General features: G+C 71.3%; 51 protein-coding genes and 5 pseudogenes (2 of these 56 cut by a window edge). 30 read left to right on the plus strand and 26 right to left on the minus strand.

The genetic code is table 11. The annotated features are described in order from the left end of the window. The 3 genes from pglZ to E4N62_RS04725 form a co-directional block, all read left to right on the plus strand. Positions 1 to 1,827, plus strand: partial view of a BREX-2 system phosphatase PglZ gene (gene pglZ / locus E4N62_RS04715; RefSeq protein ID WP_230212048.1) — the 3' portion only. It extends 1,095 nt beyond the left edge of the window; only the last 1,827 of its 2,922 coding nucleotides appear in the window; its start codon lies beyond the left edge, outside the window; it ends in the stop codon at positions 1,825 to 1,827. A gap of 301 nt (positions 1,828 to 2,128) precedes the next feature. Further along, positions 2,129 to 3,478, plus strand: a complete 1,350-nt coding sequence (brxD, locus tag E4N62_RS04720; protein ID WP_230212049.1) for a BREX system ATP-binding protein BrxD — start codon at positions 2,129 to 2,131, stop codon at positions 3,476 to 3,478. Beyond that, entirely contained in the window at positions 3,478 to 5,679 is a 2,202-nt protein-coding gene (locus E4N62_RS04725; protein ID WP_230212050.1) for a DEAD/DEAH box helicase, read from the plus strand. Before brxD ends, E4N62_RS04725 begins: the two co-directional genes overlap by 1 nt. Before the next feature lie 176 nt (positions 5,680 to 5,855). On the opposite strand, the gene E4N62_RS04730 is transcribed toward E4N62_RS04725, so the two are convergent. From E4N62_RS04730 to E4N62_RS04745, 4 genes are all read right to left on the minus strand, one after another. After that, positions 5,856 to 6,836: a hypothetical protein gene (locus E4N62_RS04730; protein ID WP_230212051.1), complete on the minus strand. Its 981-nt coding sequence runs from the start codon at positions 6,834 to 6,836 to the stop codon at positions 5,856 to 5,858. A gap of 591 nt (positions 6,837 to 7,427) precedes the next feature. Continuing rightward, positions 7,428 to 8,258 (minus strand): hypothetical protein, encoded by an 831-nt coding sequence (locus E4N62_RS04735; protein ID WP_230212052.1) that lies wholly within the window; start codon positions 8,256 to 8,258, stop codon positions 7,428 to 7,430. A 211-nt stretch (positions 8,259 to 8,469) separates the two neighbouring features. Further along, positions 8,470 to 8,751, minus strand: a complete 282-nt coding sequence (locus E4N62_RS04740) for a hypothetical protein (protein WP_230212053.1) — start codon at positions 8,749 to 8,751, stop codon at positions 8,470 to 8,472. Positions 8,752 to 8,770: 19 nt separating this feature from the next. Further along, positions 8,771 to 8,974, minus strand: coding sequence for a hypothetical protein (locus tag E4N62_RS04745; protein WP_230212054.1), 204 nt, complete (start codon positions 8,972 to 8,974; stop codon positions 8,771 to 8,773). A 121-nt stretch (positions 8,975 to 9,095) separates the two neighbouring features. Between E4N62_RS04745 and E4N62_RS04750 the strand changes: the two are divergent. Next, positions 9,096 to 10,384 (plus strand): annotated as a pseudogene (locus tag E4N62_RS04750) (IS256 family transposase). A gap of 48 nt (positions 10,385 to 10,432) precedes the next feature. Further along, a complete protein-coding gene (locus E4N62_RS47830; protein WP_268268920.1) occupies positions 10,433 to 10,558 on the plus strand; it encodes a hypothetical protein in 126 nt (41 codons plus the stop codon). A gap of 109 nt (positions 10,559 to 10,667) precedes the next feature. Here E4N62_RS47830 and E4N62_RS04755 read toward each other — a convergent pair whose 3' ends face one another. Beyond that, positions 10,668 to 11,534 (minus strand): LLM class F420-dependent oxidoreductase, encoded by an 867-nt coding sequence (locus E4N62_RS04755; protein ID WP_230212055.1) that lies wholly within the window; start codon positions 11,532 to 11,534, stop codon positions 10,668 to 10,670. A 188-nt stretch (positions 11,535 to 11,722) separates the two neighbouring features. Between E4N62_RS04755 and E4N62_RS04760 the strand changes: the two genes are divergently transcribed. Both E4N62_RS04760 and E4N62_RS04765 read left to right on the plus strand, forming a co-directional pair. After that, the gene (locus E4N62_RS04760) at positions 11,723 to 13,225 is read left to right on the plus strand and encodes a family 43 glycosylhydrolase (RefSeq protein WP_230212056.1); all 1,503 of its coding nucleotides are present in this window, start codon (positions 11,723 to 11,725) and stop codon (positions 13,223 to 13,225) included. Between the two features lie 59 nt (positions 13,226 to 13,284). After that, positions 13,285 to 14,733 carry a family 43 glycosylhydrolase gene (locus E4N62_RS04765; protein WP_230212057.1) on the plus strand — a complete coding sequence of 483 codons (1,449 nt, stop codon included), beginning with the start codon at positions 13,285 to 13,287 and terminating at the stop codon, positions 14,731 to 14,733. Between the two features lie 60 nt (positions 14,734 to 14,793). Here the strand turns inward: E4N62_RS04765 and E4N62_RS04770 are convergent. From E4N62_RS04770 to E4N62_RS04795, 6 genes and pseudogenes are all read right to left on the minus strand, one after another. After that, positions 14,794 to 15,470 (minus strand): annotated as a pseudogene (locus E4N62_RS04770) (response regulator). Between the two features lie 33 nt (positions 15,471 to 15,503). Beyond that, entirely contained in the window at positions 15,504 to 16,778 is a 1,275-nt protein-coding gene (locus E4N62_RS04775; RefSeq protein WP_230212058.1) for a sensor histidine kinase, read from the minus strand. 240 nt (positions 16,779 to 17,018) lie between these two features. Next, positions 17,019 to 19,232, minus strand: coding sequence for an MMPL family transporter (locus E4N62_RS04780; protein ID WP_230212059.1), 2,214 nt, complete (start codon positions 19,230 to 19,232; stop codon positions 17,019 to 17,021). Between the two features lie 191 nt (positions 19,233 to 19,423). After that, on the minus strand, positions 19,424 to 19,957 hold the full coding sequence (locus E4N62_RS04785) for a hypothetical protein (RefSeq protein ID WP_230212060.1): 534 nt from the start codon (positions 19,955 to 19,957) through the stop codon (positions 19,424 to 19,426). After that, positions 19,950 to 20,303 (minus strand): MazG-like family protein, encoded by a 354-nt coding sequence (locus tag E4N62_RS04790; RefSeq protein WP_230212061.1) that lies wholly within the window; start codon positions 20,301 to 20,303, stop codon positions 19,950 to 19,952. The genes E4N62_RS04785 and E4N62_RS04790 overlap by 8 nt, the downstream gene beginning before the upstream one ends. Positions 20,304 to 20,338: 35 nt before the next feature. Further along, positions 20,339 to 20,884: a DoxX family membrane protein gene (locus tag E4N62_RS04795; RefSeq protein WP_184894849.1), complete on the minus strand. Its 546-nt coding sequence runs from the start codon at positions 20,882 to 20,884 to the stop codon at positions 20,339 to 20,341. A gap of 159 nt (positions 20,885 to 21,043) precedes the next feature. Here E4N62_RS04795 and E4N62_RS04800 point away from each other — a divergent pair, with 159 nt between their 5' ends. The 3 genes from E4N62_RS04800 to E4N62_RS04810 all read left to right on the plus strand — a co-directional run bounded on the left by E4N62_RS04800 (position 21,044) and on the right by E4N62_RS04810 (position 22,690). Next, entirely contained in the window at positions 21,044 to 21,370 is a 327-nt protein-coding gene (locus E4N62_RS04800) for a nuclear transport factor 2 family protein (protein WP_184894851.1), read from the plus strand. Between the two features lie 86 nt (positions 21,371 to 21,456). Continuing rightward, positions 21,457 to 22,464 (plus strand): aldo/keto reductase, encoded by a 1,008-nt coding sequence (locus E4N62_RS04805; RefSeq protein ID WP_230212062.1) that lies wholly within the window; start codon positions 21,457 to 21,459, stop codon positions 22,462 to 22,464. A gap of 82 nt (positions 22,465 to 22,546) precedes the next feature. Next, the gene (locus tag E4N62_RS04810; protein WP_230212063.1) at positions 22,547 to 22,690 is read left to right on the plus strand and encodes a hypothetical protein; all 144 of its coding nucleotides are present in this window, start codon (positions 22,547 to 22,549) and stop codon (positions 22,688 to 22,690) included. Positions 22,691 to 23,068: 378 nt separating this feature from the next. Here the strand turns inward: E4N62_RS04810 and E4N62_RS04815 are convergent, their stop codons facing one another. Further along, the gene (locus E4N62_RS04815; RefSeq protein ID WP_230212064.1) at positions 23,069 to 23,887 is read right to left on the minus strand and encodes an SDR family oxidoreductase; all 819 of its coding nucleotides are present in this window, start codon (positions 23,885 to 23,887) and stop codon (positions 23,069 to 23,071) included. A 160-nt stretch (positions 23,888 to 24,047) separates the two neighbouring features. Here E4N62_RS04815 and E4N62_RS04820 point away from each other — a divergent pair, with 160 nt between their 5' ends. Then, on the plus strand, positions 24,048 to 25,748 hold the full coding sequence (locus E4N62_RS04820) for an alkaline phosphatase (protein ID WP_230212065.1): 1,701 nt from the start codon (positions 24,048 to 24,050) through the stop codon (positions 25,746 to 25,748). A gap of 9 nt (positions 25,749 to 25,757) precedes the next feature. On the opposite strand, the gene E4N62_RS04825 is transcribed toward E4N62_RS04820, so the two are convergent. After that, positions 25,758 to 26,795, minus strand: a complete 1,038-nt coding sequence (locus E4N62_RS04825) for a Gfo/Idh/MocA family protein (protein ID WP_230212066.1) — start codon at positions 26,793 to 26,795, stop codon at positions 25,758 to 25,760. Positions 26,796 to 26,893: 98 nt separating this feature from the next. Between E4N62_RS04825 and E4N62_RS04830 the strand changes: the two genes are divergently transcribed. The 4 genes from E4N62_RS04830 to E4N62_RS04845 all read left to right on the plus strand — a co-directional run bounded on the left by E4N62_RS04830 (position 26,894) and on the right by E4N62_RS04845 (position 31,289). Further along, positions 26,894 to 28,423 carry a multidrug effflux MFS transporter gene (locus E4N62_RS04830; RefSeq protein ID WP_230212067.1) on the plus strand — a complete coding sequence of 510 codons (1,530 nt, stop codon included), beginning with the start codon at positions 26,894 to 26,896 and terminating at the stop codon, positions 28,421 to 28,423. Beyond that, positions 28,351 to 29,553 carry a serine hydrolase gene (locus tag E4N62_RS04835; RefSeq protein WP_230212068.1) on the plus strand — a complete coding sequence of 401 codons (1,203 nt, stop codon included), beginning with the start codon at positions 28,351 to 28,353 and terminating at the stop codon, positions 29,551 to 29,553. Before E4N62_RS04830 ends, E4N62_RS04835 begins: the two co-directional genes overlap by 73 nt. A gap of 89 nt (positions 29,554 to 29,642) precedes the next feature. Next, a complete protein-coding gene (locus tag E4N62_RS04840; RefSeq protein WP_230212069.1) occupies positions 29,643 to 30,668 on the plus strand; it encodes a small ribosomal subunit Rsm22 family protein in 1,026 nt (341 codons plus the stop codon). A gap of 72 nt (positions 30,669 to 30,740) precedes the next feature. Further along, positions 30,741 to 31,289, plus strand: a complete 549-nt coding sequence (locus E4N62_RS04845; protein WP_230212070.1) for a GNAT family N-acetyltransferase — start codon at positions 30,741 to 30,743, stop codon at positions 31,287 to 31,289. Positions 31,290 to 31,824: 535 nt separating this feature from the next. Here E4N62_RS04845 and E4N62_RS04850 read toward each other — a convergent pair. After that, positions 31,825 to 32,031 carry a DUF6243 family protein gene (locus E4N62_RS04850; protein WP_230212456.1) on the minus strand — a complete coding sequence of 69 codons (207 nt, stop codon included), beginning with the start codon at positions 32,029 to 32,031 and terminating at the stop codon, positions 31,825 to 31,827. Between the two features lie 120 nt (positions 32,032 to 32,151). Here E4N62_RS04850 and E4N62_RS04855 point away from each other — a divergent pair, with 120 nt between their 5' ends. After that, on the plus strand, positions 32,152 to 32,787 hold the full coding sequence (locus E4N62_RS04855) for a TetR/AcrR family transcriptional regulator (RefSeq protein WP_230212071.1): 636 nt from the start codon (positions 32,152 to 32,154) through the stop codon (positions 32,785 to 32,787). A gap of 221 nt (positions 32,788 to 33,008) precedes the next feature. Further along, a complete protein-coding gene (locus E4N62_RS04860; RefSeq protein ID WP_230212072.1) occupies positions 33,009 to 33,761 on the plus strand; it encodes a bifunctional DNA primase/polymerase in 753 nt (250 codons plus the stop codon). A 55-nt stretch (positions 33,762 to 33,816) separates the two neighbouring features. Here E4N62_RS04860 and E4N62_RS04865 read toward each other — a convergent pair whose 3' ends face one another. The 3 genes and pseudogenes from E4N62_RS04865 to E4N62_RS04870 all read right to left on the minus strand — a co-directional run. Next, positions 33,817 to 34,767, minus strand: a complete 951-nt coding sequence (locus E4N62_RS04865; RefSeq protein WP_230212073.1) for a hypothetical protein — start codon at positions 34,765 to 34,767, stop codon at positions 33,817 to 33,819. Then, positions 34,764 to 34,889: a hypothetical protein gene (locus tag E4N62_RS48535; protein ID WP_308184838.1), complete on the minus strand. Its 126-nt coding sequence runs from the start codon at positions 34,887 to 34,889 to the stop codon at positions 34,764 to 34,766. Before E4N62_RS48535 ends, E4N62_RS04865 begins: the two co-directional genes overlap by 4 nt. Further along, positions 34,886 to 35,098, minus strand: a pseudogene (locus tag E4N62_RS04870) (iron transporter); the annotation flags it as partial. The pseudogene E4N62_RS04870 and the gene E4N62_RS48535, both read right to left, overlap by 4 nt. A 513-nt stretch (positions 35,099 to 35,611) precedes the next feature. Here E4N62_RS04870 and E4N62_RS04875 point away from each other — a divergent pair. Then, positions 35,612 to 36,295: a PhzF family phenazine biosynthesis protein gene (locus E4N62_RS04875; RefSeq protein WP_230212074.1), complete on the plus strand. Its 684-nt coding sequence runs from the start codon at positions 35,612 to 35,614 to the stop codon at positions 36,293 to 36,295. A 142-nt stretch (positions 36,296 to 36,437) separates the two neighbouring features. Here E4N62_RS04875 and E4N62_RS04880 read toward each other — a convergent pair whose 3' ends face one another. Further along, positions 36,438 to 37,106: a heme oxygenase (biliverdin-producing) gene (locus tag E4N62_RS04880; protein ID WP_184894886.1), complete on the minus strand. Its 669-nt coding sequence runs from the start codon at positions 37,104 to 37,106 to the stop codon at positions 36,438 to 36,440. Between the two features lie 237 nt (positions 37,107 to 37,343). Beyond that, positions 37,344 to 38,201 (minus strand): type I methionyl aminopeptidase, encoded by an 858-nt coding sequence (gene map / locus E4N62_RS04885; protein WP_184894888.1) that lies wholly within the window; start codon positions 38,199 to 38,201, stop codon positions 37,344 to 37,346. Positions 38,202 to 38,268: 67 nt separating this feature from the next. Here map and E4N62_RS04890 point away from each other — a divergent pair, with 67 nt between their 5' ends. Next, a complete protein-coding gene (locus E4N62_RS04890; RefSeq protein ID WP_230212075.1) occupies positions 38,269 to 38,496 on the plus strand; it encodes a hypothetical protein in 228 nt (75 codons plus the stop codon). Between the two features lie 28 nt (positions 38,497 to 38,524). On the opposite strand, the gene E4N62_RS04895 is transcribed toward E4N62_RS04890, so the two are convergent. Together E4N62_RS04895 and E4N62_RS04900 are read right to left on the minus strand one after the other, a co-directional pair. Next, positions 38,525 to 39,364 (minus strand): MHYT domain-containing protein, encoded by an 840-nt coding sequence (locus E4N62_RS04895; RefSeq protein WP_230212076.1) that lies wholly within the window; start codon positions 39,362 to 39,364, stop codon positions 38,525 to 38,527. A 231-nt stretch (positions 39,365 to 39,595) separates the two neighbouring features. Further along, positions 39,596 to 40,198 (minus strand): hypothetical protein, encoded by a 603-nt coding sequence (locus E4N62_RS04900; protein ID WP_230212077.1) that lies wholly within the window; start codon positions 40,196 to 40,198, stop codon positions 39,596 to 39,598. A gap of 180 nt (positions 40,199 to 40,378) precedes the next feature. Between E4N62_RS04900 and E4N62_RS04905 the strand changes: the two genes are divergently transcribed. The 3 genes from E4N62_RS04905 to E4N62_RS04915 all read left to right on the plus strand — a co-directional run bounded on the left by E4N62_RS04905 (position 40,379) and on the right by E4N62_RS04915 (position 42,522). Next, positions 40,379 to 41,461, plus strand: coding sequence for an exo-alpha-sialidase (locus E4N62_RS04905; protein ID WP_230212078.1), 1,083 nt, complete (start codon positions 40,379 to 40,381; stop codon positions 41,459 to 41,461). A gap of 37 nt (positions 41,462 to 41,498) precedes the next feature. After that, positions 41,499 to 42,227: an NADPH-dependent F420 reductase gene (npdG, locus tag E4N62_RS04910; protein WP_230212079.1), complete on the plus strand. Its 729-nt coding sequence runs from the start codon at positions 41,499 to 41,501 to the stop codon at positions 42,225 to 42,227. 82 nt (positions 42,228 to 42,309) lie between these two features. Continuing rightward, positions 42,310 to 42,522, plus strand: coding sequence for a hypothetical protein (locus E4N62_RS04915; protein WP_230212080.1), 213 nt, complete (start codon positions 42,310 to 42,312; stop codon positions 42,520 to 42,522). On the opposite strand, the gene E4N62_RS04920 is transcribed toward E4N62_RS04915, so the two are convergent. Next, positions 42,509 to 43,309 (minus strand): site-2 protease family protein, encoded by an 801-nt coding sequence (locus tag E4N62_RS04920; protein ID WP_230212081.1) that lies wholly within the window; start codon positions 43,307 to 43,309, stop codon positions 42,509 to 42,511. The two genes, E4N62_RS04915 and E4N62_RS04920, sit on opposite strands and share 14 nt — an antisense overlap. 203 nt (positions 43,310 to 43,512) lie before the next feature. On the opposite strand from E4N62_RS04920, the pseudogene E4N62_RS47835 reads away from it, so the two are divergent. The 3 genes and pseudogenes from E4N62_RS47835 to E4N62_RS04930 all read left to right on the plus strand — a co-directional run. Then, a pseudogene (locus E4N62_RS47835) lies at positions 43,513 to 43,866 on the plus strand (winged helix-turn-helix domain-containing protein); the annotation flags it as partial. 142 nt (positions 43,867 to 44,008) lie between these two features. Beyond that, positions 44,009 to 44,463: pseudogene (locus tag E4N62_RS47840) on the plus strand (BTAD domain-containing putative transcriptional regulator). Then, positions 44,402 to 46,876 carry an AfsR family transcriptional regulator gene (locus E4N62_RS04930; protein ID WP_374116934.1) on the plus strand — a complete coding sequence of 825 codons (2,475 nt, stop codon included), beginning with the start codon at positions 44,402 to 44,404 and terminating at the stop codon, positions 46,874 to 46,876. The pseudogene E4N62_RS47840 and the gene E4N62_RS04930 overlap by 62 nt, the downstream one beginning before the upstream one ends. Positions 46,877 to 46,906: 30 nt before the next feature. Here E4N62_RS04930 and E4N62_RS04935 read toward each other — a convergent pair whose 3' ends face one another. The 3 genes from E4N62_RS04935 to panB form a co-directional block, all read right to left on the minus strand. Next, complete coding sequence (locus E4N62_RS04935) at positions 46,907 to 47,725, minus strand: ABC transporter permease (RefSeq protein WP_230212083.1); 819 nt, start codon at positions 47,723 to 47,725, stop codon at positions 46,907 to 46,909. Next, a complete protein-coding gene (locus E4N62_RS04940; protein ID WP_230212084.1) occupies positions 47,722 to 48,747 on the minus strand; it encodes an ATP-binding cassette domain-containing protein in 1,026 nt (341 codons plus the stop codon). The genes E4N62_RS04935 and E4N62_RS04940 overlap by 4 nt, the downstream gene beginning before the upstream one ends. A 383-nt stretch (positions 48,748 to 49,130) precedes the next feature. Beyond that, positions 49,131 to 49,997, minus strand: a complete 867-nt coding sequence (gene panB, locus E4N62_RS04945; protein ID WP_230212085.1) for a 3-methyl-2-oxobutanoate hydroxymethyltransferase — start codon at positions 49,995 to 49,997, stop codon at positions 49,131 to 49,133. A gap of 220 nt (positions 49,998 to 50,217) precedes the next feature. Between panB and E4N62_RS04950 the strand changes: the two genes are divergently transcribed. The 5 genes from E4N62_RS04950 to E4N62_RS04970 all read left to right on the plus strand — a co-directional run bounded on the left by E4N62_RS04950 (position 50,218) and on the right by E4N62_RS04970 (position 55,506). Beyond that, entirely contained in the window at positions 50,218 to 51,795 is a 1,578-nt protein-coding gene (locus tag E4N62_RS04950; protein ID WP_230212086.1) for an MFS transporter, read from the plus strand. A 122-nt stretch (positions 51,796 to 51,917) separates the two neighbouring features. Next, entirely contained in the window at positions 51,918 to 52,553 is a 636-nt protein-coding gene (locus E4N62_RS04955) for a TetR/AcrR family transcriptional regulator (RefSeq protein WP_230212087.1), read from the plus strand. A gap of 187 nt (positions 52,554 to 52,740) precedes the next feature. Next, the gene (locus tag E4N62_RS04960; RefSeq protein ID WP_230212088.1) at positions 52,741 to 53,790 is read left to right on the plus strand and encodes an endonuclease/exonuclease/phosphatase family protein; all 1,050 of its coding nucleotides are present in this window, start codon (positions 52,741 to 52,743) and stop codon (positions 53,788 to 53,790) included. 144 nt (positions 53,791 to 53,934) lie between these two features. Further along, positions 53,935 to 55,158, plus strand: coding sequence for an MFS transporter (locus tag E4N62_RS04965; protein WP_230212089.1), 1,224 nt, complete (start codon positions 53,935 to 53,937; stop codon positions 55,156 to 55,158). Positions 55,159 to 55,221: 63 nt separating this feature from the next. Beyond that, a complete protein-coding gene (locus E4N62_RS04970) occupies positions 55,222 to 55,506 on the plus strand; it encodes a hypothetical protein (protein WP_230212090.1) in 285 nt (94 codons plus the stop codon). 87 nt (positions 55,507 to 55,593) lie between these two features. Here E4N62_RS04970 and E4N62_RS04975 read toward each other — a convergent pair whose 3' ends face one another. After that, positions 55,594 to 55,833, minus strand: the end of a protein-coding gene (locus E4N62_RS04975; protein ID WP_230212091.1) for an NAD+ synthase. 1,539 nt of this gene lie beyond the right edge of the window; the window shows 240 of its 1,779 coding nt (coding positions 1,540-1,779); its start codon lies off the right edge, out of view; its stop codon occupies positions 55,594 to 55,596.

The raw sequence follows: 55,833 nt of genomic DNA on the forward strand, positions 1-55,833 counted from the left end.
GTCCTGCGTGGCGGACTCGAGGCCCGGTTCACGGCCGTCGGACGGGCGCTCGCAGCCGGTGACAGGGCCGTGGTGGCGGACGCCGTCCGGCGCCTGGCGGACCACCGGCTCGCCGCCGAGCCGGAGGAGTCCGCCCGCGTCGAACGCGCCCGCATGGGACAGCGCCTCGCCCGCTGGCTGCTGACCGACACGCCTGCCGAGAGCCCTACGGTGGCCGACGCCCTACAGCGGCACGTCGCCGATGCCGGCTGGGCCGACCTCGCTCTGGAGCACATCGAGGCCGGCGGCGACCCGGACCCCGTCCTCAAGGCCGCCTACGACACCCTCGCCGCACGCGTCCGGGACCGGCGGCGGCAGATCGACGCGTTCTTCGCGCGCTCCTTGGCCGCCTGGACGCAGGCCGGCACCCAGCCGGGCAGCATGCTCACCGTCGAGACCTTCCTCGACCGGGTGGTCGGACCGGTCGTCCGGCGCGGGGAGGAACGGCGGTTGCTGCTGCTCGTGCTCGACGGCATGAGTGCGGCCATAGCGAACGAACTCGGTGAGGAACTGCGCCGCTCCTGGGCCGAGTTCGATCCGCTGCCCGAGGGCGCTCCACAGCGTCGGGCGATGGCCGCCGCACTTCCCACCCTGACGGCCGTGTCCCGCACCTCACTGTTCGCGGGCACGCTGATGAAGGGCACCCAGGCCGACGAGAAGCGGCTCTTCCCCACGCTGAAGCTGTGGGGCGGCGCCCCGGCCGGCGTCTTCCACAAGGACGACCTGCGCGGCGAGACCGCGGGCGACACCTTCGGCCCGGCGCTCACGGAGGCGCTCACCGACGGTCGGACGCATGTCGCCGTCGTCCTCAACGCCATCGACGACCGTCTCGCCAAGGAACAGAAGCTCGGTGACGGGGCCTGGCGGGTCGACGACGTGCCCGGCCTGCGGGACCTGCTGCGGGTGGCGGCGGCCCAGGGCATGGCCGTCGTTCTCACCAGCGACCACGGCCACGTCGTCGACCGGCACGGAAAGAAGGTCGACACCGCTGTCGAGCCCGCGTCCGCCCGACATCGCCTGCCCGTCGGCGGTCCCCTCGCCGACCGGGAGATCGCCCTCAGCGGACCGCGCGTGGTGTGGCCCGAGCCCGGCGCGTCCATCGTGGCGCTGTGGGACGCCGACTCCCGCTACACCGCCCTCAAGGCCGGCTACCACGGCGGGGCCTCGCTCGCCGAGGTCACCATCCCCGTGCTCGCCTTCCTGCCGTTCGGGGCGGAACCGCCGAAGGAGTGGCGGGAGTTGGGAGACCAGCGGCCCCTGTGGTGGGCTCCGGAGGAGGTGGGGAGGGCACCGCTGCCGAGTGAGGCCACCACGCAGCTGCTCGTCGGGGCGGCTCTCGCTGTGCCGAAGAAGCCGACGGGGAAGTCCCAGAAGAAGCATGCGGATCTCGCGCGAACACACGAGGCCCTCTTCGACGTGGAGCTGACCACCGGGGGAGACGACTCCCTGCTCACCCCGACCCTCGTCTCCCGGACGGAGGCGCTGGTGAAGGCGCTGCTCGACTCGGAGACGTACCAGGGACAGCTCGGCGGTCTGGCTCGCAAGCCGCAACAGGAGCAGGTCCACAAGGCGCTCGCCGCCTTGCTCGACGCGGGCGGCACCCTCCCCGTGACCGCGCTCGCCCAGCGCGCCGGCATGCCCGTCACCCGGGGCGACGGTTTCGCCGCCGTCCTGCGGCAACTCCTCAACTACGACGGCGTGCAGGTCCTGGAGACCCTGCCGGACGGCCGTACCCTGCGGCTCCACGAAGCACTGCTGCGCGAGCAGTTCGCCCTCGGAGGCGGCTGAGGACATGGCTCGGGGTGCCTCGGGCCTTGCCCCTGAGGCACCCCGGGTGCTCGACCCCGGGGCCTCCCAGTTGCGGTCGGCCTGTTCGGCGAAGGACTGCCTCGTCTGGTCTCCGTGTCCAGAGCCGCGCCCAGGCAGCGGCGCAGCAGGGACTCGTCGCCCACGATGAAGAACGGACGTGCCGCCCCTTCGAAGCGGTCCGTGACGCAGCAGGCACACAGTGGGCCCACAGAGTCACGAACCGGGTATGACGCGACTTCCTCGAGGCCACAGTGCACAGGGAGATGGAACACTGGTCCCCGTGAGCACCACCGGATCCAAGCGCCCCGCCCAGGTCAGCGCGGCTCGCCGCCGTACCGTCATTGACGCCCTGCGCCGTGGAGCCGTGCCCGAGAGCGGGCTCGACCTGCTCGCGACCGGCCTCGACCGGTTCGAGACGGCCCTGGACGCCGAGCTGGACGCCGTGTCGTCCGGGGGGTCCGTGTTCAAGGCCGTACGGGGTGAGTACGGGTCCGGCAAGACGTTCTTCACGCGCTGGCTGGGCGAGCGGGCCAAGCGCCGCAACTTCGCCGTGGCCGAGATCCAGATCTCGGAGAACGAGACGCCGCTGCACAAGCTGGAGACGGTCTACCGACGGCTCACCGAAAGGCTCACCACGTCCAGCTTCCCGCCCAGCGCCCTGCGGCCCGTGGTCGACGCCTGGTTCTACGCCCTGGAGGAAGACGCCCTCGCGGCCGGCGCGACCGAGGAGGAACTGCCCGGCGAGGTGGAGAAACTGCTCGTGGCGCGGCTCGCCGAGGTGTCCCGGCACGCCCCGTCCTTCGCCACCGCGCTGCGCGGCTACCGGGCCGCCCTCGCGGACGGGGACGAGGCGACCGCCTCGGCCGTCCTGGCGTGGCTCGGCGGCCAGCCGCATGTGGCGGCCTCCGCCCGCAGGTTCGCCGGGGTGCGCGGCGACCTCGACCATTTCGGTGCCCTCGGTTTCCTGCAGGGCCTCCTCACCGTGCTGCGCGACTCCGGGCACACCGGGCTCTTCGTCGTCCTCGACGAGGTGGAGACGCTCCAGCGGGTCCGGTCGGACGCCCGGGACAAGGCGCTCAACTCGCTGCGGCAGCTCATCGACGAGGTGCACTCCGGCCGCTTCCCCGGCCTGTACCTCGTCATCACCGGCACACCCGCCTTCTACGACGGGCAGCAAGGCGTGCAGCGCCTGGCACCGCTCGCCCAGAGGCTCGCCACGGACTTCACCACCGACCCGCGCTTCGACAACCCCCGGGCCGTGCAGATCAGGCTCCCCGGGTTCAACCAGGAGTCCCTGGTCGGACTCGGCCTCACCATCCGTGACCTGTACGCCGATGCCGCGGCCATGCCTGAACGCGTGCGGACGGTCGTCGACGACGCCTACGTCGCCGACCTCGCGGTGGCCGTCGGCGGAGCGCTGGGCGGGAAGGTCGGGGTGGCTCCCCGGTTGTTCCTGAAGAAACTCGTCGGGGACGTGCTCGACCGCGTGGACCAGTTCGACGACTTCGATCCCCGGCAGCACTACCGGCTGACGGTCGCGGGCAGCGAACTCACCGATGTGGAGCGAAACCTCGCCGCCGCGGTCGCCGGCGGCTCCGCGTCGGCCGACGACATCGACCTGGAGCTGTGATGGCGGCGGACGCGGGACTTCCGGCGGGGAGAGGCTCGGGTGGCGAGGACGCCGATGTGCTGGAGCGGCTCGATCCCGTTGTCCTGCATCACATCGTCAACACACTCGGCTGGCCCGACCTGCGCCCTCTGCAGCGTGCGGCGATCACACCGCTCATGGAGGGACAGGACGCCGTACTCCTGGCTCCGACGGCGGGAGGCAAGACCGAGGCGGCCTGTTTTCCTCTGCTGTCGGCGATGGCCGAGCAGGGGTGGACCGGTACGTCCGTGCTGTACTTGTGCCCGCTCAAGGCACTTCTCAACAACCTGGTCGTCCGTGTCGACTCCTATGCCCAGTGGATGGGACGGCGGGCAGCGCTCTGGCACGGTGACACCAAGGAGTCGCAACGGCAGCGCATCCGGGCAGAGGCGCCGGACATCCTGCTGACCACGCCCGAGTCACTCGAAGCGATGCTGATCGGCGTGAAGACCGACCATGCACGCCTGTTGGGGAGCGTGCGGGCCGTCGTCGTCGACGAAGTGCACGCGTTCGCAGGCGATGACCGGGGATGGCACCTGCTCGCCGTGCTGGAACGGCTGGAGCGGGTCACCGGACGGCCCATTCAGCGCGTCGGGCTCTCGGCGACTGTCGGCAACCCGGCCGAGTTGCTGCACTGGCTGCAAGGGGCCGGAGTCCGCAGTCGCACTGGTCAGGTGGTTGCCCCCGGAGTGCACCTGCCGACCACGGACGGCAGCGGCCACGGCGCCGAAGCAAGCCCAGAGCCGTCCAACAGGCCGGCGGGCGATGTGGAACTCGACTACGTCGGCTCCCTCGACAACGCGGCCAAACTCATTGCCGCGCTGCACAGGGGGGAGAAGCGGCTCGTCTTCTGCGACTCGCGCCGCCAGGTCGAGGAGCTGGGCGCGGCGCTCCGCGCCCGCGAGGTGACGGTCTTCCTGTCCCACGCCTCGCTCTCCGTCGATGAACGCACCCGTTCCGAGCGAGCGTTCGCCGAGGCACGCGACTGCGTCATCGTCTCCACGTCGACCCTCGAGCTCGGCATCGACGTCGGTGACCTGGACCGCGTGATCCAGATCGACTCACCGGCCTCCGTAGCCTCGTTCCTGCAGCGCATCGGCCGCACCGGCCGACGTGCCGGGACCTTGCGGAACTGTCTGTTCCTCACCACCCACAAGAACACACTGCTGCAGGCGGCGGGCCTGTTGCTGCTGTGGTCGCGGGGCTGGGTCGAACCGGTCGAGCCTCCGCCGGTACCGCGTCACCTGGTGGCCCAGCAACTGCTCGCCGTCACCCTGCAACAGCACAAGCTCGGCGACCGGTTGTGGGACCGACAGTGGAACGGCCTCGCCCCCTTCGACAAGTCGGCCGCCCCGATCCTGCGCTTCCTGACCGAAGAGGGCTTCCTCGACAGCGACGGCGGAATGCTGTTCGTCGGCCCCGAGGCGGAACGTCGCTTCGGTAGAAGGCACTTCATCGAACTCACCGCCTCCTTCACCGCACCTCCGCAGTTCACTGTCCTGTCCGGACGCACGGAGATCGGTCGCACCGACCCGAGCGTGCTCACCGAGGAACGCCCCGGCCCCCGGAGGTTGCTCCTGGGTGGACGCAGCTGGCAGGTCACCTACATCGACTGGCTGCGCAAACGCGCCTTCGTCGAGCCGGCCGACGGCGGCGGAGTCGCCAAGTGGATGAACGGTGGCGTCGCCGGACTGTCGTACGCGTTGACGCGTGCCATGCGCGAGGTGCTGCTGGGCGCGAGCCCGCCCGTCTCCCTTACCCGGCGGGCGGAGGCGTGCCTCGCCGAACAGCGCGAAACCGACGCACCTGACACCGTCCACCCGGGCGGCACGTTGATCACACGCGTCGGTTCCGATGTCCGTTGGTGGACCTGGGCCGGCTACCGGGCAAACGCCACTCTGGCAGCCACCCTCCAGTCCGTCACCGACCCCCTGCAACGGCCCACCGACAGCTGGCTGCGCCTTCGCGAGAATCTCAGCCCGGCCGCCTGGCGTACGGCCCGTGAGAACGTCGGCGAGAACCTCGTCCTGCCCGACGTGGACCCCAGGGCCGTACGCGGCTTGAAGTTCTCCGCCGCCCTTCCGGAACGCCTCGCCGTTGCCACGGTGGCGGCCCGCCTGGCCGACTTCGAGAGCGCCCGTTCGGTGCTCGGCGAGCTGACGCGCTTTCAGTACGACGGCTGAATCGGAAAGCCGCCAAGGCTGCTTCGATCCGGACGGTTGAGGCTACCCCGTCCCTGTGACTGCTTCGGTACTACGGAAAGGCGAAGGCCTCCCGGTCTACGCGACCACAGTGGTCAAAGCCGCGTCCGCAGCGGACGGTGCTTGAGCGGGGTCCAGCAGCCCGCCGCGCCTTCTGCTCAGCACCAGCGGGAGCGGCAGCCGCCCCAGCCACCTCCACCGGACGAGCCGCTCGACGATCCACCTGAGCCACCCGAGCTTCCGGTCAGGCCGTCCGGGAAGGTGCTGTTGCGGTTCTGGTCACCAGGGAACGGGTCGTGATAGTCCGGGTCCCCGTCGTCATCGCGGTCGGGTAGCTGGGCGGATCCGTTGTCCTCCTCTGCCTGGGCAGGACAGTCGTTCTCCGGTGCGGACAGCCACAGCCTCACCCACGTGCTGTCGGTGATCCGTTCCCTTCGGTCCGGATCGTGCGCACACACCTTCCACTCGTCGTACTCGCCCTCGTCAGGAAGGCTGTCGTTTCCGTAGATCGTGTCTGCGTACACGTGATCGGGCGAGGGATCGAGAGCGGCGAGCTTCTCCTGAGCTGCCGTCCACGTCGCGCCGATCAGATGTGGCAACCTCGGCCAGGGAATGGGGCCGCCGTCCCGCGCGGGGCAGGGAGCCCCGGTGCGCACGGCTCCGAAGTCGATCGTCCTCGTGCCGCCCGGTGATGTGCCGACCTCCTGGAAGCAGACGGTCCAGTTGGAGCGCATCCAGATGCCGTCGCCCTGGTCGGACGCGTCGTGGTCGCCGACGGTGAACCCCTCCACCTGTGCCCTCTTCTTCGCTTTGTCGAGCCGCAGGCCTCGGAAGTCCGGGATCTCCGGGTCGGTTGTCGGCTCAGACCCCTGCGCCTGCTCCGCCGTACCCCTTGGGTGGGCGGAGGTGGCGGGCCTTCCGGCGTTCCGGGCCTTCACGTCCGCCTCCGCCACTGTGTCCGACGTCCTGTCCTGGGGTGCCGGGGGCAGGACCGCCCCGAGCAGGAGTACGGCCACGACGGTCGCGGTCACCTTCCACCCCTTCGGCCAGGCGTTGCCCCACCACAGGAGGAAGAGCGCGACGAGCAGCGCGAGAATCCCGAGGAACTCGTTGAGGACGCCGAGCACCGGTACGGCCAAGACGAAGCCGACGCGGGCCCGCCCGGTTCGCCACCAGGCAGTGCGGGCGGGCCGAAGCGCGGCGGTGGCGGAGGGCCGGGGGCGGGTGTGGGTGTGGGTGGGTGAGACATGGCCAGGGGGCCTTTCGGAGAGCGGAGTTGATCCCAGCAGCAGCCATCTGTACGACCGACCGGACCGCTTTCGGGTCGATGGATCGTAGTGAGCCGTGGGGTCTGTCCCACGCGCGCGGCAGGGCCAAGAGCGACCCTGAGGGACGTGAGCCGCTCGCCGGTGGCGGGTGGGGAGGGGTGCGCTTTCGTGCGGATCCCCGGGTGGTCGAGACGGACGTCGTACGGCCGTGTGGCCGGCTGTTCGCCCAGGTCGGCACCGGGACGCGGGACCCCGTGACTCGGTCCTGCGCGATGTTCTCAAGAGCCTTTGGGGAAATTACCAAACCCTCCGAACCCAGCCCGTTCGTGCACAAGTTGGGGCGCCACTCGTTCGAGTGACGGGAGCGTCAGCGGGGCGAGTGAGTCCCGACGTGACCGAAGACGTCACAGCCGTCACACCGAAGATGCCGGACACAGGACAGGCGGGGGCAGTCCGACGCCCCTACCGCAATCCGCCGACCTGGTCCTTGGCCCACCACAGAAACGCCGCGGAGTGCTGCTGGTTGGCGAAACCCTCGCCGACGAGGGCATGCAGGAGATCATTGCTCCAGAGGATGAGCCGGCCGAGGGTCCAGTTCACCGACTCGGGTGTCGGCAGCTCCAGTCCGTAGACCAGTCGCGCGACCTCGCGCTTGCCCCCGGCCTCCGTCGTGTACTTGAGGATCGTCAGGAACCGGTCGGGGTACATCACACAGAGAACCCTCGTGAGGAGCGCCTCCTTGAAACCGGTCATGGCGAACGGCTCGGTGCCGGACAGCAGGCGCTGGAGCCGGTCTTCGAGCGGCACGTCGTCGGGTCCGTGCAGGAGGTACTCGATCGTCCTGCGGGTCGACTCTCCGGCTGCGGCATCGCCCATGTCGTTCCACGCGGAGTTGAACGTGGCCTGATTACCGGGGCGTGCCCCCACCTCGGAGTTGGCGAAGTCCTTGAGGGCTCTGGGGTCGCACGTCCACAGCCCCTCGGGGGAGAAGATCCGCTGGTACCTCGACCAGTAGGCCGCCACGTCGGGGTCGAAGTCCGGCTTGTCGGCGAGGTACTGCTCTTTCAGCCGGGCCACCCGCTCCACCTGCTCGGGATCGACGTCCTCGGCTTTCGGGAAACGGGCCTTGAGGTCGTCGAAGGAGCGAAGGAGGTTCCTCTGCGGGACGGTGGGCTCCTTGTGCTCCCATTCATAGCCGCAGCGGTGCTTCACGAGCCGACGTCCGCCGTCGAGCGTGCGCACCACCTCGATGTCCTCGTCGTCGCTGCACAGTGGACACATGACCACCGCCATGGCTACCCCCGTTCACGCGGTGCTCGCGCCCGCCCGGAGCGAGCGCTTCCCCACCCAGGGACCGCATTCTCGCATCCGGCCGGGGCCGCAGGGTGGGTGGCCTCCGGTCGGTACGCGCAGCTCCGACCGTACGGTCTTGCCGGGGCGGCCGGGCGAGGAGTGCCGATACAGGGTGCAACGCGCTGACGGGCCTGGCTGGTCCCCCCTGGAGCTACTTGATCAGGCGGCCCCTGTTCCGGTTGGCGAAGGGCCGCTTGCCGTGGACCCCGATGAATTCGGCGATCAGCTGGGCTTCGGCGTCGCCGGGGTCCCGCTCCGGCGTCGACAGCCATCCGACCAGCAACGAGCCCGAGTCCGCCAACTGCCAGACATAGCGCCCACCCCAGTGACCCACCGCTTCTCCGGCGCCGTGACGCCGGTACTCGTCGAGCCGCTTCCGCAGTCCGCGCCGACCGCTTCTGCCGGTGGTCGCCTTGCCTACGTACAGCACCATGGCCCCACCGACCCAGGCCTCAGCGAGAAACGGAGGGATCACGGCCCTGGAAATGCCCAGCCGGACTCAGGGGCAGGAACTCCGGGGCGGACACATCGGGGCGCACGACGACGTAGATGCCGGCATCCAGGGGCACCCCGGCCTCCGGCAGTTCCGAGAAGGGGACGAATCCCGTGAATCCCCGGTCCGTGAGGATCTCCAGTGTCAGTGCTCGGTCGGTCATGCGCGGCATGATCCCACGCGGGTAGGACAAGGTGGGTTCGTTCGGGCACGGTCGCGTAGTCGCCGCATCCCGGATCGGGTCTGTACGGTGAGTGGTGTAACTCCCGAGCTGGAAGCGACAGTTGATGACTGACGTGGCGAGTGATATCGGGGCCGGGGAGGCCGTTGTGAGTGGGGCGGGCGCCGTGGATGACGGGCTGGTCGCCGAGCTGGTGGCCCGGGCCCGGGCCGGTGGGGTGAAGCTCACCGGGGAGGGCGGCCTGCTGCAGCAGCTGACGAAGCGGGTGCTGGAGTCCGCGCTGGGGCGAACTCACCGATCATCTGGGGCACGAGCCCGGTGAGCGGGCCGGGGGCGGCCGGGAGAACTACCGCAACGGGCACCGGCCCAAGACGGTGATCACGGAGTCGGGGCCGGTCGAGATCGCGGTGCCGCGGGACCGGGCCGGGTCGTTCGAGCCGCAGCTGGTCAAGAAGCGGCAGCGGCGTCTGGGCGGGGTGGACGAGATGGTCGGTGTCGCTGTCGGCGAAAGGGCTGACGCACGGGGAGATCTCCGCGCATCTCGCCGAGGTGTACGGCGCGGAGATCTCCAAGTCCACCATCTCCACGATCACCGACAGCGTGATGGCCGGCATGACGGAATGGCAGAACCGTCCCCTGGACAGCGTCTACCCGGTCGTCTTCATCGACTGTGTGAACGTGAAGGTCAGGGACGGGCAGGTCGCCAACCGGCCCGTCTACATGGCGGTGGCGGTCACCGCCGAAGGACACCGGGACATCCTGGGCCTGTGGATCGGCGACGGCGGGGAGGGCGCGAAGTACTGGCTCCAGGTCCTGACCGAGGTCAAGAACCGCGGCGCGGCCGATGTCCTGATGCTGGTCTGCGACGGCCTGACCGGCCTCCCGGACGCCGTGAACACCGTCTGGCCTGCGACGATCGTCCAGACCTGCGTCGTTCACCTATTGAGGAACAGCTTTCGTTACGCGGCCCGGCAGGACTGGGAGAAGATCGCGAAGGCACTCAGGCCCGTCTATACCGCGCCGACCGAGGAGGCCGCGCTGGAGCGGTTCGTGGAGTTCACTGACACCTGGGGCGGGAAGTATCCGGCGATCGTCCGGCTCTGGGAGGCGGCCTGGGCGGAGTTCGTGCCCTTCCTCCGGTTCGACGTGGAGATCCGCAAGATCGTCTGCACCACGAACGCGATCGAGAGCATCAACGCGCGGATCCGCAAGGCCGTCCGGGCCCGAGGGCACTTCCCCACCGACCAGGCCGCTCTCAAGTGCGTCTACCTGGCCGTCATGAGCCTGGACCCGACCGGCACCGGACGCAAACGCTGGACCATGCGCTGGAAGGCCGCACTCCAAGCCTTCGACATCACCTTCGACGGCCGGCTCACCGCCGGACGCCGCTGAACAAAACCGACTGAGTTCCACCGTTCGCTACACAGACCCGCAGGCGGGGTGAAGGGCGGCGGTGGCGTCGCCAAGGCCGGCATCGCCCTCGGCGTCGTGGACCTGGTCATCTTCGCGGTGCTGATCGCCGTGGCCGCGTCCAATGGCGGTTTCACCTGGTACGTCGGGGGCTGACCGGCGAGCGTCGCTCGCTCCAGGCGTACGTGGGCGGCTCGGCCTGAGCCGAGCCGCCCACGGCGTTTCCGGTCGGCTCGGGTGAGCCGCCCCGTTGCACCCGCGCCCCTCACCCCACCAACCCCACCACCTCCGCCAACCGCCCCCACTCCTTCCGCGGCAGCGCGTCGCCTTCCCGCCCGTCGAGCACCTGGAGAGCCACATGGTCCGCGCCGGCCGCGTGGAACTCGTCCACCCGTGCCCGGATCCGCTCGTCCTCGCCCCACGCGTACACCGCGTCGATCAGCCGGTCACTGCCGCCGTCCGCCAGGTCCGTCTCGGTGAAGCCGAGGCGGAGGAAGGTGTTCGTGTAGTTCGGCAGCCCTAGGTAGAAGGCGAGGTGGGCGCGGGCGACGGACCGGGCGCGGTCCGCGTCGGGCTCCAGGACCACCTTCAGTTCAGGGGCCAGGAGGGCGTCCGTGCCCAGCGCCTCGCGCGCCTCGGCCGTGTGTTCCGGGGTCACCAGGTACGGGTGTGACCCGGCCGCCCGGTCCCGGGAGAGGCGGAGCATGCGCGGGCCCAGCGCGGCCAGCACCCGGCGGTCGGCGGGGACCCCGGCCGCGTCCAGGGCGTCCAGGTAGGTGACCATCGCCGCGTACGGGCGCCGGTACTGCTCCGTGAGCTTCGCGTGGCTCACGCCCAGGCCGAGGAGGAAGCGGCCGGGGTGGGTGGCGTCCAACTCCCGGAAGCGCGCGGCCGTTTCGGCGGCCTCGTGCTGCCAGATGCTCTGGATGCCGGTGGCGACGGTGATTCGGGACGTGGCCTCGACCAGGGGGGCGGCGTGGTCGACCGACGTGCTGCCGCCCAGCCAGATCGCGCCGAAGCCGAGTTCCTCCAACTCGGCCGCCGCTTCTGCGACTTCATCGTGTCGAGCGGGATCCTCCGTTCGCAGTCCGATGCTCCAGATGCCGTGTCGACCCAGGTTCTGTTTCGTCATGCCATCGCCAACCCGGCCGCCTTCGGGATCTATTCCGACGGCCTCCTCGGCATCAAATCGTGTCGCATCCATTGACGCCCCTCCTGCCTCACCTTTACCTTCTGGCCGAAGTTACGCACAGCGTTCGCAATATCGAACGATCAACCTCTTGATCCCCTCCCCGAGAGCCGCCCCCGAAGGGACTTGCCGTGTTCCGCATTCAAGTCCGTCACGGGGTGACGCTGGGGGCCGCCCTGCTGGCCCTGTTCGCGTCACTCCTCGCCGTCCAGCCGGCCTCGCCCGCCGCCGCGGCCGACGGCAGGCCGTACACCAACCCGGTCAAGTCGCAGAAGGGCGCCGACCCGTGGCTGGAGTACTACAACGGCAACTACTACCTGGTGACGACCTCCTTCACCGGTGAGCTGACCATGCGCAAGTCACCCACGCTGGCCGGGCTGAGCACCGCGCCCAGCGTGCAGGTGTGGTCGGACAGCACCTCCACCCGCAACTGGAACATGTGGGCCCCGGAGATCCACTTCTTCGACGGCAAGTGGTACCTCTACTACTCCGCCGGGCCGCGCGGTTCCGCCTGCTGCGACGACCAGCGCACCTATGTCCTGGAGAGCGCCGGGTCCGACCCGATGGGGCCGTACACCTTTAAGAACCAGCTCGCCGGGTCCAACCTCAACCCGAACGGCTGGCTGATCGACGTCAGCGTGCTCAAGCACGACAACAAGCTGTACCTGGTCGGCAGCGGCTCGGCCGGCGGCAGCAAGCAGAGCCTCGTCATCGCGCCGCTCAGCAACCCGTACACCCTCGCGAGCTCCACCTTCACCGTCATCTCCAGCCCGACCCTGAGCTGGGAGACGCAGAGCGGTGAGGTCAACGAGGGCCCCGAGCCGCTCTACCGCAACGGGCGCACCTTCCTCATCTACTCCGCCAGCGCCTGCTGGGGCCCCGACTACAAGCTCGGGCAGCTGGAGCTGACCGGTTCCGACCCGCTGCTCGCCTCCTCCTGGACGAAGAAGCAGACGCCCGTCTTCCAGCGCAACGACGCGGCCGGGGTCTACGCGCCGGGCCACAACGGGTTCTTCACCTCGCCCGACGGCGCCGAGAACTGGATCGTCTACCACGCCAACGACGCCGCGAGCGACGGCTGCGACAACGGCCGTACGACCCGCGCCCAGAAGTTCACCTGGAACGCCGACGGCACCCCGAACTTCGGCACCCCCGTCGCCCTCGGGACCACGATCGCCGGGCCTTCCGGTGAGACCGCGACGACCCCGACCGCGTACACCATCGTCAACCGCAACAGCGGCAAGTGCCTGGACGTCAACGGCGGCAACACGGCCGACGGGACCAACATCTTCCAGTGGACCTGCAACGGCGGGGCCAACCAGAAGTGGCGGATCGAGGACCGCGCGGACGACACCAGCCGCCTGGTGAACGTCGCCACCGGCAAGGTCGCCGACGTCGCCGACTGCGCGAGCGCCGACGGCACCGACATCCGGCAGTGGTCCTGGCTGAACAACAACTGCCAGAAGTACCGCCTGGTCTACCTCGGCGGCGACTACGTCCGGATCGTCAACGCCTCCACCGGCAAGGTCATGGACGTCGCCGACTGCGGCACCGCCAACGGCACCGACGTACGCCAGTGGTCCTGGCTCGACAACAACTGCCAGCAGTGGCGGCTCGTCCCCACGACCGCCTGATTCCCACCATCGACCGCCTGATTCCCACATCCTTGACCTCGAAGGGCCGCGAACAAGACATGAGACGACTCGTCAGACGGGTTCTGGTGGCCGCGGCGGCCGCGCTCGCCGTGCTCACCACCGTGACCACCCCCGCCCAGGCCGCCGCCCCGGCGTCCCCGGCTGTCACCTTCACCAACCCGATAGCCGAGCAGCGGGCCGACCCGCACATCTACAAGCACACCGACGGCTACTACTACTTCACGGCCACCGTCCCCGCGTACGACAAGATCGTGATGCGCCGGTCCACCACCCTCCAGGGCCTCGCCACGGCCACGGAGACCACGATCTGGACCAAGCACGCCAGCGGTGAGATGGGCGCCCACATCTGGGCGCCGGAGATCCACTTCATCGACGGCAAGTGGTACGTGTACTTCGCCGCCGGTGCCTCCAACGACATCTGGAAGATCCGGCCGTACGTCCTGGAGACCAGCGCGGCCAACCCGATCACCGGCACCTGGACGGAGAAGGGCCGGATCGCCCTGCCGCTGGACACCTTCTCGCTCGACGCCACCACCTTCACGGTGGGCGGCACCCGCTACCTCAGCTGGGCGCAGAACGACCCGGCGGTCGGCAGTGGCACCAACCTGTACCTGGCGAGGATGTCCAACCCCTGGACCATCAGCGGCAGTCCGGTGATGATCTCCAAGCCGGAGTACTCCTGGGAGACCGTCGGTCACCGGGTGAACGAGGGCCCGGCCGTCATCCAGCGGAACGGCAAGGTCTTCATGGCCTACTCGGCCAGCGCCACCGACGCCAACTACTGCCTCGGCCTGCTGACCGCCTCCGAGTCCGCGGATCTGATGAACCCCGCCTCCTGGGCGAAGAGTTCGGCGCCGGTCTTCAGGAGCAACGACCGGACCGGCCAGTACGGCCCCGGCCACAACACCTTCACCACGTCCGAGGACGGAAAGTCCGACATCCTGGTCTACCACGACCGCAACTACAAGGACATCAGCGGCGACCCGCTCAACGACCCCAACCGCCGTACCCGCTACCAGAAGCTGTACTGGAACGCCGACGGCACGCCCAACTTCGGCATCCCCGTCGCCGACGGCGCGACGCCGGTCCGGCTCTCCTCGTTCAACTTCCCGGGCAAGTTCATCCGGCACTGGGAGTACCGCGCCAAGCTGGAGAGCGACGTCACCAACCTCGCCGACTCGCAGTTCCGGATCGTCACCGGGCTGACGGGCAGCGGCACGGTCTCGCTGGAGTCGGCGAACTTCCCCGGCTACTACCTCCGCCACAAGAACAACGAGCTCTGGGTGGAGAAGGACGACGGCACGGCCCTGTTCGACGCGGACGCGTCCTTCTTCCAGCGGGCCGGCCTCGCCGACACCGCGGCCGGGGTCTCCTACGAGTCGTTCAACTTCCCCGGCCGCTACATCCGCCACTACAACAACCTGCTCCACACCCAGCCGGTCAGCACGACCCTCGACCGTCAGGACGCCACGTTCTACAAGGAGTAGAAGGAGTAGCAGGAGCAGAAGGAGTAGTCAGACATGCGCTAGCGGAGGAAAGAACGAGGTTCACTCCGGCGGGGTGACCCGCACCAGGCCCGACTGGTACGCCATCACGACCAGTTGGGCCCGGTCGCGGGCACCCAGTTTCGTCATCGCCCGGTGGACATGGGTCCGTACCGTCAGCGGGCTCACATACAGCTTCTCGGCGATCTCGTCGTTGGAGTGGCCCTCGGCCGCCAGGGACATGACCTCCCGCTCGCGCGTGGTCAGGATGGTCAGCCGGTCGGGGGCGGCGAGCCGGTTGCCGGGGTGGGGGTGGCGAGGAAACGCGTGATGAGGGTCCGGGTGGCGGCGGGGGAGAGCAGCGTGTCGCCGGCGGCCACCGTGCGGATGCCGTCGAGGAGCGCGTCGGCGGTGACGTCCTTGCCGAGGAAACCGCTGGCGCCGGAGCGCAGCGCCTGGGCCACGTACTCGTCGATCTCGAACGTCGTGAGGATCAGCACACGGGTGTCGGCCAGCTCCTCGTCGGCGCAGATCACGGCGGTCGCGGTGAGCCCGTCCGTGCCGGGCATCCGGATGTCCATGAGGACCACGTCGGGGCGGTGCACCCGGACCAGGTCGACCGCCTCCCGGCCGTCGGTGGCCTCGGCGACCACCTCCAGGTCCGGGCAGGAGTCGATGAGGATCCGGAAGGTGGCCCGCAGCAGGGCCTGGTCGTCGGCGAGCAGGACACGAATGGTCATGGGCGTCGCGTTTCTTCCACTGGTCGTGAGCGGCTAGTTCCGCTGGTCAGGGGCGAGGTCCGGCACCGGGTCGGCGGCGCGGGAGGGGTACGGCCGCAGCGGCAGGTCGGTGGTGACCTCGAAGCCACCCTCGGGCCGGTGACCCGCGCTCAGACAGCCCCCGACGGACTGGGCCCGCTCCCGCATGCCGATGAGGCCGAAACCACGGCCGGGCTCGGACGTGCCCCGCGGTGACGTGCCCCGCGCGCGGGGCGTGCCGTCGTCGGAGACCGTGATCGTCAAATGCGCCTCCTCGTACACGAGGCGGACCCGCGCCGCGTCCACGGCGGCGTGCTTGCTGACGTTGGTGAGGGCCTCCTGCACGATCCTGTACGCCGTCAGGTCCACACCGGGGTCCAGCGGCCCAGGGACGCCGTCCGTGGTGACGGTGACCGTGAGACCGGCGGACTCGCAGGCCGCCGTCAGCTCGGGGAGCTGGTGGAGACCGGGGGTGGGGGCCAGCGGCGCCTCGGGGTCGTCGGGCCGGCGCAGCACCCCGACCGTGCCCTTCAGCTCGCGCAGCGCCGCCGACGTGGTGGCCGTCAGCTCGGTGAGGATGCGGTGGGCCTGCTCGGGGTCGGTACGGGTGAGGTGCGCGGCGGTGCCCGCCTGGGCGTTGGCGAGGGCCAGGTGGTGGGCGACCACGTCGTGCAGATCCCGGGCGATGCGCATCCGTTCCTCGGTGACCCTGAGCCGTGCCTCCTCCTCCCGGGTGCGCTCGGCGTGTTCCGCGCGGGCCTGCATCGACTTCAGATACGCCCGCCGCGCCAGCGTCCCCCGGCCGGCGGCGAGCGGCAGCAGCAGCCAGAAGACGGGGCCGATCGTCCTGAGCACCAGCGAGAGGTGCTCCATGGAGTCGGAGAACACGGTCGCGACGTTCATCACCGCGATGGTCGTGCAGCCGTAGACGCGGGTGGTCCTGCGGTCGGTGAGCGTGGCCAGCCAGTAGAGCGCCGCCATGAGCGGGGCGAGCAGCAGAGGGGTGAGCAGATAGCCGAGGGCGACGGCGACCGTCGTACAGATCGCGGTCACGACGAGGGCGGCGCGCGGGTGGGTGCGGTGCTTGAGCAGCGCGAGACAGGACACGCCCATGAGGGCCACCCCGACCCTGTCCTGGTCCGGCGGCTGGGCGCCGGGCAGGGTGAGCGCGCTGCCGAGGGTGGCGCAGCCCATCAGCGCCAGGACCAGCACCAGGTCGACGAGGTAGGGGTGACGGCCGTACAGGTTCCCCAGACGGTCCGTGGTGTGCCGTTCCAGGGCGGTGGTCATCGGGGACTCCGCGGGACGGCGCTCATCGAGGGCTCCGCTGGGTGGTACGCGTCGGGACTCCGCAGGGCGGTCATCGGGGCTCCGGTAGGTGGGCGGGGACCATGGCAGGACCACCTCGGTGGTCGTCGACTTCGATGGCCGTCGACGACTTCGATGGTCGTCGACTTCGGCGGGAACGCCCCCGGGGGCCGTCCGTGTCCTTCGCCACGGACGGCCCCCGGTGGGGGTGGGACGGTCGGATCAGGTGCGGGTCACTTCCAGCTCGGCCGTCTCGGCCGGTGCCGGATCCGCGTCGTCGGCACGGCGGGTCAGCGCCTCACCCTCCACATCGACGTGCGGCAGCGCACGGTCAAGCCACTTCGGCAGCCACCACGCCTTGTCACCGAGCAGCGCCAGCACGGCCGGCACGATCGCCATCCGTACGACGAACGCGTCGAACAGGACCGCGGAGGCCAGCCCGAACCCGATCATCTTGATCATGGAGTCGCTCTCGCCGATGAACCCGGCGAACACCGCGATCATGATCAGGGCGGCGGCCGCGACCACCCGGGCACTGTGCCGGAAGCCACTGGTGATCGCCTCGTCGGCCCCGTCGCCGTGGACGTACGCCTCGCGCATCCGGGAGACCAGGAACACCTCGTAGTCCATGGCCAGACCGAACACGATGCCCACCAGGAAGATCGGCATCAGGCTCATGATCGGGCCGGTCTGCTCCACGCCCAGGAGCTCCGCGCCGTGGCCCTGCTGGAAGACCAGGACGACCACACCGAGCGAGGCGAGCACCGACAGCAGGAAGCCGGCGGCCGCCTTGAGCGGGACCAGCAGGGAGCGGAAGACGACCAGCAGCAGGATGACCGCCAGGCCGACCACGACCAGCAGATACGGGACCAGCGCGGACTGCACCTTGTCCGAGATGTCGATGTTCAGCGCGGTGGTGCCGGTGACCTCGAACGTGGCGCCGGTCTCGGACTCCAGGCCGGGCCGCTCGTCGCGGATGGTGGTCACCAGGTTCTTGGTCTTCTCGTCGGTCGGCGCGGTGGCCGGCACCGCCGAGAAGACGGCCGTGTCACCGGCCTCGTTGAAGCGCGCGGGGGAGACGGACACGACCCCCTCGGTGGCGCCGATCTCCCTCGCGATCGTGTCGGCGGCACCCTTGGCGTCGTCGGTCCCCTTGGCGTCCACGACGATCGTCAGCGGCCCGTTGAAGCCGGGCCCGAAACCCTCGGCGAGCGCGTCGTAGGCCTGGCGTTCGGTGGTCGAGGTCGACTTGGCCTCGTCGCCGGGCATGCCCAGCTGGAGGTCGGTCATCGGGACGGCGAGCGCGCCGAGGCCGACGACGCCGAGGATCAGCACGGGGAGCGGACGGCGCAGCACGAACCGCGACCAGCGGGTGCCGCCGTTGTCCGCGGGGCTCTCCTCGATCCGGCCGCTCTTGCGCGCCTTGCGGGCCAGCACCGCGTTCGGCCAGCAGCCGAGGACGGCCGGCACCAGGGTCAGCGCGATCAGCACGGCCACGACGACGGCGCCCGCCGCGGCCAGCCCCATCTTGGTCAGCATCGGGATGCCGACCACGGACAGTCCGGCCAGCGCGATGACGACGGTGAGTCCGGCGAACACGACCGCCGACCCGGCGGTGCCGGTGGCGAGGGCGGTCGCCTCCTCGGGCGAACGGCCCTTGGCGCGCTCCTCGCGGTAGCGGGAGACGACGAACAGGGCGTAGTCGATGCCGACCGCGAGGCCCAGCATCATCGCGAGGGTGCCCGTCGTGGTGGACAGGCCGAACGCCTCGGACAGGGCGAGGACCGAGGCCATGCTGAGGCCGACGCCGACCAGCGCGGTCAGCAGCGGCAGTCCGGCGGCGGCCAGCGACCCGAAGGTGACCAGCAGCACGACGGAGGCGATGGCGACACCGATCACCTCGGCCGCGCCGCCCGCGCCGCCCTGCTCGGCCATGGCGGTCCCGCCGGCCTCGACGGTCAGCCCCGAGTCCTGCGCCGCGTGCAGCGCGTCCTCCAGGTGGGTCCTGCTCGCGTCGGTGAGGTCGTTCGCGGTGACCTTGTAGGTGACCGTCGCGTACGCCGTGGTGCCGTCCTTGCTGACCGCCCCCGCCCGGAAGGGGTCGACGGCGCTCGCGACCTGGGAACCGTCGGCCAGATCCGCCACCGTCTCCTCGACGGCCTTCTTGTTCTCGGCGGCGGTGACCTTCTCGCCGCTCGGGGCGACGAACACGACCCGGGCGGTGGCGCCGTCCGCGGTGACCCCGGGGAAGCGCTGTTCCATCAGGTCGAACGCCTTCTGGGACTCGATGCCCGGCATGGAGAACTCCTCGTCGGAGGCTCCCGGGGCCTTGAGGGCGCCGACACCGACGGCGCCCAGTACCGCCAGCCACATCACTATGACGTACCAGCGTTTGCGGAAGGCCAGCCGGCCCAGCCGATGAAGGAAGGTTGCCATGGGTCGCAGGTCTCCACGTCAGAGGTCTCGGATGTCAGCCAAGACTCCCGTCGCGGCCCCTGTCCCGTCGTCGTGCGGCTGCCGACAATCGCGGGTACTCAGAACGCAGTACGACCCCGCCTCCGGATCACCCCGGGGTATGACCGGGGGACGGCAGGGGGGAGGACGTACCGTCGGCCCACTGGGTGCGCCTACATGGTGTGCAGGGTGTCGCGGGAGGCCCTGATGAAGACCTTCAGCGCGTCCCAGAACGGCGTGTAGCAGGCGTCGAAGCGCGCCACGGCACCGGTGTCGCCCTCGATCATCGCCTCGATCGCCTTGTGAAAGGGGTTCGTCGTCCGCCGGACGGCGTTGGCGAGGTCGGCGACCTCCTCGGGCCCCTCCAGCGAGACGATCCAGGTGAGATTGCGCAGCGTGGCGTACTCGTCCCGCTGCTGCTCACGCAACCGCCGCAGCTCCTCCACCTGCTCCGGGCCGAGCCCGCCCTCGGCGCCCCGGACCACGTCGGACACCTTCCAGTGCACGTCGTTCAGCCGCTGCGCCTGCTCGATGAACCCGGCGTACGCCGTCCGCCGCGCCTGCCGCAGCCGCTCCACCCGCTGCGCGCCGGCCGTCGTGTCCGCCTGGATGCGTGCCGCCCGCGCGGTCCCCCGGCTCGTCACCCAGCTCGCCAGCACGGCCGTGCCGGCGGTGAGCGCGGCGATCCAGAAGGCGTTGTCAGCCATGGCGGGGGCCCAGCGAGCGTGCGGTGACCCCGGCCAGATGGGCGTCGAAGACCGCGTGGGCGTCCGGGGTCAGGGTGCGCAGCGCCACCAGAGCCGTGATGACGACGTCGCACAGCTCCGACTGGACGTCGTCCCAGGTGTGGGTGGTGCCCTTGCGCGGGTTCTGCCCGGTCGCGCCGATCACCGCCTGCGCGACCTCGCCGACCTCCTCCTGGAGCTTCAACATCCGCAGCAGCAGGCCCTCTTGACCACCGTACGGCTGGTCCGCCTCCAGCCAGGCGTGCAGACGGGTGACGGACCGCCAGAGGTCGTCGGGGGCGTGGGGAGGCCGGGGATGCTCGTTCATGGCCGCAGCTTGTCACGCCCCTCTGACAGCCGAGGTCACTCCTCGAACAGCGCCTCCTGCTCGCCCTCCTTCTCCTTGCGCACCCGCTGGTTGCGCAGGCCCACGACCACCGCGGTGACCGCGGCCGTGCCGGCGAGCGCCACCGGGACCATCCAGCCCCGGTCGACGACATGGCGGAGCGCGTGGTCCAGGGAGAGCCGGCCGGGCCCGGCGACGGCGAGGCCCGCGGCGGCCAGGCCCAGGGTCGCGGCGTACTCGTAACCGCCCTCGGCGTTGAAGAACCCGTTGGGCGTGTGGATGGCGGCCGCGCCGCCCATCGCGCCCGCCGCGGCGGCACCGGCCGCGGGCGTCGCGAGCCCCAGCGCGAGCAGCGCGCCGCCGCCCGTCTCGGCGAGGCCGGCGGCGGTGGCGCTCGCCTTGCCGGGCGCGTACCCGACGGACTCCATGAAGGCGCCGGTGCCCTCGATGCCGTGTCCGCCGAACCAGCCGAACAGCTTCTGCGTCCCGTGCGCGGCGAGCACACCACCCGTGCCCAGCCGCAGGAGCAGCAGTCCCAGATCACGTCGGTCGAATGAGGTCATGAGCACTCCCGGGCAGCTGGTGCGTAGGGTCCCCTCCCACGTATCCACCGTCGCACCGATCACACCCGCCCGGCCCGTGCGGGCCGCCGTTCGGGTGGCCCCGGATCCGCCGTGCGCCTCCGGTGGCGCGCCCCCGGGAACGGTGTGAGGCTGGCCGCCATGACGATCGCACCCGCCAAACTCAGTGACCCGGCCGTCCGAGCCTTCGTCGCCGCGGTGAACGCCCATGACGAGGACGCCTTCTTCGCGCTCCTCACGGAGGACGCGACGATGTCGGACGACGGCTCCGACCGCGACCTCGCGGACTGGACCGACCGGGAGATCTTCTCCTCCCACGGCCACATCGAGGTCCAGCGCGAATCCGCGGGCGGCCGGGCGCTGGTAGCCAACTACCGCAACGACACCTGGGGCGAGATGCGCACCGCGTGGCGCTTCACGGTGTCGGAGGACGGCAGGATCAGCCGGTTCGAGACGGGCCAGGCGTAACACCCCGTACGGCCGGGACGGTTGGGGCTCGTGTTCGTGGAGAGGGCTTGCGTTGGAGGGCACTCCAACTTCTACCGTCCGTGTGCATGGAGACGACTTCGCACCCGCAGCCCCACACCCGCTCCCTCGGCCGCAGCGGTATCCAGGTCAGCGCCCTCGGTTTCGGCTGCTGGGCGATCGGTGGTGAGTGGCAGGACACCGACGGGCAGCCGCTGGGCTGGGGCAAGGTCGACGACGAGGAGTCGGTACGGGCGGTCCACCGCGCCCTCGACCTCGGTGTCACCTTCTTCGACACGGCCGACACCTACGGCGCGGGCCACAGCGAGCGCGTCCTCGGCCGGGCCCTCGGCAGGCGCCGCGCGGACGTCGTCGTGGCCACGAAGTGGGGCAACCTCTTCGACGAGGCCACCCGCACCCGCACCGGCCAGGACGACACCCCGGCCCACGCCCGCCGCGCCCTCACGGCGTCCCTCGACCGCCTCGGCACCGACCACGTCGACCTGTACCAGCTGCACCTCTCCGACGCCGACCCCGAGCGCGCCGCCGAACTCCGCGACGTCTGCGAGGAGTTCGTACGGGAGGGTCTGATCCGGGCGTACGCCTGGAGCACCGACGACCCGGACCGCGCGGCCGTGTTCGCGGAGGGGCCGCACTGCGCGGCCGTGCAGCACCGCCTGAACATCCTCCAGGACGCGCCCGAACTCCTGGCCCTGTGCGAGCGGTTCGAGCTCGCGAGCATCAACCGCAGCCCCCTGGCCATGGGGCTGCTCACCGGCAAGCACACCGGCGGGCGGGCCTTGGCGGCCGGTGACATCCGCAGTGCGCCGCCGGCCTGGCTGCCCGGCTTCAGCGCGGACGGCGGCGCCGACCCGGAGTGGCTCGGCCGGGTCGAGGCGCTGCGCGAGGTCCTCACGAGCGAGGGGCGCACGCTCGCGCAGGGTGCCCTCGCCTGGATCTGGGCCCGCAGCCCCCGGACCGTGCCCATCCCCGGCTTCCGTTCGGTCGCCCAGGCCGAGGAGAACGCGGGCGCCCTCGCGAAGGGCCCGCTCACCGCGGCCCAGGTGACGGAGATCGACCGGCTCCTGGGGAGGTGAGAGCTGGTGCCCGCATCGCTCGGCGCCGGGCCGGTCGCGCGGGCGGACCAGGGAGCCGTCCACGCCGACCAGGGTCCGCCCGGTGCGCCGTTCACGCCGAGGGCGGTTCGCCCGGTGCACCGTCCACGCCGAGCAAGGCCCGCCCGGCGCTCCGCACGCGGTACGGGAGGGCCGGGCGGCGGGCATCGGCCCCGAGCGGGCGGCGATGCGGACCGCCGCCGACTGACGACGACGCGTGCCACGGCGGATGAGGCCCTGGCACGCCGGGCGGCCAATGGCCCGGCCATGCACCGCGCCCTGCGCGGCTCCAGGTCCAGGATGACCGCCGCGCCCTCGGGCGCCACGGCCCGGACGTGTGGGCAGCCGCTCCGTGCTCCGGTGCTCACCTCGCGGTCCCACGCGAGGTCCGCCCCCTTCCGGACCGCGGAACGGCTGCCGCCTCCCCCTCGGGTTGGCCACGGAAGCCGCCGCCTCCAAGTGTGAAGCTCTCGTGGAGACGCGTCCTGAGCATATGACTGTCACGTGCCCTTATGGACCGGAGCATCATCTTCCGTTTGTGTAAGTTGAGCCATGGACGAGTGTCTCGGGCCCCGCGTCGCCTCTCTCAGCCCCGCCCCACGTACGGCATCGCCGTCGCCATCACCGTCGCGAACTGCACATTCGCCTCCAGCGGCAGCTCCGCCATGTGTCGCACGGTCCGGGCCACGTCGGCCACGTCCATCACCGGTTCCGGGGTGAGCTGCCCGTTCGCCTGGAGGACGCCGGCCGGCATGCGCTCGGTCATGTCCGTCGCCGCGTTGCCGATGTCGATCTGGCCGACCGCGATGCCGTACGGCCGCCCGTCCAGCGAGAGCGACTTGGTGAGGCCGGTCAGAGCGTGCTTGGTCGCGGTGTAGGCGACGGAGTGCGGGCGGGGGGTGTGCGCGGAGATGGAGCCGTTGTTGATGATCCGCCCGCCGTGCGGGTCCTGTTCCTTCATCTGCCGGTACGCCGCCTGCGCGCACAGGAACGCCCCGTTGAGGTTGGTGTCCACGACGTGCCGCCAGGCCGCGTAGTCCAGCTCCTCCACCGGCACCCCGCCCGGCCCGAACGTGCCCGCGTTGTTGAACAGCAGGTCCAGCCGTCCGAACCGGTCGCGCACGGCCACGAGGAGCGCGTCCACGTCACCGGGACGCGAGACGTCCGTACGGACGCACAGCGCCTCCGGGGCGCCGGCACGCGCGGCGGTGCCCGCGCCCCCGGCCTGCCCCGCGCCGGCGCCCGCCGTGGCGCCCGCCTCGGCCGCGGTCTCGGAGAGCTTGTCCTCGCGGCGACCCGCGAGCGCCACCGACCAGCCGGTGCGCAGCAGTTCCACGGCCACGGCGCGGCCGATGCCGGAGCCCGCGCCCGTCACGATCGCGATCTTGGTTCGCATAGCGTTCATGGCCTCGCAGCGTAAGGGAGGCGAGTGCGCCCGGCCGCGCAGGCGGAGTCCGCCATCCGGAACTCACCCGTCCGCCATCTGGATGTTGTGTACGCGACAGAAGATCGTCGAACCTGGCCACTCCAATGCGGAAAGACAACTACCTTCAGACGAGGGCCAGATGACACCCACAGCCCAGAACAGCACCCGGAACGCCCGGAGCGCCCAGTACCCCCAGGGGCCGACCCGGCCCCGTTCGTCGCACGCGGCCGAACTCCGCGCCGCCGCACGCCACTTCGACCGCCGCCGCTTCCTCACCCTCACGGGTGCCGCCGCCGCGCTCGCCTTCGCCACCAACCTCCCCGCGGCGGGCGCCGCGGCCGCCGCCACGCTGGACCCCGCGCAGATCACCGAGGACCCCTTCACCCTCGGCGTGGCCTCCGGCGACCCGCTGGCCGACTCCGTGCTCCTATGGACCCGGCTCGCCCCGGCCCCGTACCAGCCGGACGGCGGTCTGCCCGATCAACGCATCCCCGTGCGATGGGAGTTGGCCCTCGACGAGAGATTCCGACGCATCGTCAGACGCGGCACCGTCACCGCCCACCCCGAGTTCCACCACACCGTCCACGTGGAGGTCGGCCACCTCGCCCCCGGGCGCGTCTACCACTACCGCTTCCGCGCAGGCACCTGGATCAGCGAGCCCGGCCGCACCCGCACGGCCCCCGGCCGCGGCCACCTGACCGGCGCCACCGGGCTCACCTTCGCGGCCGTCTCCTGCCAGCGCTACGACCAGGGCTACTACACCGCCTACCGGCACCTCGCGGAGGAGGACATCGATGTCGTCCTCCACCTCGGCGACTATCTCTACGAGTACGCCGTGAACTCCGTCGGCGGCGCCCGCAACTACACCGACCGCGTCCTGCCCGACGTCTTCAACCACGAGACGGTCACCCTGGAGGACTACCGGCTGCGGTACGCCCTCCACAAGACCGACCCCGACCAGCGGGCCGCCCACGCCGCGCACCCCTTCGTCGTCACCTGGGACGACCACGAGACCGAGAACAACTACGCCGGCGAGCACCCCGACGGCGGCGAGCCCTCCGAGGAGTTCCTGCTGCGCCGCGCCGCCGCCTACCGCGCGTACTGGGAGAACCAGCCGCTGCGCCGCCCCCAGCGCCCCGACGGGCCCGACATGCGGCTCTACCGCCGCTTCCGGTGGGGCCGCCTCGCCCAGTTCGACATACTCGACACCCGCCAGTACCGCTCCAACCAGGCGCAGGGCGACGGCTGGCAGATCCCGGGCCCGGAGTCCGCCGACCCCGCCCGCACGATGACCGGCGCCACGCAGGAGCGCTGGCTCCTGGACGGCTGGGACCGGTCCGACGCCGTCTGGAACGTCGTCCCGCAGCAGGTCACCTTCTCCCAGCGCCGCAACGCCGTGGGCGACGTCTACCGGGTGGCGATGGACGCCTGGGACGGTTACCGGGCCTCCCGCGAGCGCCTCCTCGCCGGCGCGGAGGCCGCCGGCATCGAGAACCTGATGGTCCTCACCGGCGATGTCCACGTCGGCTACGCCTTCGACATCAAGCGCGACTTCGACGACCGCTCGTCCCGGACCGTCGGCACGGAGCTCGTCGCCACCTCGATCAGCAGCGGCGGCAACGGCACCGACAAGCCCGCGAACTGGGACACCTACATGACCGCCAACCCCCACATGCGCTTCTACCACGGCCGACGGGGCTACCTCACGGTCGCCCTCGACCGCGAGGCCGCCCGCGCCGACTTCAAGGCCGTGCCGTACGTGACGACGCCGGGGGCCGGGATCTCCACGGTGGCTTCGTTCGCGGTGGAGGCGGGGCGGCCGGGGCTCACACCGGCGTAGTCGCGGGGCTCACGCCGGTGCGGTGACCAGCGTGTCGCCCCGACGGTCGTCCTCGCCGGGATAGCGCACCCCGATACGGTCGCGGATCGCGTCCAGGGTGCGCATCACGGCGAGGGTGCCGTCGAGGGGGACGAGCGGGGACTCGGTCTCGCCGGCCCGCAGGGCCCGCATGACCTCCCGGGCCTCGTGCCGGAAGCTGTTGCGGGGCCCGTCGGCCGGGTCCGCCGCGAAGGTCCGCGGGTCGCGTCCTTCGCGGTGCAGGACGAAACGGTCCGCGAAGAAGAAGCCGTCCGGGACGTCGATCCGGCCCTCGGAGCCGGTGACCGACGCGCTGGTGGCGGTGCCGCCGACGATGGAGCAGTGCACCGAGGCGAGGGCGCCGTTCTCCCAGGAGAGCAGGGCGCCCGTCTGGAGATCGATGCCGTCCTCGGAGAGCACCGCCTTCGCCATGATCTCCGAGGGCTCCCCGAGCAGCAGGTGCGCGAAGGACACCGGGTACACACCCAGGTCGAGCAGCGCGCCCCCGCCCTGCGCCGGGTCCCGCAGCCGATGCGACGACGCGAGGGGCCCGAGGATGCCGAAGTCGGCGTGCACGGTCCGCACCTCACCGATCGCGCCGTCCCGCACCATCGCCGCGAGCCGGCGCACCACCGGGTTGCAGTACGTCCACATGGCCTCCATCAGGAACCGCCCGCGCTCCCGCGCCAGCGCGACCAGTTCCTCCGCCTCGCGCACGTTCAGCGTGAACGGCTTCTCGCACAGCACGTTCCGCCCGGCCTCCAGGCACATCCCGGCCGCCGTGCGGTGCGCCGAGTGCGGTGTGGCGACGTACACCACGTCCACGTCCGTGTCCTCGGCGAGCGCGCGCCAGTCGCCGTACGCCCTCGGTATCCCGAACCGTTCCGCGAAGGCCTTCGCGGAGTCCTCGCTGCGTGAGGCCACCGCCACGACCTCGGCGTCCGGCAGGTCGACGAGGTCGGCCGTGAAGGCCGCGGCGATCCCTCCCGTCGCCAGGATTCCCCACCGCACACGTCCGTCGTTCGACATCGCCACCCCTGTCCTCGGCCCCGGGACGGGATGTGACCCCGCCCACGTCGTACGAGCTGAGAGCATAGGTGGCGCAGCGAACGCAGAGGGAGGGGCACATGCCCGAGGGGCACATACCGGGCTCGGCACCGGCCGAGTCGAACACGGCGGCGCCGACGGCCGGGCACGCGGGGCCGGGCAAGGCGGCGGAACAGCGGCCGGGACGCCCGGAACCGGCAGGACGACGACCGGGACCGACGGGACGGCCCGGACCGGCAGGACGGCCCGGCTCACCGGAACAGCCGCAGTCGCAGCCCCCGTCACACCCGAAGCCCCAGACGCAGCCGAAGCCGAGCCCCACCACCCCGGCGTCCACCGCCCCGGCCTCCACCGCCCTCCGCCGCACCGGTCTCCTCGTCACCCTCATCCTCGGCGGGCTCACCGCCACCCCGCCCCTCGCGATGGACATGTACCTCCCGGCCCTGCCGGAGGTCACCACATCCCTGCACGCTCCCGCCACCACCGTCCAACTCACCCTCACCGCCTGCCTCGCCGGTATGGCGCTCGGCCAGCTGCTGATCGGTCCGATGAGTGACCGCTGGGGCCGCAGACGCCCCCTCCTGCTCGGCCTCGCCGTCTACATCGTCGCCACCGCGCTCTGCGCCCTCGCCCCCACCATCGAGACCCTCATCGCCTTCCGCCTGGTGCAGGGCCTCGCCGGCTCCGCCGGGATCGTGATCGCGCGGGCGGTCGTCCGCGACCTGTACGACGGCGACGCGATGGCCCGGTTCTTCTCGACGCTGATGCTCATCTCCGGAGTGGCCCCGGTCGTCGCCCCGCTGATCGGCGGTCAGGTCCTCCGCGTCACCGACTGGCGGGGCGTCTTCGTCGTCCTCACCGCCATCGGCATCGCCCTGCTCGCGATCGTCTGGGCGAAGCTCCCCGAGACGCTCACCCCCGCCGAACGCCACGGCGGCGGCATCGGCGAGACCCTGCACGCCATGCGCGGCCTGCTCACCGACCGGGTCTTCATGGGCTACACGCTCGCCGGCGGCTTCGCCTTCGCCGCCCTCTTCGCGTACATCAGCGCCTCCCCGTTCGTGATCCAGGAGATCTACGGCGCCTCCCCGCAGACCTTCAGCCTGCTCTTCGGCGTCAACTCCGTCGGCCTCGTCGTCGTCGGCCAGATCAACGGCAAGATCCTGGTCGGCAGGGTCAGCCTGGACAAGGTGTTCGCGGTGGGCCTGACCGTCGTCGCCGTCTCCGCGACCGCGCTGCTGCTGATGTCCCTGGGCGTCTTCGGCGAGGCCGGTCTGGTCCCCGTGTCGGCCGCCCTGTTCGTCCTGATGTCCGCGATGGGCGTCACCCTGCCCAACACCCAGGCCCTCGCCCTGATGCGGGTACGCCACGCCGCGGGTTCCGCGTCGGCCTTGCTGGGTACCTCGTCCTTCCTGATCGGCGCGATAGCGTCCCCCCTGGTCGGCGTCGCCGGCGAGGACACGGCCGTCCCCATGGCCGTCGTCCAGGTGGCCGCGACACTGGTGGCCGCGGTCTGCTTCGTGGCACTGTGCCGTCCTTGGAACAGGCGTACGGCGGTGGGTACTTCGAAGGGCATGACGGGTTCGACGGTGGAGGGAGCGGAGAGCTGAGCGCGCCGAGACTGCGCACGGACACCCCGGAACGGGCCGGACTCGACCCGGAGGAACTGCGCCATCTCACACGAGAGGTGCGCGCGCTGACGGAGGGCGACAACCCCCGTGCCCCCGCCGCCGTCGTCCTCGCCGGACGCGGCCCCGTCGTGGCCGTCGAGGAGGCCGCGGGCTGGGCCGTCCGCTACGAGGCCTACGACGAGCACGCCGAGGCCGGAGTGGAGCTGCCGCCCGACTCCCGGGTCCCGGCGCGGCCCGACACCCCCTTCGACCTGGCCTCCCTCACCAAGCTCTTCACCGCCGTGGCCGCCGTCCAACAGTTGGAGCGCGGCACCCTCGGCATCGACGCGAAGGTGGCGGCGTACCTCCCCGACTTCACGGCAGCCGCCGCGCACGGCCTCACCGTCCGCCACCTCCTCACCCACACGTCCGGGCTGCGCCCCGAACTCCCGCTGTACGACTGCCCGTCGCCGGCCGCCCGCCTGGCGATGCTCCGCGCGGAGGCCCCGACGGCGACCCCGGGCACGACCCACCGCTATTCCGACCTGAACCTCCTGCTCCTCCAACACGTCCTGGAACGCCTCACCGGCCGGACCCTCGACGTGCTGATCCGCGACGGCATCACCCACCCCCTGGGCATGGCGTCGACGACCTTCGGCCCCTGCCCGGCCGCCGCGGCGACGGAGGACCAGCGTCGGCCCTGGGCGAAGGCGGAGCGGGGCATGATCCGCGGCCGGGTCCACGACGAGAACGCCTGGTCCCTCGGCGGGGTCGCCGGTCACGCGGGTCTCTTCTCCACCGCCCGTGACCTCGCCGTCTTCTGCCGCACCCTGCTCGCCGGCGGCTCCTACGGCCCCGCCCGCATACTCGGCCCCGACTTCGTCGAGCTGATGCTGACCCCACCGGGCCTCGGCTTCGCCCTCGACCAGCCCTGGTTCATGGGCGAACTGGCGGGCAGGGGAGCGGCGGGCCACACCGGCTTCACGGGCACGTCCCTGGTCCTGGACCGGGCGACGGACACCTTCCTCATCCTCCTCACCAACGCGGTCCACCCCCGCCGCCGCGACCCGATCAACAGGGCCCGCGCGACAGCGGGCACCCGACTGGCCCGGGCGGTACGGGGGATGTGAGGGGCGGACCTCGCGGGCAGAGGGGCTCAGAGGAGGCGGGCCGGCGCCGAGGCGCCCGGTGGGCTCGCGGCCCCTCGTAGAATCACCCCGTGAACGTCCCCGCCTCCGCCCCCTCCTCGCCGTCCTCCTCGGCCGACACCCTCCGCACCGCCCTCGCCGGCCTGCTCGACGGGTTGCCGCCGAGGTCGGCCACGCAGGCGGTCGAGCGGCTGATCGCGAACTACCGGGGGCGCACGCCGACGGACGCGCCCGTGCTGCGGGACCGCTCGGACGTCGTCGCGTACGCGGCGTACCGGATGCCGGCGACGTTCGAGGCGGTGTGCTCGGCGCTGGAGGCGTTCGCCGCGGCGGTGCCCGGGTGGGCGCCCGGCGGTCATGTGGACGTCGGAGGGGGCACGGGCGCGGCGACCTGGGCGGTGAACGCGACCTGGGAAGGCACGCGGCCGGTCACCGTGCTCGACTGGGCGGAGCCGGCGCTCGCGCTCGGGCGGGAGATCGCCGCGGCGAACCCGGAACTGAAGACCGCCGAGTGGCGGCGCTCCCGCATCGGCTCGGCGCTCACCATCGAGGACACCGACCTCGTCACCGTCTCCTACGTCCTGGGCGAGCTGACCGCGGCCGACCGCACGGCCGTCGTCGAGGCGGCCGCGGCCGCCGCCCCGGCCGTCGTGATCATCGAGCCCGGCACCCCCGACGGCTACGCCCGGGTCATCGAGGCCCGCGACCGGCTGATCGCCGCCGGTTTCCACATCGCCGCGCCCTGCCCGCACAGCGCCGCCTGCCCCATCGTCCCCGGCGAGGACTGGTGCCACTTCTCGGCCCGGGTCAGCCGCTCCTCCCTGCACCGTCAGGTCAAGGGCGGCTCCCTGCCGTACGAGGACGAGAAGTTCAGCTACGTCGCCGCCACCCGCTTCCCCGGCCCCGGCCCCTCCCGTATCGTCCGCAGGCCCCAGATCCGCAAGGGCCAGGTCCTCCTCGACCTCTGCGAGACCGAGCCGTCCCTCAGCCGCACCACCGTCACCAAACGCCACGGCCTCCTCTACCGTGCGGCCCGCGACGCGGACTGGGGCGACGCCTGGCCACCGCCCGTGGACGACGACGACCAGGTGTCCTGAGGCCCGCCACCGAAGCGCCGCGACCAAAAAGCAGTTGCGCCGCCCACGCGGTCTCCGGCTATGTCTTCGATCATGTCCACCACCCCGCACCTGGTCGAGATAACCCCCGCCAACCTCGACGCCGCGCTCGGCGTACGCGTCCGCCCCGACCAGGAACACCTGGTCGAGCCGGTCGTGCAGTCGCTGGCCGAGGCGTACGTCCGCCCCGGGGTCGCCTGGCCCCGGCTCATCATGGACGGCGACCGCGCCGTCGGCTTCCTGATGGCCTTCCTCGACATCGACTGGAAGGGCGACGGCTCGGGCACCGACATCCGCTCCGGGCTCTGGCGGCTCAACATCGCCGCCGACGAGCAGGGGAGGGGGTACGGTCGCTTCGCCGTCGAGTCCGCGGCCGCCGAGATCCGCCGCCGAGGTGGAGACCGCGTCCACGTCACCTGGCACCCCGGCCCCGACGGCCCGGAGCCCTTCTACCTCGGCCTCGGCTTCCGCATGACGGGGGAGACCAGCGGGGGCCAGACGGTCGGCGTGCTGGAGACGGCCGGATCGGGGTCGGCCCCAGCTCTGCCGACGGCGCCTGAGCCGACCGGACCGGAGTCGACGGCAGCCGAGTCGAGCGGATGATCGCCCGTCCCGGCTTCCCCGGCGGTTTCTGCTCGATGGATCTCAAGACCCGTGACCTGCCCGGCACCGCCGCCTTCTTCGCCGCCATCCTCGGCTGGCACTGCGCGGTGGACGAGCAGGACGGGCGCCGGTCCACGAAGATCACCACGGCGAACGGTCATGTGATCGGCGGTGGTCGGACCTCTGATCAGCGTCTCCGACGGCACCCCTCGGGCCCGGTGACACCACCCCTCAGGTCATCCCTTCGACAGGGGCAACAGTCATGCCGGGCCCGGAGGCCAGCGGCCCTCTTGCAGGACCGCGAAGAAGATAACGGGGAAACGCTGAGGACGCTGAGGACGCGGCACGGTGGGAAGTCCTGGTCGGCGTCGGCGACTTGGAGGCCGTCGCGGCCCGCGTCCATGACCAGGTCCCACGGCCGGCGGACGATGGTCGCCCCGCGCCGCGGCTGACCAGCCCGGAAGGGCTCACCCTCCGGGCCGTCCAGCTCCACCACCGCTTCGGGGACCACTGAGACAGCGGCCCCCCGGCCGGTTCACGACGACTGGCCGGCCGTACGGTCCTCCGCCGTACCGTCCGTAGCCGTGGCCGCCCGTCCTTCCTGCCGTTTCTCCTGCAGCTTGCGCAGCAGTTCCCGCTTCTGGGCCTGAGGGTCGAAGCCGCCGCCGACGCGGCCGCCCGCGGGGCCGCCGCGCAGGGCCTCGCGGCCCAGGTGCCGACGGGCGCCGCCCACTCCCAGCATGTTTCCTGCTCCACCTCGGGTCATGACGGTCTCCCTTCCGGTGACGAGACGGTTCGTCTCGTCGATGTTCACCACCATGCGGCGAGACGCACCGTCTTGTCAACCTGATAAATTCGCGGCATGGCCAAGAAGACCGCCCCTGATTCCGCCCGGCGCAGCGAGAAGTCGCGTCGCGCCATCTACGACGCCGCCCTCGCCCTCGTCGGTGAGGTCGGATACCAGAAGACGACGATCGAGGGCATCGCCGCCCGCGCCGGCGTCGGCAAGCAGACGATCTACCGGTGGTGGTCCTCGAAGGCGGAGGTCCTGCTGGAGGCGTTCCTCGATCTGAGTGACCAGGCGGCGGAGGCGGCCGCCCGGCCCGAGGTGATCGGTGAGCGCGCCGAGTACGAGATCCCGGACACCGGGGACCTCGAAGCCGACCTCAAGGCCGTCCTGCGCGCGACCGTCGACGAACTCCTCGACCCCAAGTTCGAGGTCCCCTCCCGCGCCCTGGCCGCCGAGGGGGTGGTCAACCGGGAGCTCGGCGTCGAGTTCGTCGGCAAACTGCTCGAACCCCAGCTCCAGTTGTATGTGAAGCGCCTGCGCGCGGCCCAGGAGCAGGGCGCGGTGCGCCCCGACATCGACCCGCGGATCGCCCTGGAGCTCTTCGTCTCCCCGCTCGCCCAGCGCTGGCTGCAGCACACGGGCCCCATCTCCCACGCGTACACGGACGCCCTCGTCGAGTACGCCCTGCACGGCCTCGCGCCCCGCTGAGCCGGCGACCCCGTGCGGGTGTGACCAAGGCGACCCGGTGTCGATCGAGCGGGACCGGAGCGTGGCCGGTAAATCACCTCAAAGCACGGGATAACCCGTCATCCCTGTCCGCGCTCCGGCATCGCCCCACGTACCCCGGATGTGGGCTCCGGCCACCCGCGGCGCAGGATGGTGGGACCATGGGGACATGTTGTCCGCACCACAGCGAGGCGAGGCGATAGATGAGCGCGACGTTCGGCGGCCGGACCGGTCGGCAGGGCAGGTTCTCCGAGTGGCTGCGTGCCCGGCGTACCGGCCGCCCGCTCGACCAGGCCGCCGACGACACCGGCCGTGAGGAGCTGCTGCTCGCCGCGGCCTCCGCCGGACTCCCGCTCGCGCCCGCCGCGTACCCCTCGGGCTTCCGGTGTTCGTGCGACCGCGTCGGCTGTCCCACCCCCGCCCGGCACCCGGTGTCGTTCGCCTGGCAGACGCAGTCCACCACCGACCGCGGCCAGATCGAGCGCTGGGCCCGGCATCAGCCGCAGGCCAACTTCATCACCGCGACGGGCATGGTCCACGACGTGCTGGACGTCCCGCTCGCCGCCGGACGCGAAGCCCTGGAGCGGCTGCTCGCCGCCGGGATCGAGGTGGGCCCCGTCGCGGAGTTCGAGTCCGAGTCCGACGACGGACGGCTCCTGTTCTTCACCCTCACTCGGGGTACGCCCGAGGACGAGGACGAGTGGTGGCCCTGCGAGCTGGACTGCCACCCCGAGACCATGGACGAGCACCCGGGCCTGCGCTGGCACTGCCGCGGGTCCTACGTTCTCGTCCCGCCGGCCCGACTCCCCGGTGACCTCGGCGTCCACTGGGTACGCGGCCCCGAGCACCCGTTGCCGGACCCGCTGAGCCTGCTGGAGATCCTGACCGACGCCTGCTCACGCCATGTGGGCGAGCAGCCGGACCACACGAACGCGGCCTGGCCCTCCCGCGGCTGACCCGGTCCGCACGGCTGAACTCCGCCCCCGGCCGCACGCCACCGCACCCCGGCGGTCACTCGCCCTTGGCGCCCGTCAGTCCGCCCACCTGGCTCACGACCCGCACCTGCTGATCGGACTCCGTCTTCGCCGGGTCGAGCACTGCCTGGTTGTACACGAACTCCAGGGTCAGGGACTGCTTCGGCTCGCCCGTCATCAGGGCGCGCACGGCCGCGTCGTTGACGGGGATGCTCACCCCGGGCGCGGCGGTCTGCTTCTGGTAGGTGCGGGTGGTGAAGAAGACCAGCGCCCCGCCGTCCGTGGTGCGCAGCCCCACCGGCGCGTAGTCACCGTTGGTGAGGGCCTCGTCGATGTACTGCCGCGCCAGGCCCGGCTTCTCCGCGTTCCGCCGACGCCGCGCGCGCTCCTCGGAGGTGTACGGCCCGTCCGCGAAGAGCGCGCTGTCCTCCTCCAGGTATGTCACGTACCGGTCGGGCAACTGCGCGGGCTCCACGGAGAGTTCGGCGTCGTCGGGCTGCACCACCTGGGCGTGGCCGTCCTTGTCCTTCTTGAACTCGGGCATGTCGGCGGCCGGCACGATCGTGAGGAAGGAGACCTCCCACAGATCGGTCAGCCCGTCCCGGGTGAACACGAACACCCAGCGGTCCGTCGCGTTGCCCTTGTTGGCGGTGGCGTCGACGACGAACCAACGCGGCCACGCCGCCTTCTCCGGGATCGTGTACGTGACGTCGGCCAGCTTCAGCGGCACATGGTTCGGGTTGCCGCCCGGGTTGAGCTTCGCGCCCGAACGGAGCTTGCCGCCGTCGATGTCGGCGAGCGCGCCGGTGACCCGGGAGGCGTCCTGGGACTGGTCGTTGGCCTTGTCCGCCGTGTTGTACGCGGTGGTGAAGTCCTGCAGCGCGCGCTCCGCCTCCGCCTGGGTCGCGGCGGGAAGGATCTCCAGGTCGCCCCGGACCACCACGCACCCGCTCGCCGTCAACGACAGTGCGGTCACCGCCGTGGTCACCAGCGCGCCACGCCCGTACGCGCGAAGCCCGCCCCGGCGACGAACTCCGCCCCGGAGACGAAGCCCACTCCGGAGACGAAGCCCGAGGAACCTCCCGACCGTACGAACCGGACGAACCTCACGAAGCCTCAGTGGGCTCCGAACCCCGCGCACCCTGCTCATCAGGAATCTTCACCTTCCCCTTCCCGGAGGCGAACCCTACCGGGGCCAGGAACAGCGCGAGCGTCGGGACCAGATAGAGGACCCAGACCGTGACTTGGCGGACCGCCGGGTCGGGCTGGAAGGTGAACACACCCTTCAGGAGGGTGCCGTACCAGCTGTCCGGCGGCACCGCGAAGATCGCCGAACCCACGTGCTGGATGTACTCGTCGAGCGCCTCCGTGGCCAGATCGCGCTGCACCCGGATGAACCGTTCCCAGGGGCTGAGCGGGAGTGAGTCCTGTTTCCAGGTCTCATGCTCGGCCGAACGCGCCGGACGGTGTTGGGCGTTTGGTTGCCCGCGTTCGCTCCGCGTCCGGGCGGCACGGATCGTGTCCGAGGAGATCACGTCACCGGTCGGGATGGGATAGGCCCCGAGCCCACCGGCGACCGGCACCAGAACGAACAGCGCGACGACGAGACCGACGGTGAGCAGAAGAGGGGCCCGCCGACGCCCGACCCCGCCGCCCCTGTGCCCCGCCCGAGTCGTCAATGTCGTCGGTGTCGTCGGCTCTCTTCGGATCAACCGGCTTGTCCAGTACGGTCACTTGGCCCTCTCACGGGTGGGTTCGGGGCTGCCGGTCGGGCCGGCGGCGGTGCGGTGACCTGGTACGACCCGGGGCCCGGTTGATGTTTCAATGCGGGGGTGACCGACTTCGATGTGCTGCGGGTGTTCTGCGGACCCCGCGGCGGATACGGCAAAGAGCTGGGCGTCGTCCGTGAGGGCTCCGTCATGCCCGACCGTGCAGAGCGCCAGGAGTTCGCCGCCAAACTCGGCTTCAGCGAGACCGTGTTCGTGGACGACCCCGAGCGCGGTGTCATCGACATCTACACCCCATCGCAGCGCCTGCCCTTCGCCGGACACCCCTGCGTGGGCGCGGCCTGGCTGCTCGACGCGCCCGAACTGGTCACCCCGGCCGGCCTCGTCGGCGCCCGGCTGGACGGCGAGTTCAGCTGGATCGAGGCCCTGCCGGAGTGGGCCCCGCCCCGCACCTTCCGCCAGTACGCCTCCGCCGCCGAGGTCGACGACCTACGCGTACCGGCCCCCGGCGAGCGAAGCGAGATGGGGGTACCCCCGGACGAAGTCTGGGGGAGGATCTACGCCTGGGCCTGGGAGGACGAGGCCGCCGGCCGCATCCGTGCCCGCGCCTTCCCCGGCCGCGACGACGGCATCGACGAGGACGAGGCCACCGGCGCCGCGGCCCTCCAACTCACCGCCCACCTCGGCCGAGCCCTGAACATCACCCAGGGCACCGGCTCCCAACTCCTCACGGCCCCGCAGCCGCACGGCTGGGTGGAGGTCGGGGGCAGGGTGTTCCTGGAGCGATAGGGCCGCCCTAGGGGGCACCCCCTGCTTTTGAGGGGCGCGGGGCTGTATCGATATGCGGCTCCGCCGCGTGGGCGCGACCAGCCCCCACTAACCCGCACTGATCCCACGGCCCCCGGCACCCCCGCCCCAGCGAGCGCAGCGCCTACGCACTCAACGGAAACTCGTCACCCAAGGCAAGAAAGACCGCGGTGTTGAGCGCGAACGCCCGCTTGCACTCACCCACGATCCGTTGCTTCTCCAGCTCATCGGCCGGCACCTGGTCCAGCAGTTCCCGGTACCCCCGCTTGAACGCGGCCGGGTTGGTGATCTCCTCGAAGACGTAGAACCGCACCCCGTCGCCCTTCTTGGCGAAGCCCCAGGTCTTCTCGGCCCGGTCCCGGATGATCTGCCCACCCGACAGGTCCCCGAGATACCGCGTGTAGTGGTGGGCCACATACCCGCCGGCCCAGGTGCGCGCGCACTCCGCGACCCGTGCCGCGTACTCCTCGGTCGCCGGCAGCGCCGTGAGCGTCGACCGCCAGCCGGGGCCGCGCAGATGCTCCAGGTCCCGCTCCAGCGCGCCCAGCCGCATCAGCTCGGGCTGCACGAACGGTCCCGCGACCGGGTCGTGGGCCAGCCCGGGGGCGGCGCTCTCCAGCGCCTCGTACACGAACCACAGCTGCTCGGTGTAGCGCGTGTACGCCTCTACACCGAGTTTGCCGCCCAGCATGTCGGCCATGAACGTCGTGCTCTCCGCCTCGGTGTGCTGCTCGTGCGAGGCGGTGCGGATGAGCGTGGAGAACGCCGTGTCCGATGTGACCGACGCGTTCATGGAGGCCTCCGGTGCCGATGGGGATGGACGCGAACCTGTTGCCAGTTTCTATGGTTAGGTTTACCTAAGTCAACAGGTTCCCGACTCCCTGTCGGTAAAAACGCTACCCTGGATCCCCGCCGCCTCCACATGGAATCCGCGCAAGAAGGAACCCGCCGCACGGCGGGAGGCCGACGGCGGGTTGTGGCAGGACGAAGCGGGGGCGGGACCACCGCGGCGGAGCTGGGTCCGGTGGCTCTACGGCAGCGTGAGGATCTCCGCGCCGGTCTCCGTGACCACCAGCGTGTGCTCGAACTGCGCGGTCCGCTTGCGGTCCTTCGTCACGACCGTCCAGCCGTCGTCCCACATGTCGTAGTCGTACGATCCGAGCGTCAGCATCGGCTCGATGGTGAAGGTCATCCCGGTCTGGATCAGGGTGGTGGCGTGCGGGGAGTCGTAGTGCGGGACGATCAGCCCGGAGTGGAACGACGAGTTGATCCCGTGCCCGGTGAAGTCGCGCACGACCCCGTAGCCGAACCGCTTCGCGTAGGACTCGATGACGCGCCCGATGATGTTGATCTGCCGTCCCGGCTTGACGGCCTTGATGGCACGGGCGAGCGACTCCCGGGTCCGCTCGACGAGCAGCTTCGACTCCTCGTCGACCTCGCCGACCAGGTAGGTGGCGTTGTTGTCGCCGTGGACGCCGCCGATGTACGCCGTCACGTCCAGGTTCACGATGTCGCCGTCGTGCAGCACGGTCGAGTCGGGGATGCCGTGGCAGATCACCTCGTTGACCGAGGTGCACAGCGACTTGGGGAAGCCGCGGTAGCCGAGCGTCGAGGGGTAGGCCCCGTGGTCGCACATGTACTCGTGCGCGACCCGGTCCAACTCGTCCGTGGTGACCCCGGGGGCGATGTGCTTGGCGGCCTCGGCCATCGCCCGGGCCGCGATCCGGCCGGCGATCCGCATCGCCTCGATCGTCTCCGGGGTCTGCACCTCCGGCCCGGTGTACGGAGTCGGGGCGGGCTTGCCCACGTACTCGGGACGGCGGATGTTCCCCGGTACGGGGCGGGCGGGGGAGAGCTTCCCCGGTGCGAGCAGCGACTGGCCAGACATGCCAGCGAGTTTAACCAGCGGTGGTGGGGGACCATGTCGGTGAGGACTGGCGAAGGGAACTCAGCTCATGCCCCTGTTCAAACGGCGTACGGTCGGCAAGCCCGGTGAGTGGTTCTACTGCCTGGAGCACAAGAAGGTCGAGGAGGGCCCCGACTGTCCCGGCAAGGACCGCATGGGTCCCTATGCCTCCCGCCAGGACGCCACCCGGGCCATGGAGACGGCCCGGGAGCGCAACGAGGAGTGGGAGACGGACCCGCGCTGGCACGACAACCCGTCCCCGGGGCCCGACGCCTGATTCCGCGGCCCCCTGCTCACCACTCGCCTCACCACTCGGCGGGGGCGGAGGTCCTGCCGTCGTGCGGGACCTGGTGCGGCGCGGGGGTGCCGACGCCGCCCTCGCGCGGCGCGCGAGCCGCGTGCTCCCACTCTGCGTCGCCGAGCACCATGTCGGGGTCGAACATCACGATGACGGCGGCGACCAGGAGGACGACGAGCGGGCCGGCGAGCATGGCCAGGAGGAACGACAGCAGGTCGGCGGAGGACTGCGAGACGTCGGACCGGCCCGTCAGGTGGACGGAGACCGAGGCCATGCCCGTGTAGTGCATCCCGGTCACGGCCACACCCATGACCGCGCTCGCCCCGATGCTGGCCCACAGCGTGTGGATGGAGACGGCTGCCCACAGGGCGGCCGTGGCCGCCACGACGGCGATCACGACGGACAGGATCACCGTCGGGGTGTCGTAGTGGAGGGTGCCGTTGGTGTGCACGGCGGCCATGCCGAGGTAGTGCATGGCCGCGACACCGAGCCCGGTGATCGTGCCGGCCGTCGCCAGGGTCGGCACGGAGCCGCCCCGGTAGCCGACGAGGAACACGCCGACCGCGACGACGCCGATGGCGACGGCGAGGCTGAGCAGTGTCTTCGACATGTCGTAGTTGACCAGCGCGCCCTGGACGTTGAAGCCGATCATGGCGATGAAGTGCATGGTCCAGATGCCGCAGCCGATCGACACGGCCCCCAGGGCCAGCCACCCGGCTCTGCGGTGCGGGCGTCTGAGCGACCGCGTCGCGCACCGCAGCCCGAGTGCCGCCCCGAGGCAGGCCATCAGGTACGCGGCGACCGGGGTCGTGGCGCCGAAATGGAAGTTGGAGACGGTGGCGTTCATGTAGGGCCCTCCCCTGGCGTACATGAGATGCGCCTCGGTCCGGTGCGCGTGAGGGCGCGGACGACACCCCCGTTCTGCCGAGGGTGGGGCGCAGGAGCCAAGAGACTGAAACAAGCCACCTGGCCGAGATGGCGCGATTCAATCACACTCTGCTCACGCTTCCTACACAGAAGTGAAGTTTCGTTGAAACGGGGATGACCGAGGCGGGGGAGGCGGGAGTGGCGACCGGCGTCACCAGTGGGTGGGAGGCGGTGACGTGAGCCGGTCGGTGAGACGGGAGAGGCGCTCACGGAAGCGGCGCCGCCCCCTCGGCTCCGGCGCCGCGTCCTCCCCGGCGGCCGCGCTCACCAGGTGCTGCACGGTGTCCAGGTCGACGACCGGCTCGGCGGGCGCCGCCAACGCCTCGTGGGCCAGCGCGTCGAGCTCCCGGTCGCCGGTGTTCAGCGATAGCACCGTCGCCCCGGCCCGCCGCGCGTCGTGCACCCGCTCCAGCAGGGCGGCCCCCGGCGCGGACGGCGCGACCACCAGCAGGGTCTCGCCCCGCCGCGCCGCCGACACCCGGCCGAGCCCCACCGCCAGGTGCGCGGGGTCCGAGTGCCGCGCCGAGTGCCGTACGAGCGTCGGGGCGAGTTCCGGCGTGCCGGACCAGGCCGCCTCGTCGACCAGATGTGCCGCGAGATGCCACGGCTCGTAGTCGGCCGTACCGACGAGCAGCAGCCCACCGCCGTACGACACCACGGATCCCCGCAGCGCCCCCGCGAACCGCCGCGTGGCCCCCAGCCACTCCGTCCCGGCGAGCACCTCACGCAACAACGCGACCCGTACGGCATCCATGCGCCCGCATCCTGCCGCAACCGGACACTCGTGACCCGGTGTTCACCCCGAATTGGCCCGAGCCGGGCACGCAGGCCGAACAGCGACCGCCACGGGCGCACCGCACCACCACCCCACGAGCCGCCACCACCCCACGAGCTGCCCCCACCCCACGAGCTGCCCCCACCCCAGGAGCCCCTCATGACCCCCACGCCCCAGTCCAGCGTCCCCTTCCGGGCCGGCCGCGAAGGCTATGCCGGCTTCCGGATCCCGGCGGTCGTCGCCACCCCCTCCGGCGCCCTGCTCGCCTTCTGCGAGGGACGGGTCGGCGGACGGGAGGACTTCGGGAACATCGACATCGTGGTGAAGCGGTCGACGGACGGCGGCCGGACCTGGGGCCCGCTCCAGGTCGCCGCCGGCAACGGCGACGCCCTCGCCGGCAACCCCGCCCCCGTCGTCCTCGACACCGGCCGGATCCTGCTGGTCCACGTCCGCAACGCCGCCCACGCCACGGAGGACGCCATCCGGCGCGGCGAGGTGAGCGCGGCGGACGGCCGCCGCGTCTGGGTGCAGCACAGCGACGACGAGGGACGGACATGGTCCGACCCCAGGGAGATCACCCGGCAGACCAAGAAGCCCGAGTGGCGGTGGTACGCCACCACCCCCGGCCACGCGCTCCAACTCACCACCGGCCGTGTCGTCGTCCCCGCCAACCACTCCCTCCCGCCCACCGGCGCGGACAACGGCACGGAGGGCAGGTACAACGGCGGACACTGCCTGCTGAGCGACGACGCGGGCGCCGGCTGGCGCATCGGATACGTCGACGACAACACCGACGGCTACATCAACGCCAACGAGACCACCGCCGCCGAACTCCCCGACGGCCGGGTCTACTTCAACACCCGCAACGACTCCCCGTCCCCCGGCACCCGCGCCGACGCCCACTCCACGGACGGCGGCGAGAGCCTGGTCAAGCCGTTCCGGCCGCAGGCGGGCATCGTCGGCCCGGTCGTCGAGGGCAGCGTTCTCCAGCTCCGCGACCCCGACCTGCTCCTCCACTCCGGCCCCGCCGACCCCGGCTTCCGCGCCCTGATGACCGTCCGCGCCAGCGGCGATGGCGGCGTCACCTGGCGTCCCGTCCACACCGTCGACGGACTGCCCGCCGCGTACTCCGATCTCGTACGCGTCGACCGGGACACCGTCGGACTGCTCTACGAGACGGGCGACTTCGGCGCGTACGAGACGATCACGTTCCGCCGGATCCCCCTGACCGCGCTCACCTGACCGTCGTCCATGCCGGACCCGCACGTAAAGTCGGCCCATGACCTCTACTGACAGTGCACAGCAGTCCGCCGCGCAGACCCCCGTGAAGGCCCCTGCCAAGGACCCCTGGGACCTGCCGGACGTCTCGGGGCTCGTCGTCGGCGTGCTCGGCGGCACCGGTCCGCAGGGCAAGGGCCTCGCCTACCGTCTCGCCAAGGCCGGCCAGAAGGTGATCATCGGCTCCCGGGCCGCCGACCGTGCCCAGGGCGTCGCCGAGGAGCTGGGGCACGGCGTCGAGGGCGCCGACAACGCCGAGACCGCCCGCCGCAGCGACATCGTGATCGTCGCCGTGCCCTGGGACGGCCACGGCAAGACCCTCGAATCGCTGCGCGAGGAACTGGCCGGCAAGCTCGTCGTCGACTGCGTCAACCCGCTCGGCTTCGACAAGAAGGGCGCCTACGCGCTGAAGCCGGAGGAGGGCAGCGCCGCCGAGCAGGCCGCCGCCCTGCTGCCGGACTCCCGGGTCACCGCCGCCTTCCACCATCTCTCCGCCGTCCTCCTGGAGGATCCGGAGATCGAGGAGATCGACACGGATGTGATGGTGCTCGGCGAGGAGCGCGCCGACGTCGAGATCGTGCAGGCGCTGGCCGGCCGCATCCCCGGGATGCGCGGCATCTTCGCCGGCCGGCTGCGAGGCGCCCACCAGGTCGAGTCGCTGGTCGCCAACCTGATCTCCGTGAACCGCCGGTACAAGGCCCACGCGGGCATCCGCCTCACGGACGTGTAGCCGCCGTACGCGGGCCCCGGGGCATGGGGGACACTGGACGGCGCACCACCTCGTCCGACCGCTTTCCCAGGAGCCGACCCCCATGCCCCCCTTGCTCCCTCCCGACCCGGCCCGGCGCCTCGCCGTCTACGCGCTCGTCGTCTGTCTCCTCGCGATCACCGCGGCCGTTGTGTCCTTCAGCCGGGGCAGCTGGCTGGGTGTGGTGTGGGTGCTGATGGTCGGCCTGTCGTCCAACATGACCTGGTACTACGTCCGCAAGGCCAGGCAGGGGCGCGAGGCCGTCACATCCCGGTGAGGCAGATGTCGCTGTCCTCCCGCCAGAAGCGGTAGAGCCAGTAGCCGCAGTCGGAGAGCTGGTCCTCGATGCCGAGGCTCCGCATGAGCGCGTCGATCACGTCCCAGAACACGCCGTTCACCGCCGGGATCCACAGCACCGCGAAGACCAGCAGCAGCCCGAAGGGCGCCAGCGGCTCCACCTGGCGACGGATCTTGTACGACAGCCAGGGCTCGATGACGCCGTAGCCGTCCAGGCCGGGCATCGGCAGGAAGTTCAGGATCGCCGCCGTGACCTGGAGCATCGCCAGGAAGGCGAGGGCGAAGAGGAAGGCCCTCGGCACACCGTCGGTGACGCCCAGCCAGAAGGGCGCGGTGCAGACGACCGCGAACAGCACGTTCGTCAGCGGTCCCGCCGCCGAGATCAGACTGTGCTTCCAGCGGCCCTGGATCCGGCCCCGCTCGATGAACACGGCACCACCGGGCAGACCGATCCCGCCCATGATCACGAAGACGACGGGCAGCACGATGCTGAGCAGGGCGTGTGTATAGGCGAGTGGATTGAGGCTCAAGTAGCCTTTCGTACCGACGGTGATGTCGCCCCCGTGCAGCGCGGTGCGGGCGTGCGCGTACTCGTGCAGGCAGAGGGAGACGATCCACGCCGAGGTCACGAACAGGAAGACGGCCAGCCCGGGCTGCTCGGCGAACCCGGTCCACGTGGCCCATCCCGTGACCGCCATGACGGCCACGATTCCCGCGAACACAGGGCTGATCCTCCGGTCGCTCCGGCGGGTCGCGGCGGTGGTCATGGGACTCCTAGCTGTGTCGATGCCGACTCGATCACTCGTATGGACGCCCCGACGGTACCGGGACACGGCGAAAACGTCTCGCGATCGCCTTCGAGTTCCTAGCAAGGTGGGGGAATGGCGGGGCATACCCGGACCCCGCCCGGACCCCGCCCGGACCCGCCCGGAACCCGAACCCGAACCCGATGTCGATCCCGACAGAGACAATGGACCTCGTGCGCTACCGCATCCTCGGCACCACCCAGGCCCTGCAGTCCGACGGCACCCCCGTCCCCGTCGGGGGCGCACGTCTGCGTGCCCTGCTGACCGTGCTCGCGCTGCGGCCGGGACGTACGGTGCCCGCGGCCGTCCTCGTCGACGAGGTGTGGTCCGACGATCCGCCCGCCGACGCGCCCGGCGCGCTGCAGGCGCTGGTCGGCCGGCTGCGCAGGGCGCTCGGCCCGGACGCGGTCGCCTCGGTGAACGGCGGCTACCGGCTCACGGCCACCCGGGACGACGTCGACCTGCACCGCTTCGGACGCCTCACGGACGAGGGCGCCCGCGCGCTCGCCGACGGCGACCCGGCCAAGGCCGCCGACGTCCTCGACGACGCGCTCGCCCTCTGGCAGGGCCCGCCCTCGCCGACCTCCCCGACCGCGCCGCCGAGGCGGCCGCTGGGAGACCCGCCGCCTCGACGCCCAGCGCACCCGCCTCACCGCCGCCCTGGCCCTGGGCCGCCCCGACACCGCCCTCCCCGACCTCACCGCCCTCTGCGACACCCACCCCTCGACGAACCCCTGCAGGCCCTGCGCCTGCGCGCCCTCCGCGACACCGGCCGCACGGCGGAGGCCCTGGCCGCGTACGAACGGGTACGCCGCCTCCTGGCCGACCGCCTGGGCACGACCCCCGGCCCCGCCCTGCGCACACTCCACGCGGAACTCCTGAGATTCGACCAACCAGCGCCCCGTCAGGGGCGCGGGAACTGCGCGAGAACCCCACGAACCCGCACCCGACAACGCACCCGTCAACGCACCCCGACACCCCACCCCACCCGCCCCCGGCAACCTCCGCGCCCGCCTCACCTCCTTCGTCGGCCGCGACACCGACATAGACACGATCCGCGACGACCTCACCACCACCCGCCTCGTGACCCTCCTCGGCCCCGGCGGCGCGGGTAAGACCCGCCTCTCCCAGGAGGCCGGCGAGGCGCTCGCCCCCGCCCTGCCGGACGGCGTCTGGCTCGCCGAACTCGCCCCCGTCGACGACCCCGCGAACGTCCCGGAGGCCGTCCTGACCGCCCTCGGTGCCCGCGAGACCGTCCTGAGGGGCGCCGGCGCCGAGGAGATGCGTGTCGCGGCGGACCGCCAGGACGACCCCCTGGTCCGCCTCGCCGAGCACTGCGCCGGCCGTCGCATGCTGCTGATCCTCGACAACTGCGAACACGTCGTGGACGCCGCCGCCCACCTCGTCGACCAGCTCCTCCAACGGTGTCCGGGGCTGACCGTCCTGGCCACCAGCCGTGAACCCCTCGGCGTACCGGGGGAGTTGCTGCGCCCGGTGGAGCCGCTGACGCAGCCCCACGCGCTGCGCCTGCTCGCCGACCGGGGAGCGGCCGCCCGGCCCGGCTTCACCGTCGACGCCGACCCGGAGGCCGCCGCCGAGATCTGCCGGCGCCTCGACGGCCTGCCGCTCGCGATCGAGCTGGCGGCGGCCCGGCTACGGATGCTGACGCCCCGCCAGATCGCCGACCGTCTCGACGACCGCTTCCGGCTGCTCACTTCCGGCAGCCGTACCGTGCTGCCCCGGCAGCAGACCCTGCGCGCGGTCGTCGACTGGTCCTGGGAGCTCCTCGACGAGGACGAACGAGACGTCCTGCGGCGGCTGTCGGTGTTCGCCGGCGGCTGCGACCTGGCCGCCGCCGAGGCCGTCTGCGGCCCCGCCGCACTGGAGGCACTCGGCTCCCTCGTGGACAAGTCGCTTGTCGTGGCCGCCCCTTCGGCCACCACCGACGGCTCCGGGAGCTCCGGCGGCTCCGGCGGCGAGATGCGTTACCGCCTCCTGGAGACCGTCGTCGAGTACGCCGGTGAACGGCTCGACGAGACGGGCACCCGCCCAGCCGCCGAGCGCGCGCACCTCACGTACTACCGCGAACTCGCCCGCGTCACCGACCCGTTGCTGCGCGGCTCCGGCCAGCGCGCCGCGATCGAACTGCTGGAGCTGGAGTACGAGAACATCCGCACCGCGCTCAGGCGCGCCGTCGCCGAGCGGGACGAGCAGGAGGCGCTCTGTCTGACCCTCTCGCTGTGCTGGTACTGGCAGATGCGCGACCTGAAGACCGATGCCCGGCACTGGTCCGCCCAGGTCAAGGAACTCGGCCCGGACCCCTTCACCGCGCCCGCGCGCCCCGTCCCCGACCTGCGCGGACGTGCCGTCGACAGTCCGCCACCGATGGGTCCGGAGGTCCTCGACGAGGCCCGGCGCGGGGTGCACCTCGTCCATCTGGCCTGCATGGACATGGAGTTGCCCGCCTGGCAGACCTCCGAGGCCCAGGAGAAGCTGCGGGTCATCAGCGCCACCTACCGGCCGGGCCAGCCGCAGACCTGCCGCTTCCCCGGCTTCATGTGGTTCTACGCGGTCCTCCTGACGGGCGACATGCACCGGCTGCGCGCCATCCTCGACACCAACATCGACACCTGCCGCTCACTCGGCTTCACCTGGGAGCTGGCGCAGACCCTGCAACTGCGGGCCAACATCCTCGCCAACCGCTCCGACTGGGCGGGCGACGCGATCGCGGACGCCGACGACGCGCTGGAGATCTTCGACCGGCTCGGGGATGCCTGGGGCGCTGCCGAGGCGCTCTCGGCGCGCGGTGAGTCTCTGGAACGCCGGGGCGAGTTCGCGCTCGCCGCCGCGGACTACGAACGGGCCATCGAGTACGCCGAACGGCTCGGTGCCAACGCCCAGCTGGGTGTCCTCGGCGTCCGGCTCGGCGGTGCGTACATCGAGAGCGGCGACCCGGAGCGCGGCGAGAAGATGCTGTTCGACGTGCTGGATTCGGGGCGCCGTGCCGCCGCCCGCGAGGCGGTGCCCATCGCCCGCCTCTACCTCGCCGCCCGCCTCGGCCGCAGTGGGCGCACGACCGAGGCCAGGGAGCAACTCACCCTGCTCCGCCAGGACTTCCACGCCGCCGACTACGTGCTCTTCGCGGGGTACGTCATCGGCGTCGAGGGCTGGCTGGAGGCGGTGTCCGGACACCACGAGAAGGCGCTGCGGCTGATGCGCCGGGCGCTGGAGCGGAGCCTGGACCGGCTGTCCCTGACGGTCGCGCCCTATATGCCCGCCGTCCATCTGGTGACCGCCGCCATATCCGTCGCGGGCGTCGACGGCGGCGACCGCGCCCGTGAGGCGGCCCGGCTCCTCGGCGCGGCCGACGCGCTGCTGCCGTCCGGACACTTCTCCAGCCCGATGGAGGCCGAGGCCCGGGCCATGGCCGAGGAGATGACCCGGGCACGGCTGGACGACGCGGTCTACGACACCGCGTACGCCGAGGGCGGCGCCCTCACCCTGGAGGAGGCCGTCGCCCTCGTCTGACCCTCTGCCGTACTCGCACGGCCCCGGTGGTCAGCTCTTCGTCTTGAACTTGTGGATCGCGATGGGCGCCATCACCGCCGTGAGCGCCACCGACCAGCCGAGGGTGACCAGCAGGTCGCGGGCGATGGGCCCGCCCGTCATCAGCCCGCGCGCGGCGTCCGCGAGGGACGACAGCGGGTTGTAGTCGGTGAACGTCTGCAGCCAGCCCGGCATGGACCGGGTCGGCGCGAAGATCGACGAGCCGAACTGCAGCGGGAACAGCACCAGGAAGCCCATGGCCTGCACGGACTGCGCGTTCTTCATCGTCACCCCGAGCACCAGGAAGATCCACATCAGGGACGAGCCGAAGACGACGGCCAGCCCGACCGCGCCGAACAGCCCCGGCCAGCTGGTGATGTCGAAACCGATGAGGACACCGACGGTCAGCAGGATCGTCGTGGCGACCAGCATGCGCAGCAGTTCGACGGAGATCTTCGCGAGCAGCACCGAGGACCGGCCGATCGGCAGGGACCGGAACCGGTCCATGACGCCCTTCTGGAAGTCCTCGTTGAAGCCCGTGCCGACGCCCATGGCGATGTTCATGCCCATCATCGCCATCAGGCCCGGCACCACGTACTGCACGTACTGCTCCTGGCCGCCGCCCAGCGCCTGCCCGATGGAGCCGCCGAAGACGTAGACGAAGAGCAGGGTGAACACGATCGGCATCAGCACCGCGTCGAACATCGACTCCGGGTCCTGCCGGATCCACAGCAGATTGCGGCGGACGAGCGCCCCGGTGTGCCGGGCGTGGGCCCGCAGCCCGATCCGGCCGTCGGCCTCGCCCGTGGTGGGCAGGGTGGTGGCGCTCATACGGCGGCCTCCTCGTACGCGGGGGTCGGGGTGGTGTCCTGCGGGGCACTGGCCTTGTGGCCGGTGAGCGACAGGAACACCTCGTCCAGGCTGGGCAGTTCGGTGCTGATCGAGGCGATGGTGACGCCGCGCGCGGTGATCGCGCCGACGACGGCGGTCAGCTGCTCGTCGCTGAGGATCGGCACGTGGAGGGTGCCGGTCGCGGTGTCCACGGTGGTGGTGGCGAGCCCGGTGATCCCCAGGCCGTCCAGCTCCGCGGCCAGTGGACGCAGGTGCACCGGGTCGGCCGTCCGGACCCGGAGCGTACGCCCGCCGACCTGCGCCTTCAGCTCCTCGATCCGGCCGCCGGCGATCACCTTGCCCCGGTCGATCACGGTCAGCTCGGAGGCCAGCTGCTCGGCCTCCTCCATGTACTGGGTGGTCAGCAGCACGGTCACACCGTCACCGACCATCCGTTTCACCTCGGCCCACACCTCGTTGCGGGTGTGCGGGTCCAGGCCGGTCGTCGGCTCGTCCAGGTACAGCACGGCGGGGCTGCCGATCATGGACGCGGCCAGGTCGAGCCGCCGTCGCATACCGCCGGAGTACGTCCCCGCCGGGCGTCCGGCGGCCTCGGTCAGCGAGAACCGCTCCAGCAGACCCGTCGCGCGGCTCTTGGCCTCCTTGCGGGGCAGGTCGAGCAGGCGGCCGATCATGTACAGGTTCTCGAAGCCGGACAGCTTCTCGTCCACGGAGGCGTACTGGCCGGTCAGGCCGATCACCCGACGCAGCTGACGCGGCTGCCGTACGACGTCGTACCCGGCCACGGTCGCCTGTCCCGCGTCCGGCGTGATCAGCGTGGACAGGCACCGTACGAGCGTGGTCTTGCCGGCCCCGTTCGGGCCGAGCACGCCCATCACCGTGCCCTCCCGGACATCCAGGTCGACACCGTCCAGCGCCCTGGTCTCCCCGTAGTGCTTGACCAGCCCCCGCACGGCGACAGCGCCCTTCGCGCCGCTGGCGTTCTTGTCGATTCGTGTCATGAGGACGACGGTCCCAGCCCGCACCGACAAACCACCGACAGGTCGCCGACATGGGGGATGGGTGCGAGGGGTGCGTTGTCGGGTGCGGGTGGGCGGGGCTTCTCGCGCAGTTCCCCGCGCCCCTGAAAGACCAGGCCCTGCGGGCCTGAAAGACCACGGCCTCGCGGGCCTGGAAGGCGGCGGGGCTGCGGAGGAAAGGCACGGGGCGCAGCCCCTGCTTTTCAGGGGCGCGGGGAACTGCGCGAACGGCCCCCACTCACCCGCACCCGCCGACGAACCCGCACCCCACTGGGCGCCCCGGCCCAAAACAGAGCCGCGGCCCGCCGACGGGGGAAGATCGGCGGGCCGCAGTCGTACCGCTATGGCTCAGTGGAATCTCCGGCCTAGTGGACGGAGTGCTCCTCGGACGGGAACGTCCCCCCCACGACGTCCTCCGCGAACGCCTTCGCCGCGTCGCCCATGACCGTCCGGAGGTCCGCGTACTTCTTGACGAACTTCGGCACCCGTCCACCCGTCAGCCCGAGCATGTCGGTCCACACGAGCACCTGCGCGTCGGTCTCGGCACCCGCGCCGATGCCCACCGTCGGGATGTGGAGCACCCGAGTGACCTCCGCCGCCAGCTCCGCCGGGACCAGCTCCAGGACGACCGCGAACGCGCCCGCGTCCTGGACGGCCTTGGCGTCGCGCAGCAACTGCTGCGCGGCCTCCTCGCCGCGCCCCTGCACGCGGTAACCCATCGCGTTGACGGACTGCGGGGTGAGGCCGATGTGGGCCATCACGGGGATGCCCGACTCGACCAGCAGCTCGATCTGGCGGTGCGAGCGCTCGCCGCCCTCCAGCTTGACCGCGCCGACCCCGGCCTCCTTGACCAGTCGGGTCGCCGAGCGCAGCGCCTGCACCGGGCCCTCCTGGTAGGAGCCGAAGGGCAGGTCGCCCACGATCAGGGCGCGGCTGGTGCCCCGTACGACGGCCGCGGACAGCATGGTCATCTCGTCGAGGGTGACGGGCACGGTCGACTCGTACCCCAGGTGACAGTTGCCCGCCGAGTCGCCGACGAGCATCACCGGGATGCCGGCCTCGTCGAAGACGGACGCGGTCATCGCGTCGTAGGCGGTGAGCATGGGCCACTTCTCGCCGCGCTCCTTGGCGAGGGCGATGTCCCGGACGGTGATACGGCGGGTGCCCTTGCCCCCGTACAGCGCCTTGCTGCCGTCGGAGGGCTTCGTCTGGACAGCCGAAAGCTGCGTCATCGCTCCAGCTCCTTCATGTCATCTCGAGGCACCCTGACGGTGTCCCCGGACCACATCCATGGTGGCACCTAGGACAGGGGAGGGCCAGGGCGGGTACATGTGACCGTTCAGGCACCAGGCACCAGGCACCCGGTGCGGCCGAATGGCGGTGGGTAGGAGCCGGGTACAGGATTTACGATACGAGACGGTCCCGTATCGAAATAGGTCTAGGGTCGACGACATGACTACCGCAGTCCCCGACTCCCGCATACCGGCGGCGGTGCACCGGCGCCGCTGGGTGATCCTCGGTGTGCTGATGCTGAGCCTGCTGATCGTGGTGCTCGACAACTCGATCCTCAACGTCGCCATCAAGACGATCTCCACCCCGGCTCCCACCGGGCTGGGCGCCACCCAGAGCGAGCTGGAGTGGGCGATCAACGCCTACACGCTGGTCTTCGCGGGGCTGCTGTTCTCCGCCGGTCTCCTCGGCGACCGCCTCGGCCGCAAGAAGGTGCTGCTCGGCGGACTCGTCGTCTTCGGCGTCGGCTCGGCGCTGGCCGCCCTGTCGGGCTCGCCGGGCGAGCTGATCGCCTTCCGCGCGGTGATGGGCCTCGGCGCCGCCTTCGTGATGCCCGCCACCCTCGCCGTCCTGATGAACGTCTTCGAGCGCGACGAGCAGCCGAAGGCCATCGGCATCTGGGCGGGCGGCGTGGGCCTCGCCATCGCCATCGGCCCGATCACCGGTGGTGTCCTCCTGGACCACTTCTGGTGGGGCTCGGTCTTCCTGATCAACGTGCCGATCGTCGTCCTCGCCCTCGGCCTGATGCTCTGGCTGGTCCCCGACTCGCGCGACCCGGACCCCGGCCGGATCGACCCCGTCGGCGTCCTGCTCTCCGTCGTCGGTCTCGTCCTGCTGGTCTACGGCATCATCCGCGGCGGTCAGCTCGCCGACTTCACCGACGCCACGGTCCTCGCGACCAGCGTGACCGGCCTCGCGGTCCTCGCCGCCTTCGTGGTGTTCGAGAAGCGCAGCGACCACCCGTCCATCGACATGTCGTTCTTCAGGAACAAGGTCTTCTCGACCGCCATCGGCGTCATCGGCGTGGTCTTCTTCGCGCTGATGGGCGTGACCTTCTTCTCCGTCTTCTACACCCAGACCGTACGCGGCTACTCCCCGCTCCAGACCGGTCTGCTGATGCTCCCGCTGGCCGTCGCGCAGCTCGTCTTCGCGCCCCGCGCACGCCTCGTCGTCGACCGGTTCGGCAACAGCGCGGTGTGCACGGCGGGCATGACGCTGATCGCCGCGACGCTGGCCGCGTTCGCCGTGCTGGACGCGGACACCCCGATCTGGATCCTCGAAGTCGTCTTCTTCCTCATGGGCGCCGGCATGGCCCATGTGATGACCCCGCTCAGCGTCGTCATCATGCAGGCCCTGCCACGCGAGAAGGCCGGCTCCGCGTCCGCGCTCAGCAACACCTTCCGCCAGGTCGGCGGCGCCCTCGGCATCGCCGTCCTCGGCTCGGTGCTCTCCACCGCCTACCGCGGCGGCATCGAGGACGAACTGCCCGCCGGCGCCCCGCACGCCGCCGCCGAATCCATCGAGGCCACCCTCGCTCTCGCCGCCCGGCTCGGCGAACGGGGCGAGGCCCTGGTCACCCCGGCCCACGACGCGTTCCTGCACGCCATGCACGTGACGGCGCTGTGCGGGGCGGGTATCGCCCTCCTCGGCGCGGTGGCCATGGCGGTGTTCCTGCCGGGACGGCCGCGGGGGGGCCAAGAGGGCAAGGAGGAGACGGAGTTGGTGGCCGCCGACCACTGACGGACAATCGGGCCGGCGCGCGACCGGGTCGAACCGGAGCGCGAGTGAGCCGCACCGGCCCACGAGCGGACCGGACCAGTACACGAGCGGACCGGACCAGTACACGAGAGACGGAGTCGACCTTGAGACTCGCCGAGAGCCACGCCGACGAGGGGCGGGTCCGGGACGGGAGCCCCGTACGCGGACGGCCCCGCAGCGAGGCCGTGGAGCGGTCCATCGTCGAGGGCGTGATGAAGCTCCTCGAAGAGGGCGTGCCGCTCGCCGAGTTGTCGATCGAGCGGGTGGCCCGCACCGCCGGCGTGGGCAAGGCGACCATCTACCGCCGCTGGAGCGGCAAGGAGGCGCTCTTCGTCGACGTACTGCGCGCCGCCGAACCCCCGGACCCGGTGTTGCCCGGCACCTCGATGCGCGACGACCTGGTCGTCTTCCTGGAGGCGGCACGCAGGCGAGGCCTGCTCAACCGGCCCTCGGCGATCCTGCACAACGTCATCGCCCAGATGAAGAGCAGCCCCAAGATCTGGGACGCCTACCACGCGGACGTCGTCGCCCCCCGCCGCCGGGCCCTCGCCGACGTCCTGCGCCGGGGCCGGGACAACGGCGAACTCCGCCCCGACGTCGACATCGACCTCGTCGGGGACCTCGTCTTCGGCCCCATGCTGGTCCGCACCGTCATGCGCCCGGACGCCCCGCTCCCCGAGAGCCTGGCGGAGGACATCGTCGACACGGTGCTCGAAGGGCTGCGTCCGGCTGCGAAGTGAGTCACATCGATGTGCGCGTTTCGTTACAGACGTCGGGCCCTGTCCACCGGTTCGGAACTCCGAACAGCGGGTTGTGCGTCCTTGTGCCCGTACGGCCGCCCGGTGACGGCGGGAACGAAGGCAATCATCCCCTAGGGTCTTCAGAGCGCGGGGGGTAGAAGTGCACGGCAGGCAGTGAGGCGACGGTATGGCGCAGGCGTACATGACGGAGACGGGCGGCGGCGGCACGGGTCAGGGCCGCGAACAATCCCGGTTCCGGCGCCTGTTCGGCCGCCTCTTCGGCGGGTGGAGAGGAGACCGGCGGATCTGGCGGCGCGGCATCGTCCTCGCGGTCCTCGCCGTTCTCGTCGCCCTGGTGATGGTGTTGCACGCCCAGGTCCCCAACGCCGTGGGCAACCTGGGGAGTCTGACCGAGACGTTCCTGCCCTGGTTCGGTCTCGCGATCCCGCTGCTGCTGATCCTCGCCCTGGTCCGCAAATCGGCCACCGCGCTCGTCGCGCTCCTGGTGCCCACGGTCGTCTGGCTGAACACCTTCGGCGGACTGGTCACCAGCAAGACCGGCACCGGCGGTGACCTCGCCGTCGTCACCCACAACGTCAACGCGGAAAACGCCGACCCGTCCGGCACGGCCCGCGAGGTGGCCGCCTCCGGCGCGGACGTGGTGGCGCTGGAGGAACTCACCGAGAACGCGGTGCCGGTGTACGAGAAGGCGCTCGCGGCGGCGTACCCCTACCACGAGGTCGTCGGCACGGTCGGGCTGTGGAGCAAGTACCGGATGAGCGACACCAAGCCCGTCGACATCAAGCTCGGTTGGGAGCGCGCGATGCGCTCGACGGTGGCGGCACCGGACGGGCCGGTCGCCGTCTACGTCGCCCATCTCCCCTCGGTGCGGGTGAAGCTGGAGGCCGGGTTCACCGCCCGCCAGCGCGACAAGAGCGCCAACGCCCTGGGCGAGGCCATCGCCGACGAGCCGATCCAGCAGGTCGTCCTCCTCGGCGACCTCAACGGCACCATGAACGACCGCGCCCTGAACGCCGTCACCGCCCAGATGCGCTCCACCCAGGGCGCCGCGGGCAACGGCTTCGGCTTCAGCTGGCCGGCGTCGTTCCCGATGGCCCGTATCGACCAGATCATGGTCCGGGGCATGGAGCCGAAGGCGTCCTGGACCCTGTCGGAGACCGGCAGCGACCATCTGCCGGTGGCGGCACGGGTGACGATCGACACGCCCGGAGACTGACGGCGCAGGTGGGGCGAGCGGGCGGGACAGGGGAACACACGTCTGGTTGGAGTTTGTTCCGCCAGTGAACATACGATGGAACGGAACCGATTCCTTCCTTTCCTTCCCCTTGTCCTACCGCACCCTTTGAAAGGTCTCTCCGCCATGCCCTTGGCCCTGCTCGCTCTCGCCGTAGGCGCCTTCGGAATCGGCACGACCGAGTTCGTCATCATGGGTCTCCTCCCCGAGGTCGCCGCCGACCTCGGCATCTCGATCCCCGCCGCCGGCCACCTCGTCTCGGCGTACGCGCTCGGTGTCGTCATCGGCGCCCCGCTGCTCGCGGCGGCCACCGCCCGGCTGCCCCGCCGCAAGGTCCTGATCGGGCTGATGCTCCTCTTCGTCGCCGGTAACGCGCTCTCCGCCCTCGCCCCCGACGAGCACTGGCTGCTCGCCGCCCGCTTCCTCAGCGGTCTGCCGCACGGTGCCTTCTTCGGCGTCGGCGCGGTCGTCGCGACCGGCCTCGTGGCGCCGGAGCGCAAGGCCCGCTCGGTCTCGCTGATGTTCCTGGGCCTGACGATCGCCAACGTCGCCGGCGTCCCCGCCGCGACCCTCGTCGGCCAGCACTTCGGCTGGCGGATCACCTTCCTCGGCGTGAGCGCGATCGGCCTGGCCGCCATCGCCTCCCTCGCGCTCCTGCTGCCGGACGACCGCACGGAGGCCCCCTCCGCCGGCCTGCGCGGCGAACTGGGCGCCCTGCGCTCCCTGCCCGTCTGGCTCGCCCTCGGCACGACCGTCGCCGGCTTCGGCGCCCTCTTCTCCGCCTACAGCTACATCACGCCGATGCTCACGGACTCCGCCGGGTACGCCGGGACCAGCGTGACCATGCTGCTCGCGCTGTTCGGTGTGGGGGCGACCATCGGAAACCTGGCCGGCGGCCGCCTCGCCGACCACTCCCTGCGCGGCACCCTCTTCGGCGGCCTCGCGTCCCTGATCCTCGTGCTGGCCCTCTTCCCGGTGCTCATGTCCGCGCAGTGGAGCGCCGCCCTGGCCGTCGTCCTCCTCGGCGTCGCCGCCTTCGCCACCGGCTCGCCCCTCCAGCTGATGGTCATGGAGAAGGCCGCCGGCGCCCCCTCCCTCGCCTCCTCCGCCAACCAGGCCGCCTTCAACCTCGCCAACGCCGGCGGCGCCTGGATCGGCGGCCTCACCCTGACCGCCGGCCTCGGCACGACGGCCCCGGCGAGCGCGGGCGCGGCCCTCGCACTGATCGGCCTGGCGGTAGCGGCGGCGGCCCACGCCGTCGACACCCGCCGCACGCCCACCCCCGCCCCAGGACGCGGCCGCGTGGTGGCGTCCCATGTGCCGGGGGAGTCGGAGACGGTACGGGTCTGAAGCGTACGGGTGGGTGCGTAAACGCCTCGCCGCCGAGTCGCCCCCGGTTCTACCCTCACGGCCATGACGGCACACGACAGCGCCCGGCTCGTCGCGCACGCCCTCGCGGCGGCGGACGGCCGGGGCGTGCTGCTGGTCTTCCTGGAGGGGTCACCGCACTACTACGGCACGCGCGGCTTCGAGAGCGCCGTCGCGGCGGGCTTCCGTCCGCCGTCGCTGCGCATCCCCGAAGCCGCGTTCCAGGTCGCCCGTCTGTCCGCGCACGAGCCGTGGATGACGGGCACCTTCGTCTACTCGGAGCCCTTCTGGGCCTTCGACTGCGTCGGCCTGAGGGACCCGGAGGCCTGAGGGGGCTGAATTCTTGACGGAGCCGGAGGCCTGAGGGACCCGCCCTCAGGCCTCGCCCCGGCGCCTCGGCGCCCGGAGCCCCGGTGTCTACGCCCCCTCGCGCCACCGGTTCGTGATCGGCAGCCGGCGGTCCTTGCCGAAGCCCTTCGGGGAGATCTTCGTGCCCGGCGGGTACTGGCGCCGCTTGTACTCGGCGGTGTCGACCATGCGGAGCGTCTTGGTGACCAGCTCCCGGTCGAAACCGGCGGCGACGATCGCGTCGGCGCCCTGGTCGCGGTCGACGTACAGCGCGAGGATCGCGTCCAGGACCGGGTAGTCCGGGAGGGA

The organism is Streptomyces sp. MNU76 (assembly GCF_020982545.1).
GTDB lineage: Bacteria > Actinomycetota > Actinomycetes > Streptomycetales > Streptomycetaceae > Streptomyces.

What these genes read in the sequence shown, in the direction of transcription:
- E4N62_RS04725 (WP_230212050.1), top strand. Translation starts at nt 3,478, where the DNA reads ATGGCGGCGGACGCGGGACTTCCGGCGGGGAGAGGCTCGGGTGGCGAG.
- E4N62_RS04735 (WP_230212052.1), bottom strand. Translation starts at nt 8,258, where the DNA reads ATGGCGGTGGTCATGTGTCCACTGTGCAGCGACGACGAGGACATCGAG.
- E4N62_RS04740 (WP_230212053.1), bottom strand. Translation starts at nt 8,751, where the DNA reads ATGGTGCTGTACGTAGGCAAGGCGACCACCGGCAGAAGCGGTCGGCGC.
- E4N62_RS04745 (WP_230212054.1), bottom strand. Translation starts at nt 8,974, where the DNA reads ATGACCGACCGAGCACTGACACTGGAGATCCTCACGGACCGGGGATTC.
- E4N62_RS04755 (WP_230212055.1), bottom strand. Translation starts at nt 11,534, where the DNA reads ATGACGAAACAGAACCTGGGTCGACACGGCATCTGGAGCATCGGACTG.
- E4N62_RS04765 (WP_230212057.1), top strand. Translation starts at nt 13,285, where the DNA reads ATGAGACGACTCGTCAGACGGGTTCTGGTGGCCGCGGCGGCCGCGCTC.
- E4N62_RS04775 (WP_230212058.1), bottom strand. Translation starts at nt 16,778, where the DNA reads ATGACCACCGCCCTGGAACGGCACACCACGGACCGTCTGGGGAACCTG.
- E4N62_RS04780 (WP_230212059.1), bottom strand. Translation starts at nt 19,232, where the DNA reads ATGGCAACCTTCCTTCATCGGCTGGGCCGGCTGGCCTTCCGCAAACGC.
- E4N62_RS04785 (WP_230212060.1), bottom strand. Translation starts at nt 19,957, where the DNA reads ATGGCTGACAACGCCTTCTGGATCGCCGCGCTCACCGCCGGCACGGCC.
- E4N62_RS04790 (WP_230212061.1), bottom strand. Translation starts at nt 20,303, where the DNA reads ATGAACGAGCATCCCCGGCCTCCCCACGCCCCCGACGACCTCTGGCGG.
- E4N62_RS04795 (WP_184894849.1), bottom strand. Translation starts at nt 20,884, where the DNA reads ATGACCTCATTCGACCGACGTGATCTGGGACTGCTGCTCCTGCGGCTG.
- E4N62_RS04800 (WP_184894851.1), top strand. Translation starts at nt 21,044, where the DNA reads ATGACGATCGCACCCGCCAAACTCAGTGACCCGGCCGTCCGAGCCTTC.
- E4N62_RS04805 (WP_230212062.1), top strand. Translation starts at nt 21,457, where the DNA reads ATGGAGACGACTTCGCACCCGCAGCCCCACACCCGCTCCCTCGGCCGC.
- E4N62_RS04815 (WP_230212064.1), bottom strand. Translation starts at nt 23,887, where the DNA reads ATGAACGCTATGCGAACCAAGATCGCGATCGTGACGGGCGCGGGCTCC.
- E4N62_RS04820 (WP_230212065.1), top strand. Translation starts at nt 24,048, where the DNA reads ATGACACCCACAGCCCAGAACAGCACCCGGAACGCCCGGAGCGCCCAG.
- E4N62_RS04825 (WP_230212066.1), bottom strand. Translation starts at nt 26,795, where the DNA reads ATGTCGAACGACGGACGTGTGCGGTGGGGAATCCTGGCGACGGGAGGG.
- E4N62_RS04830 (WP_230212067.1), top strand. Translation starts at nt 26,894, where the DNA reads ATGCCCGAGGGGCACATACCGGGCTCGGCACCGGCCGAGTCGAACACG.
- E4N62_RS04845 (WP_230212070.1), top strand. Translation starts at nt 30,741, where the DNA reads ATGTCCACCACCCCGCACCTGGTCGAGATAACCCCCGCCAACCTCGAC.
- E4N62_RS04850 (WP_230212456.1), bottom strand. Translation starts at nt 32,031, where the DNA reads ATGCTGGGAGTGGGCGGCGCCCGTCGGCACCTGGGCCGCGAGGCCCTG.
- E4N62_RS04855 (WP_230212071.1), top strand. Translation starts at nt 32,152, where the DNA reads ATGGCCAAGAAGACCGCCCCTGATTCCGCCCGGCGCAGCGAGAAGTCG.
- E4N62_RS04860 (WP_230212072.1), top strand. Translation starts at nt 33,009, where the DNA reads ATGAGCGCGACGTTCGGCGGCCGGACCGGTCGGCAGGGCAGGTTCTCC.
- E4N62_RS04880 (WP_184894886.1), bottom strand. Translation starts at nt 37,106, where the DNA reads ATGAACGCGTCGGTCACATCGGACACGGCGTTCTCCACGCTCATCCGC.
- map (WP_184894888.1), bottom strand. Translation starts at nt 38,201, where the DNA reads ATGTCTGGCCAGTCGCTGCTCGCACCGGGGAAGCTCTCCCCCGCCCGC.
- E4N62_RS04890 (WP_230212075.1), top strand. Translation starts at nt 38,269, where the DNA reads ATGCCCCTGTTCAAACGGCGTACGGTCGGCAAGCCCGGTGAGTGGTTC.
- E4N62_RS04895 (WP_230212076.1), bottom strand. Translation starts at nt 39,364, where the DNA reads ATGAACGCCACCGTCTCCAACTTCCATTTCGGCGCCACGACCCCGGTC.
- E4N62_RS04900 (WP_230212077.1), bottom strand. Translation starts at nt 40,198, where the DNA reads ATGGATGCCGTACGGGTCGCGTTGTTGCGTGAGGTGCTCGCCGGGACG.
- E4N62_RS04905 (WP_230212078.1), top strand. Translation starts at nt 40,379, where the DNA reads ATGACCCCCACGCCCCAGTCCAGCGTCCCCTTCCGGGCCGGCCGCGAA.
- npdG (WP_230212079.1), top strand. Translation starts at nt 41,499, where the DNA reads ATGACCTCTACTGACAGTGCACAGCAGTCCGCCGCGCAGACCCCCGTG.
- E4N62_RS04915 (WP_230212080.1), top strand. Translation starts at nt 42,310, where the DNA reads ATGCCCCCCTTGCTCCCTCCCGACCCGGCCCGGCGCCTCGCCGTCTAC.
- E4N62_RS04920 (WP_230212081.1), bottom strand. Translation starts at nt 43,309, where the DNA reads ATGACCACCGCCGCGACCCGCCGGAGCGACCGGAGGATCAGCCCTGTG.
- E4N62_RS04935 (WP_230212083.1), bottom strand. Translation starts at nt 47,725, where the DNA reads ATGAGCGCCACCACCCTGCCCACCACGGGCGAGGCCGACGGCCGGATC.
- E4N62_RS04940 (WP_230212084.1), bottom strand. Translation starts at nt 48,747, where the DNA reads ATGACACGAATCGACAAGAACGCCAGCGGCGCGAAGGGCGCTGTCGCC.
- panB (WP_230212085.1), bottom strand. Translation starts at nt 49,997, where the DNA reads ATGACGCAGCTTTCGGCTGTCCAGACGAAGCCCTCCGACGGCAGCAAG.
- E4N62_RS04950 (WP_230212086.1), top strand. Translation starts at nt 50,218, where the DNA reads ATGACTACCGCAGTCCCCGACTCCCGCATACCGGCGGCGGTGCACCGG.
- E4N62_RS04960 (WP_230212088.1), top strand. Translation starts at nt 52,741, where the DNA reads ATGGCGCAGGCGTACATGACGGAGACGGGCGGCGGCGGCACGGGTCAG.
- E4N62_RS04965 (WP_230212089.1), top strand. Translation starts at nt 53,935, where the DNA reads ATGCCCTTGGCCCTGCTCGCTCTCGCCGTAGGCGCCTTCGGAATCGGC.
- E4N62_RS04970 (WP_230212090.1), top strand. Translation starts at nt 55,222, where the DNA reads ATGACGGCACACGACAGCGCCCGGCTCGTCGCGCACGCCCTCGCGGCG.